This window comes from Arthrobacter zhaoguopingii, assembly GCF_009828605.1.
Classification (GTDB): Bacteria; Actinomycetota; Actinomycetes; order Actinomycetales; family Micrococcaceae; genus Arthrobacter_D; species Arthrobacter_D zhaoguopingii.
Genome location: NZ_WIAE01000003.1, coordinates 171,841 through 219,070 on the forward strand (window position 1 = coordinate 171,841; position 47,230 = coordinate 219,070).

The window sequence follows — 47,230 nt, forward strand, 5'->3', positions numbered from 1 at the left end:
AGGCCCCGGAGGGGGTTGGAGGTTCCTATGCCGGGGCGCTCGAGGCCGTCGAGGATTTCGCCCGGGCTAAGGAGAAGGAAGAGAACGGAGGGCCCGAGGCTGCGTTCGATGAAACCCGTTACGATGCCGCGGTGGAAGCAATCCGGGACTGGCTGACCGGGACGTGCTCCTGAGGTCGGCCGCCGTGACGGGCTGCGCGTCGGGCCTCCTGCTGCAGCACCCTATTGAAGGTCTGCGGTCAGACGGCACATATTGTCGAGGAACTTCTCGTGTAGGGGCCGTTGAACCCAGGTGTCGGGTTCCAGCTGGTGGCTCTCGGTGAGGTATTGGTCCGTGATGGCGTTCAGGCGTCCGGTGAACCCGCCGTCGATGACCAGGAGGTTCACCTCCTGGTTCAGGGTGAAGGATCGGATGTCCATATTGGAGGAGGCCACAACGCTCACCCGGTCATCGACGATGACGAACTTCGAGTGCAGGACAAACGGCTCGGGATAAAGGTGGATGTCCACCCCGGCCGCAAGGATCATCGCGTAGTAGGACCGCTGGGCGTGGTGGGTGAGAAAATGATCGGATGTCGCCCCTACGAGAAGCCGCACCTTCACGCCGCGCTGCGCTGCCGAGGTGACCGCCATCAACAGCGATTCGTCTGGGACGAAGTAGGGGCTGCAGATGGTGACCCGCTCACGGGCACTGTAGAGCATGTGGTTGAACAGGCGCAGGTTTGCCTCGCCCTCCAGTCCCGGTCCACTGGGCAGCATCTGGCACAGGAGCCGGCCCTTGGCGGATCCGGTGTTTCCCTGCCACTCGTTGGGGATGGTCCCCGCTTCAGATGACCAGTCCGCAAGGAACACAGCATTCAGCTGCGGCACGACCGGGCCCTCGAGGCGCACCATCAGGTCCCGCCACTGCAGGTTGCGGCGTCGATTCGATTTCTTGTTGTAACTGGCATCAATGATGTTCTGCGAACCGGTGAATCCGATGCGGTTATCCGCAATCAGGATCTTCCGGTGATTGCGGAGGTCAGGGCGTTGGTAGTGGAACCGGGGAGGAGCAACGGGGAGCATCCGCCGCCAGGCAATGCCGGCCTGCTCGAGCCGTCCGACCGCGGCTTCATAGCCGGGAAATCCCGCGCTTCCGAGCGGATCCAGAAGAACCCGCACCCGGACACCCCTGTTGTGTGCTTCCTCCAGCGCACCAAACAGGGAATCGGTGGTGTCATCGGAGGCGAGAATGTAGAACTCGCAATGGACAAACGACACCGCTTCGCGGATCACCTTGGTCATCGCGTGCAGGCTGCCGGCGTAGTCGGGGTGGAGTTCGGCACTGTTGCCGGCCGTAGGCCCAGGGGCCCCATTGTGCTCGTTCATCCGCACTGCTTGAACCACCCAGTCGGGAACCGCATCGGCATCCGGAGCGGAGATGTCCTGGTTCCGCGTCCCGGACGTATCATGGGCGATCCGGCGTTGCAGACGTTTGCGCCGCCCATCAAGCCGGGAGTTGCCAAACAACAGGTACAGGGCCAGCCCGATGAGCGGAATGAAGAAGATCACCGCCAGCCATCCCAGCGCTGCGGCCGGGCGGCGGTTGTGTGGAACGAACCCGAGGGCGGCCAGGCGGATTGCGAAGTCGACAATGGTCAGTCCTATGGTCACCGAGGCCGGCACCGAACCCCACCACTGTTGAAAATTCATGCCTGCTCAACCTCATCAAACTTCAATCTGGCCGGCGCGGCACGCCGGGGGAACCCTCAGCCACCACAGCAGGGGTGGCTTCCACCGGTCAAGGGACGATACCGCCCCGTTACTCGCGTGCGGCCCCCCGCGCCACGGAAAGTGCCACATCCTGGGAGGGGATGGAGAATGGGCAGATGCAGCCCAGCAGCCCGTCTCAGCCCCGATCGGCCCTGCCCGCACCATCGGAGGCCGGTGAGGGCCGAAAGGAGTGGCCGATGAGGCTGAGGGCTTTTCGTATCGGGCTTACGGGCGCTCTCGGAGTCGGTGTGGGACTGCTGGTCTGGAGCGCCGTTTCATCCCTGGCCGCGCTGCTCACCTACGTGGGTCTTGCGTGTTTTGCCGCGCTGGGGGTCGAGCCGGTGATCCGCAGTCTTGCCCGGTGGCTTCCCCGGCCCGCTGCGGTGGCTGTGGTATTCATCCTGTTGTTGGCAGTCCTGGCGGCCGTGCTGTCCTGGGTCATCCCGGTGCTGATCCGGGAAGCAGGCGATTTGGTGCAGGCGGTGCCCGCCTTCATTTCCTCGGTGTCGGCATCCGCATGGTTTCGGATGACCGAAGCGCAGCTGGATGACTTCGTCGACCTTGGTGCGGCAACCGAGCAGCTGTCCGCATTCCTCAGTCGTCCGCGGAATCTTGCCCTGGTGGGAGGTGGAGTCCTGTCCTTTGGCGTGGGATTGGCCGAAACGGTGACCGGCGCCGTCCTGGTCCTGATCCTTACTCTGTACTTTTCCTTCTCTTTGGGGGCGTCCAAAGCAGCGCTCTACCAGCTGGTGCCGGCCAGCAGGCGGGCCCCGTTCGCGAGTATCGCCGAGGACATTTCCGACGCCATCAGCCGGTACATCGCCGGCCAGTTCCTCCTGTCGCTGATCAACGGGATCCTGACCGGGGTGTTCCTTACAGCCATCAACGCCCCCAGCCCCCTGTTGCTGGCCCTGGTTGCCTTCCTGGGCTCGGCCATCCCCCTGGTAGGCACGATTGCCTCCTCGGTGATCATCATCGGGGTGTGCCTGCTTGCCTCCCCGGTGACAGCAGTGGTGGCCGCCGTGTATTACCTCATCTACATGCAGATTGAGGCATACCTGCTTACGCCCCGCATTATGGACAAGATGGTCAAGGTGCCCGGCCCGCTGGTGGTCATCGCCGTGGTGGCGGGCGGTACATTGGGAGGGATCATCGGAGCCCTCGTGGCCGTTCCCGTGGCCGCCGCGGCAGTTATCGTGCTGCGAAAGGTTGTGATCCCGAAACAGAATCAGCGGTAGCGCCCGTTCCCCGCCACATCGCCGGGACAAGCACCCCAGGAACGACCGGAGAGGAGAAGATGAAGCGTCTGCTGAAGTCGGCAGCTGCCGGCGTAATGGTGATCCTTGGACTGCTCATTGCGTATGGCACTTTCATCGAACCCCGGCTGATCCTCGATGAGCAGCACCACAATGTGTCCCTGCCTGGCTTGACCGCTGAGTGGGAGGGCACCGAGGTCGCCATCATCGCCGATCTGCAGGTTGGCATGTGGTTTGCGAACACCGCAATGGTGGAGCGGATCGTGGACCGGGTGGTGGAGGAGGATCCTGCTGCGCTGTTGATTGCCGGAGACTTCCTCTACAGCGAGGATCCGGAAAATCCCGAAAAGATCGAGACGGTGCTCGATCTGCTGGATCCCATCCAGGACGCCCGGATCCCGGTTTTCGCGGTGCTGGGAAACCATGACTACGCAGTCGGCGCCGCGGACCAACTCACCGACGCTTTGGAATCCCGGGGCGTGACGGTGCTGCTCAACGCTGCCGCACCCCTGGAGGGAGCCGGCAACGGCGGGACGGACCGGGCCCTGCACATTGTGGGAATCGGTCCCGCGTATCAGGGCCTTGCCGATGTCGAACGGGCCCTTGGCGCCGTCCCGGAGGCGGAGCCGCGGATCGTGATGATGCACAACCCGGCGACCTTCCCGGCGCTACCTGCGGGCAGCGCCCCTTTCGCCGTCGCCGGTCACACCCACTGCGGGCAAATTGCGGTTCCGGGAATGCCGCAATGGTCCTGGCTTGCCTGGACCACCCAGGAGACCATGGTGGCCGACGGTTTTGCTCCGGAGGAATACGGCGCAAAGGGAAATGCGTTGTTCGTCACCTGCGGGATCGGCTTCAGCAATCTGCCGATGCGGATCAGCGCACCGCCTCAGCTGGTTTTTCTCAGCCTCCAGGCTGCAGACCCGGCATAGGCCGGGTCATTTACCCCGCCCCCACCCACCCCGGTCGGCATGGAGGGTGGGCGTTTCAGCGGTGGCTCGGCCGCGCTTGACCGCCCGTCGGAGCGGGACGGCCATTCGGTTTCAGAGCGCTCTTAGCGAAAGGATTGGGCATGCTGGTTGTCGGTTTGATGGCAGATTCGGGGCTTCCCGAGCGGCTGGCCGGCCGCCTAGCCGAGCCCCTGCGGGAGGCGCTGACATCCAGGACAGGCCCGGGCACTCGGTGGAACGTGGAAGTGAGCCGGCAGGAACTGCCGCTGGACCGGAACGGTCGGGTGCCCCTGATGGAGCGCGCCGAAGCGCTCAGGGCGGCCAATGGTTGGGATCTGGTCGTCTACGTCACGGACCTGCCGAGGGTTCATGACCACCAGACGCTCCTCACCGAATCGGACGGCTCCGCCGGTGCGGCCTTGGTTTCGCTTCCCGCCCTGGGTGGGTTCCGGGCACGCAGCCGTCTGGAACAGGAGCTGGTGCGGGTCGTTTCGGATCTTGCCGCGCGGTCAGGGATCGCGCCCCGGGGTAGCGGGAGCGGACGGAGTCCAGGGGGCGTGCGGGGCCGGCGGCGGGCCGGTAATGCTGCGCATGTCCACGAAACCGTCCCGGGTCCGCTGGGCCGGACCCGGCTCCTAACTGGCATGGTCCGCAGCAATCGGCCCGGCAGGCTTGTGGGCTCATTGTCCAATGCCGCGGCAGCTGCCATGGCGACCGGCGCGTTCGGTATTTTTTATGCCTCCATTTGGAGCATGGCTGACGCATCGAGCACTCTGCGCCTTAGCCTGATCAGCGTTTTAGCGGTCACGGCGCTGACCGGATGGTTGATTGTGCATAACGGTCTATGGTCCCAAACTCGAACCGATCCCAACGGAACACCGGCCGCCATGGACAACGCCGCAACCGTGATCACTGTGTTCCTGAGTGTGGCGGCGATGTATGGAGTGCTCTATCTTGCAGTGCTGCTCGGCTCACTGGCCGTCATCTCCGGGCAGTACATGCAAACCCAGCTGGGTCACCCCGTCTCCATCGTCGAATATGCCAATCTCAGCTGGCTCGCGGCGTCTCTGGGTACCCTGGCCGGAGCGCTCGGATCAAACTTCGATGGTGATGAGGCCGTGCAAAAGGCTACTTACAGTCGCCGGGAGCATGAACGCCGCCGGCTTGGGGAAAAGAAAGCGGAGGCCGGGAGCTAAAGCCCGCGGGGCACCGGCAGTACCTGGCTATCAGCCTGTCGACACCCGGGTAACGGAAGCGGTACCGGTAGGTGTGTTCCGTGCAGGTGCCCGGCGGCGTAGCGCTGGCCCGGTCGCGGCGCCGGTGCTGAGAAAAGCCTCCACAGGCGCGTTCAGAGCACAGCCCTGCTGGAGTGCCCGGCCTGTCGTCGGGTCCGGGTGGTATGTCTGGTCAAGTGCTCCACAGCGGTGAGGTCAGTCACCCTGCGTTGATCCGGCAGGTGGGTGAAGGCCAGAGCGTTTTCGGTGATCACCGGTGACGTCGTGAAGAAATTCCAAGAGAGCATCGTTGACCCGCTCCACGTGCGTCAGATTGACCATGTGCCCGGCGCCTTCGACCAGGATGAGGCGGGCGTTTTCTCCGATCCGGCGGGCAAGCAGTTCGCTGCGCCGCGGGGGGATGGTGCGGTCTTTCGTTCCCGCCATGACCAGGACCGGTATGGCCTTGAGAGTCTTTAGTGCCTCAAAGTCGTTGTAGGCGGCCATCGCCGGGTAGAAGGCGCTGAGCCTGGACTGGGGTGTTTTCACCCACATGTCCTGCATCAGGTCCTCCGCCTCGGCGGAAGGCTCCTGCCCACCAAAGAGCAGGCGTACCAGCCAGCGTTTTCCTCTCGGCCGCCGGAACGGGGCGGTACGGTCAACAGCGGGGGCGATGAACCAGAGCATCCACGCAGCCGCGCGGGCCAGGCGGCTCGCGACGAGGACCCGGGCCACCCGTGCCGGCATTCTGGTCCGGGGGAGCCGGCCGGCGGCCGTAGACAACAGGGCCACCCCGACAATGCGTCCGCCGAAGAGTTCCGGCCGCTGCCCGGCCAGGGTGATCGCGGCCATTCCTCCCATTGAGTGCGCCACCAGAAGCACCGGTCCGGTTCCGGTCCGGTCGTCGATTATTCGACCCAGATCATGTCCCAGCTGCTCTATCGTGGCGGATCTATATCCACCCCACCCGCTGCTCCCGTGGCCGCGCTGATCGAACAGCACCACCCGGGCGTGTTCGCCCAGCACGTCCCGCTGGGCCCTGTATTCCTCGGCCCGGGAGGCGAAGCCGTGGGCGAACAGCACCGTCAGCGCTCCGTCCTTCCCCCCGGTCTCGGTGTGCAGCAGCACGCCATCATCGGCGTGCACGCCGGGCCCCGTGCCCGCGGTACGGACCGCCGTGTGGCGGCGTGCGGCGATGACAGCGGAAACCGCGGTGCCCACAATGACCAGGGCCGCCACCGCCTTATAGGTCCGTTTGACAGTGGGCCCGCGGGAGGAAGTCGTCGGATCAGGTGCCACTTGAATGCCATCCTTTGGCACCGGTGGCCGCCATCGGTCCGGTTCGTCTCTCGCCGGCTCCACCGGCCTCGTTCCGCCGCGATCCCCGATCTGGTCTGACCGCCCGCCAGCACACGCCAAGCCAGACCGTAGCGAACAGCATGCTCGCGATCGTGTCGGACGGGAAGTGCACACCCCAGTAGAGGCGCGAGTAGGCCACCCCCAGGACGATGATCGGTGCGACGACGATCCCGGTATACCGCAGCCGGCCCGGGACCCATACCCACAGAATCAGCGCAATGGCACCATACGCGGCAACGGAAGCGGCGACATGGCCGGAAGGGAAGGACGACGTCGGTGGGACTCCCTGGGACAGATGGTCCACCTCAGGCCTGGAGCGCCCCACAATAAGGGCGGCGGTGAGGTAGAGGGCCGTTCCACCGACGACGGCGGTCAAGAGGAATACTGCCGGAGCAGCCCGGCGCGTAACGGCCAGGCACAATGGAGCAGCGATAAGAAGCACAGCAACGATGCCTGGCGTCGTTCCAAAAGACCCAAAAACGGTCGCCAGCATGGTGAAGTTGTCACCACGAACGTCCACAAACCACGCCACTACCTGGGCATCGAAGCGCTCCACACCTGTAATCATCCGCGTGACAAGAAGGCCCGCTCCGGTCAGAACGGTCACTATCAGCAGCCAGGCGGCGAGGAGTTTCATCAGCCCGGGGGCACCATCGGGCATCGGGTTGTCGCCGACAGGGGCGGGGGCCAGGTTTGCCCGGTTGCGGGGGGACAGCCCCTGGTGAAGTGGCCTCCGGGCTGCTCCACTTTGCTGCAAGCTGCGGAATGCGAAGGCGGTGAGACCGACCCACCCGATCCCGAGGAGCCACGCTCCTGCGATGGCCCACCATGGCGCAGGGGTGGAGGCAACCCGGACAGCGTCGAAAGTTGCGAGGCAGGCCACCACTGAGGTGATCGCCCACATGCGACCACGGGAAGGGACAGCCTGAAGGAAAACCAGCACCAATACCGCGCAGGCGACAGTCATTTCAATGGAACCGTTGGTGAAAAGCCCGCTGTTACCGGGGCCGGGGAGATAGGGGCCGGTGAGCCGTACCAGCAGGTCGGTCAGGGGCGGACCCGCCGTCACGAGTACCGCTGAGCCAAGAGCGGTAACGACGACGAAGGCCGCGAGATCGGGCAGTCCGCGTAGCAGAAGCCATATCGCTGTGACGGGCAGGACGATCCAGCCCACCTGGGCTCCGATTTCCACAATGAAGTTCACCCCGCCCCCAAACAGCTCCACTACCGGGCCGGACGGGCCGCCGCCGGACCCGGGCGAGGGCATCAGCGATTCCAGGATCAAGCCCAGGAGAAGCAGCCCGGAAAGGCCGAGAGTGCTGTGAGCGGCGAAGCGTCTCATGGTGAATACTTCCAGTCGAATGGTGAAGGCGAGGTCGCGGTTCCGCTAGTTGTTTTCCACTGATGTATCCACGCTGGTGGCCTGGATGTACCGCAGGTCGTTCCAGTCGTCATAGAGGTCTTCGTCGAGGTCGATGCCCAGGTCTTCCTCCGATCTGGCTAGGTCGAAGGCCTCATGGACCCTGCCCGTGACTTGAACCACCTGACCCGGATCCACGTCGGGGAGCTCTTCGTCATGGACGATCAACAGCTCGTCAACGGTGGTGTCATCCGTGCCCGCGATGGTGAAGGCCATGGGTGAAACGATTTCGTTCACCTCCGCCGAGACGGTCACCTGTTCACCCACCAGCGAGTCGTAACCTCCGGAGTCATCACCCACGGGTTCCTCCGTGTCGCCCTCTGCTTTCAGAACCTCCTCGACCGTTACGCCTTTTTCCGGCCCTGCAGTGGCGCACGAAGCGAGGTTCAACGCAGCAAACGGCAGGAAAACTATCGCCGCGGCCTTTTTCAGTTCGTACTTCCTTCTACGAAAACCCATGACTCCTCCTTCTGAACATTCACCAGGCGCGGGGCAGGAATGGTGGTAGGCGCCGGACCCAACGCTAGGAACGCCTGCTATCCGGGGCAACCGGCTTAATGCACCTGTGACCCGAGGTACCCAGTGGTGGATCCTGCCACCGTAAACGCCGTTTCGGCCCGCGGCCGGGAAGTCACGGGCCCATTAAGGCGGTTGGAGACCGACCGGCTGCCGCCTAGGTTTACCGGACGGCGTGTACGCGCAACCCAACCGGCGACCGGAAGCGTCGCCGGTCCCCGGAATGAAGGAGGAACAATGAACGCGCTCGGGAAAGATGTTCGGTTCAGGAGGGTTGCAGCAGCAGCGATCCTTCCCATGGCTGTTTTGGGGGCGACCGCCTGCAGCACCGCAGGCTCCGAGGAAGGGGCAAGCGTCGAGGACATTGTCGATGAGCCGGTGGAAAAGGATGAGATCGCCGACCCTTATGCCGGCCAGTACGATGAGGGTTTCCAGCAGGAAATGAACTCTTACGTCGACGAGGAGGTGACCTTGTCTGCGACCGTGAATGAGATCATCTCGCCGGTATCGTTCACCATCGCGGGCACGGATGACACCACCGTGGACGAGCTGCTGATCGTTCATGACGAAGAGCTCCCCGACGTGGATCCGGGTCAGGTGGTTGAAGTCACGGGCACTGTTCACGAAGCGCTCGATCTGCCCACCGTCGAGGAAGAAAGGGGCATTGACCTTGAGGACGACCTCTACGAGGACTGGGACAGCGAGACCTATGTGGAAGCCGTAAGCATCGACGCTTCCGTATCCTAGGAAAGCTAGCCGTCCGGCCCAGTGATTGCCAGCAGGACCACGGCCCCTTGCTGCTCGTCAACGGAGAGGTACCGCCGCCCACGGCAAGAGAGCCAGAATGGGCGGCTCGCGGTGTCCGATGATCGCCGGGCCGGCAGCTTCCCGCCGGGTGCCTCGGCATCGACGGTTCCTCCGGTCCCTGAGAGGACCGGGGGCTGCTTGCCCGTGCGGTGGCCGCCCTTTGGAGCCTACGGACGGTCCTCCCTATCGTCGTGGGGGGCCGCTACCTAAGGGGACCGTCAACTGCGGACGCTTCGTTGCTGCTCCCAGTCGCTGCGGACCCGCAGGGAGTCCTTCCCCCCGCCTAGGACGGAGGCGGCACCCACGTGCCGGTCGAAGACACGGTGAGGCCGGGGTTGCATCAGGCAGACCCGGATCGTCGCCTAAGAGCAGGCTGAAACGGAGACCCTCCTGGTCAACGTGGGGAGAGTAGTCACCGGCGGAACCTAGCCATACACCCTTCTGGACATCGATGACCGAAGGCCCGTCCTGGTCGAAGTCATCACCAGCGGCTTCCGCTTCACCAGCACCTTCAATCGATCAATCCACGAAAGGCGGGCCGGTTGTGCCTGCTCGTACCCGTGCTGGATCGATATTCCATCCTCCTGCACCTTGCGGTCCGCCCCCGGGGCAACCGGTCACCTTATTGAGCCCGTCCCTGCCCGTCCGCGGTTGTCACAACAATGCACACAGGCCGGGTCTTGCACCGGCCCCGGGTCTCAGGGGAGCGACGTGCGAGGGGACGAGAGGCGGTTCAAGCCGACGAGCGTAAATGATGAAACAAGAGTCAGCGCCGCCACAACCGATGAGTAAACAGCAACCGCCCTGTACCCTCCCACCTGCTGGGGGTCGAGGAAGAAGTAGGGGTACCAGCCTGAGATTCTTCCCGCGGTCAGAATGTAGGACGACCAGATGAGGGGAAAGATTAGCGACATCCAGCCGGTCTTCCAGCGGAGCCGGCGTCCTCCTGGAACGAACAGGAGATCCAGGACGGCATAGACGGGAAGCACGAAGTGCATCACTTTCGATGACAGAGACACGAGGAAGACATGGCCGACGAGGTCGGCGTTCAGCAGCATTGTGCCGAAAGTGACCCCTGAGACGACAAGGTACGAGGCCGCCAGCGCTCGGGCGGCTGTCAGCCATTCGCCCTCCCTTCCCCGGTACCACAGGGACACCGCCAGGGTGAGCGTGAAGAGGATGGTGCTGTGGATGGTGAAATAGCTGAACACCTGTCCGACCCGGCAGGTATTGGTGAGAAATGCGCAGTCCGCCCGGAAGAACAGCGCCGCCAGCGCCACAATAATGACCATGGCGCGGAGGACCATGACGGGATACGGCACTGAACCTCCTTGTTTGGGGCCGCCGGATGCGTCCGGCTACGAAGGAGTGCAATTAAGGCTGCGGGCGCCCCGGTGCAGGAATGACTGTATCCGACTTGTGCTCTGTGGGGGAGGTGAGGTCCTTACCGAGGCCGATGGCGGCGACAGTGCCTGAGTGTCCGTTAGGCAGCGCTGACATCGTCTGGGAACCGCACCTCCCACCGCCTCACCGGTCCCATGAAGGCACAGCAGATTCCGACGCCCGCTGCCTGACCGCCCGATGCATCGGGGCGCGAAGCGTTGGATCGAGGCAGCGGTCAGCTCCGGGCCCTGCCATTCCCGGCCTTGGTGGACACCGCCTGCAGCCGCGCCTGAGCGGGGGCGGTCCCGGATTGGGGTTGGGCCAGTTCGACCGGTTCCCGCCCCGCCGGACCGGTCACCGACTGGGAAGCTTGGTGCTCATCCGGGTGTAGAAGCCGGCATCAACGTATCGGCAGTTCAACCTGTTTCGGTCGGGTCAGCAATGCAGCGAGGCCGGCGGCGAGGCAGGCTGCGAAGAGAATGAACTTCAGGACGGTGAACGTAGAGGCAGCGGCGACAGCGCCGGGATCCAGAACGTCCGCGGCGAACGTCGCCTCGAGGATCAGGTTTTCCGTGATGTCGATGACCACGAAGATGACGGGGATCGGAAGCAGCAGCCATCTGATTTTCCTGCCGCGGGTGATGCGGGAGATCAAGAGGATCAAGGTGGCTGCGAAAACGACCGGGAAAAGAATGTCCCACAGATAGTGGGATGCTCCGTAACGCTCGTACAACTCATCTGTCATGCGCTCTTGAACGCGAGCGATGTAGTCGGCGTCGTAACCGGTAAGCCGGGTATCGGGCATGGCCAGGCCCTCGGTGGCGCGTTCAAGGGAGGCGAGTTGGAGGCCGTTGATGGCCGCAAGAACCGTACTGAGCAAGACACCCGCGATAATCAATAAGGCGTTTCTCCCGCGTTTCTTTTTTGCGGGTTCTCCGGATCCGGCCGGTGGAGGCGGGCTGGCTCGATGCTCATGTGGGGTTGATGACATCACCCCATTATGGGCAGCGCCCCGGGAGCTTTGACCTCACAATCCGGTAACCCTCGCATTCCTGGGTCAGCTGTGTGCTGTTCTGTGCCCTGGTTTGCGGTCCAATTCTGACCGGATCCACCGGGCAGGATGGGAACAACGCGTCCATGCCTGTGGCGCACCGGGCGGTTTCTGGAGGCGAAGCCTGCCTCCCTGGAGTCGTTTACTGGAGGACCCTGGCATCACCGGCGGCTAGGAGCCCGGTTCAGCAGGTGCTGCCGATCGGCTCCTCGGAGCTGCTGTTCATTCCTCCTCGCTTCTGCAACACTTGACCGAAAGCCGCACGATACTGCCGGCTACCCGTCCAACGGCATCGAAGGGTTCGAAGAGGTCTTTACCTCCCGTCTCCGATCCGATCTGGATGTACCCCTTTCTGCGCAGCCTGTGCCGCCGGACCATCGGGAGCCCGCTGGCCGGGGTGGAAAGCACTTCCCCCGGCGGAGAGAGACTCCCTCCGGTATACGTCAAGAGTCCCGGCGGCGCATCGATCTGGCCCGGTTCGACGGCCCTGATGATTCCAATCTTGTCCCCGGACCGGTCGAAGACGTTCATTCCCACTCGTAGCTTTCCAAAAATTCCTGTCATGTCGTTTCCTGTCCGCCGGTGTTTGTGCCTCGAACGGTAGCCCGTGCTGCCGACCGCAGTCTGTGTGTAGCGCGTACGTCTCCTGCAAGAAACCTGACGAATACCTGAATACCCGTTGCGCCGACGGCTTCCCTGCGGCCGGTGAGGGTAACGGGCTGGTCTCAGCGGTTGGGGGTCCTCTGGAGCCTCCCTAAACTGGCTGGACTTCGGCCAGGCGCCGCGCCGATTCACCGGGGAAGATCCGGAAGCGGCATCCCCGGTGGGGCTTCGTCTCTCAACAGGTTCACGCGCGGCCCCGACTGCTCCGAGGCGTCAACGCCCGGTCCCGCCTGGATGGCGGCGTCATTGTCCGGAGGGCGGGGTGCCGGGTCCACCGGCCCTCAATGCAAGCCGGGACTACCAGAAACGAAATCGAGGTCGTGTCATGGAAACTTTCTTTTGGATTGGCATTGTTGTGGCGATGATCGTTGTCACGGTGGGATTGCTGCGCCGGAAATCCACCGCCGGTTCAATCGGGTACACCGCGCGCACTCCAGGCACCGACGCGGGCTTGCCGCCGGATGCTGGGGGCAGCGGCCGCATCGTCCAGTCCGGTCCGCCCCTGACCAACACCGCGGCCTCCGGGGTGGCCGGGAAGACTGCTGCCGAGCCCGGCCCTGAGGGCGTCCCCTATGCCGGGGACCCGCAGACACGGGCGGACAAGAGGCGCGATTACCGTCGCGGAATCTGAAGTCCATTCAACGCCCGGGATCGGCGGTCCGGTAAGGTCCGGCGCCGGGGGAGCATCCGCGCGGCGTTCCTCTCCGGTACCGCTCTGCCGGCAGCCTGTTCCCGGGCGTGAGTGCGGCTGCATCGCGGGCCTCACACCTCAGGCCCCGGCCACCGGTGCCGCTGCCCGACAGCATTGTCGGCCCGGGCAGGAGGGAAAATCGCCCTGTGGCTGGAGGGCAGGATCCGCCCGGAGGTCACAGACCTGTTACGGCGGTTGGGCTCTCTACAAAGCGCTGCCTACGGTGAATGGACGGCGCGGGGGAACCAACCACACGACGGACCGGATGCGCCGCCGGACCTCAACGATAAGGAGGAGTCATGGGAACTATGACTAAGAACCGATGGATGAAGCGGGCGGCTGCAATGTCGCTCCTGCCGATGACCGCCCTGGGCGTGGTGGGTTGCAGCACCTCGGGCACGGAGGAAGGCGCCGACGTGGAAGATGTTGTGGACGAGGAGGTCGATGCGGGCGATCCGGCTGCGGAGACCGGCCCCTACGACGGCGTCTACGACAGTGCGTTCTACGACGAGATGGATTCCTATGTCGGCGAGGAAGTGACCCTTTCGGCGGATGTGAACGAGGTCATGTCCCCGATGTCCTTCACCATCGCCGGCACCGACGACACCACGGTCGAAGCACTGCTCGTCGTCCACGACAAGGAAATGCCCGAGGTGAAACCGGAACTGACGGTCAGCGTCACCGGCATCGTTCACGAGGCATTCGACCTTCCCACGGTCGAAGAGGAGATGGGCATCGACCTCGATGACGAAGCCTTCGAGGACTGGGACGGCGAGCCCTATGTCGAGGCCACCAGCGTCGACACATCGGTCGTCGCCGACAGCTAACCTCCGCGTGGCGCGCGGTCCGCCCGGATTCATCGGCGGACCGCGCACGGACGGACCCGAAAGGACTCATGATGCCCAAACGCACCGCGGCCCGGGCATGGCACGACCGCACCCGCCGGACGGCCGACGCGGTCAGATTGTTCGCCGCCCTCAGCATCGGCGTGTGCGCGTTGTGGATGGGACTGCCGGAAACGATTGGTTTCACCGTCGTGTTCCTTGGTCTGCTCATTCCACGGATGGCCCGCCTGGCAGGTCCCTTCGATGCCGGTTTTTGTTTGACCATTTTCGTGGCCACCTGGAGCGGTATCGCCGGGTTGTACCGGGCGATCTCCTGGTGGGATCTGCTCATTCATTTCATTACGGCCGGTGCGTCGGCGGCGGCGCTGTTCCTCGTCCTGGCCCGGACCGGGATTATCCCGGGAAGCGCCGATACGAAGCTGCTTCCCCGACGCTCCATCGTGGCACTGACGCTTGCACTGGGACTTGCCGCCGCCGTGATGTGGGAGTTCTTTGAATGGGCGGGCAACGCCTATCTCACCAAGGCAATCCACGTCGGTTACAACGACACCGTCGCTGACCTCGCCGTCGGGGGTCTTGGCGCCCTTCTGGCGGGAATGGCCCTGGCTGGCTGGAAGACCTTCGAAAGCCGCGCAGACAGAAACGACGGAAGACAGCAGGCCCAGCACGAGGAAGACACCGACAGCATTCGAGTGAAGGAGAACCGATGATGAATCCGCTGAAATCGATCCAGCAAGGTATGGATGTTTTTGACTCCTCGGGGGAAAAAGTGGGGTCAGTCAAGAATGTGAAGATGGGCGATCCCCAGGCCGTCACCGCACAGGGCCAGGATCCTGCAAGCCCCGACGGATTGTTTTCCGCGTTGGCGAACGCGCTCGGTGGTGGTTCCGGTCTGCCCGAGGAACGCCGGGAACGGCTGCTTCGCCTGGGCTACCTCGAGATTAACGGGACTGGCCCGGGCAATCACTTTTACGAGTCTGCTGAGGCAGTGGATCGGGTTACGGACGAGGGTGTTCACCTGAACTCCTCCGCTGCGGGAACCTCCCGCGCCTGAGAGGCAGCGGCCTCGGGCGCCCGCACCATGGCGGGCGCCTCCGGGGCGGCCCTCCTGCCAGGAACCAACCGGGGTCCGCCGCGCGGAGGCAGCCACCACGACGGCCCGGCCGCAGCGGACACACACGCTATCGAGCTATGGAGTTCCCACAATGAAACGCGTATCCACCCGTCCCGCGGCCCATTTCACGGTGGCCGCATCCGCCCTTGCCCTGGCCCTGGTGGCCGGATGTTCAGCCCCCGAAGAGGACTGGTCGGCAATCGCTAATGGAAGCGACGTCCGGGTCGGACAGGTCGAGATCCACAGCCTCTCGCTCGTATCCTCGGCCGAGTCGGAGCCTGCGCGGATACTTGGCATGCTGTTCAACGAATCGGATGAAGCGGTGGAAGTGACCATCGCCGATGAGGACGATGCCGTCTCCGTGAGCGTGCCCGCGCAGGGCGAACTCGGACTGGATACCCATCCCGAAATCCTCGACACCGCCGACGGCCCGCCGGGGTCCCGGACGATGCTCACCGTCACGACCGAGGCCGGCGACCGGGCAGTTGAAGTCCCCGTGCTCGATGGCACCCTGGAGCAGTATGAGCCCTATGTCCCCACCCCGTCGGGGCACTCCTAACACTGGGATACCCCCCCCGGCCCGCCGGTTTCCCGCAGTGGAGCCTGGGACGGCAAGGCTCGGGTGCGCCCGGACGGCCAGAACCGATGTCGATCCGCGCACACAGGGGTCCCCTGCCGGCCGTCAGCGCTACGGATGGGCCACGCTTCGGTAACAGCGGGATTTCAGTGTCCGGCCCCCGGTAACGATGGGATGAACTAGGGGTGCAGCGAACATAAGCATGCTTATGGTGGTTATAGAGCGAAGCATCCACCCGCAGCAGGGCTCGGATACCCCGCCGCGTTTCGGCGGACGCTCGGTCCGCCCCGGCGCGTTGCGCGCAGTGACAGGTGGCGGCGCGCCGATAGAGCGCAGGCACTAAGGACCCCGCAGCGGGCCTCCAACAATGCACACAACGCCCACAGGCACGACCAACACACATCAGGTCCAATGAACACGCTGCACTGCAGCCGAGATGGGCAGAGGAGAAGGGACTTGAGCGATGAACGTTTTCGGCAAAATCCGTACCGGCATGCAGGTTTTCGACAGGAGTGGCGAAAAAGTGGGTGTCGTGAAGGTCGTGGAACTGGGCCGCAACAGCATGCCGGTTTCACAACTGGTGACCCATGGCGGAACGAAGGTATCGGGCCTTCGCGGCGCGGTCGCTACGCCCGTCACCGACTTGCCAATGGCGCGCCGGAACCGCCTCATCAGTGACGGTTTCATCCGCATCGACTGCGACAGGGCCAGCACGGATCTCTTTGAGCCTCTAGGCGCGGTGGACCGTGTCGCAGGTAGCATCGTGCGCCTGTCCGTGAAACACCACCAGGCCATCAACGCATAAAGTCCCATAGAACTCGGGTCTCTGGTGGCCCGTCCGTGCAGCATTTTTCCCCTCGGGCCACAGCTGCATAAGACCGACCGGCAGTGGACCTCATATATGCGCTCGGTGGCGCCCCGGTGTGACAGTGGCCCGTTCGGGACCGTGCCGGCGACGCTCCTGTATCCGCTCGCTGCGCCAGATTCCGATTCAACCGAAACTTGAGTTGCGGTTGGAGGGCAGTTCTTCCGTAAAAACATTCAACAGAATCGAGCCCGCGAGGAACGCCGTCAGGAGAGTCACGAGCAGGGTGCTGGTGGGCGCGACTAGGGCAGAGAGCGCCCATCCCGCCAGCAGGGACCCGGCCAGCAGGTGGGCCCCGAGGATCGGAATCTCCGGCTGTAGTGTTCCTCCAGACCCCGGTCCGTTAAGACGAAGTGCAGGCCGAAGAACACGGTGAAACCGGCAAGGGCGACTTCGAAAATACTCAGGTCAAGCAGCGGAGTAACCTGCTGAAGCCGCCTAGATGGACCCGCAGCAGCAGAACCTGGGCCCATGAGTCAAACCACATCCCAAACACCGCTCGTGCCGATCGTTTGAGGACCGGCGTCATCTAGCGCTTATCCCTCACCTGCTCAATTGCAGCCACCGGAATGATCTCGGGTTGATCGGCATGACCTGGTGGGCGTGCTTTAGAACGTAGGTGAACCCGCCTGGCTGTGCTCTTCAGAACAATCCATCTCCCCGCCTTCGGGTGCGGGCAAGGGAAGTTATGTACTAGCCCTCGGACTCCCGACAGTACCGTGAGCCGTTATTTTTCCCCCGCCTGCTGGCTGCGATGGTGAACGAGGAAGCAGGACATGCAGCTGAACTCGTCTACCTGCACCGGGACAACCTCGAAGAGCAGTTCATCATCGACGACTGCTCCGGGGAGGTCGAACCCTTCTGCGGTATCGCCGTCTTCAACGTCAATGAGGGCAGTCTGCGTGGTGGCACTGTGCTGGGCCTTATTACGGCCATGGTTGGGGATCCTGCCCCCACGCCCACCCCCAGCCGTGCAGCAGGTCCTTCTCCTGCGAGGTTCCCGCCGCTTCGTTGTTGGTTCCCGCTCCTCCCGAGCCTTGGTGGATACCGCCTCAGGCGGTGGAAGTAATGCTCACCGACCGGGCCGCCAGCATTCATCTCAAAGCACGACCGCGGCGGGTCCGGACTTCCGACCGGTGGAGTAACGATCGGGTTAAGCGACTCGGGCGGTCCGGGCCGGCCTGCCTACCGTGGATCCAGGGGCCAACACGACCCACTCACCAAAGACACCCGGTCACCGGGCCGATCAGAAGGAGAAAGTCATGGGTACTCGATCAAAAAGTGTCTGGACAAAAAAGACAGCAGCCATCGCGCTGCTGCCGTTCGGGGTTCTGAGCGTGGCGGCATGCTCGGATACAGCGGGAACAGAAGAAGGAACCAGCGTTGAGGACGTCGTAGAAGGCGAAACCGACCCGACGGCTGAGGGCGCATATAACGGCATCTATGACCAAAACTTCTACGACGAGGCCGACTCCTACACGGGTCAGGAAGTCACCGTCTCCGCCGAGGTGACGGAGACGCTCTCCGATGACACCTTCGTGATCGCCGGTGGCGACGACACCACCGTGGATCCATTGCTGATTGTTGAGGAGCAGGAAATCCCGCCCCTCGATGAAGGTCAGGTTGTCGAACTGACCGGCACGGTCGAGCAGGAGTTCGACGTCGCGGCCGCGGAGGACAACCTCGGTATCGATCTGGAGGATGAGCTCTACGCCGACTACCTCGGCGAGCCCTACCTCTCGGTCACAAGTGCGGAAATTCTCGAAGAGAAGTAATCCGGCACACCGGCTTCCCCATCCCGGGACGCCTTCGCAGCGGCATGGCGTGAGTGCACGATCAGGGATCGCGCCAACGCGGCGATCCATCGCGATTCCGGGCAGTACCTGTGCACCACGACTGATGAAGGAGAACACATTGATTTCCAGGAACGACATTTCGCAGATCCTCGAATTCGGCGACAAGGTCATCGACATTGACGGCGCCAAGGTTGGTTCCATCGGCCAGATCTACGTCGACGATCAAACCGGCAACCCTAGCTGGGTCACCGTCAACACCGGCCTCTTTGGCTCCAACGAATCCTTCGCGCCCCTCGAGGGCGCAGACCTTGAGGGCGACGACGTTCGCGTCCTATACTCCAAGGCCAAGATTAAGGACGCCCCTAACGTTGCACCCGACGCTCACTTGAGCAAGCAGGAAGAGGCAGGACTCTACCGCTACTACGGCCTCCCCACCGACGACTACACAACTGGTGAGTACCCCACGGGAACCTCCGGACCAACAACCGACGATTCAATGACCCGCTCCGAAGAGCAGCTCCATGTCGGCACTGAGCGCCGTGAGGCCGGTCGTGCGCGACTGCGCAAATTCGTCATTACGGAGAACGTCACCAAAACGGTCCCGGTGCACCGCGAAGAGGTCCGTGTCGAGCGCGAACCGGTCACCGACGTCAACCGGGAGGAAGCCCTCGCCGGCCCCGTCCTCAGTGAGGACGAGCACGAGGTCGTTCTTCATGAGGAGCGCCCGGTCGTGGAGAAGCAGGCTGTCCCGGTCGAGCGGGTCCGCCTCGATAAGGAGACCGTCACCGAACAACAGACCGTCAATGAGGAAGTCCGCAATGAACGAATTGAAGTGGACGACGTCGACCACGGCCGCCGCTGACAGGCGTTCGCCCACCACCCGCACCGGAGATAGACCTCAGGAGAGCTCATGAGCACCAGCGCAGGATCGGCCCACAGCGGGTCAGGCAATAACCACCGGGACCAGCGGAACCACCTGCTGGAACGGGAAAAGGAAGAATTTGGTGGCATCAAGATCGGTTCGGCCTTCTTCGGTTGGCTCACCGCCACCGGAACCGGGGTGCTGTTGACCGCCCTAGCCGCGGCGCTCGGTGCAGTGGTGGGCAACGTGACGAACACTGATGTGGCATCCCAGGCCGCGCAGAACCCGCAGGCCGCCGGCATTATCGGAGCAATCATCCTGGCGGTGATCCTTTTCATCTCCTACTTCTGCGGCGGTTACGTCGCCGGGCGAATGGCCCGGTTCGAGGGCATGAAGCAGGGCATCGCCGTGTGGGTGTGGGCAATCGCCATCGCGGTTATTGTCGGCGGCCTCGGCGCAATCGCCGGATCCCAGTTCAACATCCTTGCCCAGTTCAACATTTTTCCGCAAATCCCTAATGCGGAAAACATGACCACCGCTGGGATCATTTCGGCGATCGTTGCCGCGGTCGTAGCACTCATCGGCGCGATCTTCGGTGGCTTGGCCGGGATGCGTTTCCATCGCAAGGTCGACGATGCCAACCTGGTCAATAACAGGTAACAACCGAGCCCTTGCGCGCAACCTTCGGCCCACCTCCAACTCATGAGGGTGGGCCGATTGCGTGTGCAACTTTTGCTCCCTGGGCTTCTTTGGCCCGGGCGCGCAATTGATGCTCTCGGCGAGCCCGACGAACGCCATGAAAGTGTCACGCGCGTCGTCGTGAACCTCTGATGGGACACTGTCGAACTCATCGAGTTCATACTGTCGTCGGACTGCCGTGTGGCGGAGCCTGGGCCCTCGACCACTCACTCGTTCCACAAGACGGTGGCGGTGATCCTCGCCGAGGTCATGGGACGGAGGCTGGACGGCCTGATTTGGGTGTGAGGGTTTATGCGGGGCGGCCGACTGCTAGAAACAAAAAACCCCCGGGTTACCGGGGGTTTGGTGGCTCCGACCGGCGTCGATCCGGTGACCTTTCGATTTTCAGTCGAACGCTCTACCAACTGAGCTACAGAGCCGTGCAACCATCTTCCGATGATCACCGCATCAAACCGGCACTGCTTTCGCCTGCCGCCTGAGCGACCCTGACGGGACTTGAACCCGCGACCTCCGCCGTGACAGGGCGGCGCGCTAACCAACTGCGCTACAGGGCCTTGCTAACTTGCACTTTCATTTTTGCAAGAGTTTCATCCTACCAGCATCTCTGCCGAGAGAATGACCACCGAAACCGGCGGATCCTGCGTACCCCCAACGGGATTCGAACCCGTGCCGCCGCCGTGAAAGGGCGGTGTCCTAGGCCGCTAGACGATGGGGGCCTGACCACACTGGGCGAAAACCCCCCGCTGTGGACCTATAAAACTATAGGTCCTTACTCTGGAATTTCCAAAATGCATCGGCGCCGCGTTTCGCGCCGCCGAAACCGGCAGGCAGCGCGGATACAGTCGAAGCGTGCCTATCGACATGAGCCTTGCCGACTTCGAGGCGGCCGTGGATGACGCCATCGACTCGATCCCCGAGGACCTCGCCCGTGCCATGAACAATGTGGCGATCTTTGTCGTGGAGGAATACGAGCCGGGCCCGGGCGACGACCCGGACCCGGACCTGCTGGGCCTGTACGAGGGGGTGCCGCTGACTGAGCGGGACTCCTGGTGGGACGCAGGATCCCTGCCGGACCGCATCAGCATCTTCCGTCAGCCGCTGATGCGCATGTGCTCCACCCGGGAGGAACTCGTTGAGCAGATCCTGATCACCGTCATTCACGAGGTGGCCCACCACTTCGGCATCGACGACGACCGCCTGCACGAGCTCGGCTGGGGGTAGCCGGGCTCGACGCCGGGTTTCCGGCAGGGAGCGGCTCAGCCCACCGGCGGGATCATGGGCCCGAAGGAACTGCGGTCCAGCAGGCGCGGGTCCTCGCTGTCCGGAACCACCATCACCGGCCCCTTGGCATGGTGCAGCACGCCCTGACTGGTCGAGCCCATCAGCATCCCGGTGAATCCTCCGCGGCCGCGCGTGCCGACCACCAGCAGCTCGGCCGTGCGCGAGGCGTTGATGAGCACCTCCGCCGGCGGCCCGTCGAGCTGCTCCACGGTGATCTCCAAGCCCGGGAAGTGACTCTGCAGCCAGTTCCGGCCCGCCTCGAGCTGGACGGTGATGTCCGCGTGAAGCGCCTCCCGGTCCAGGGGCGCCGGCACCCAGGCCAGCGAGCCGTTGAACGGGGGGATGGAGCAGATGACCCGCAGGGGGATGCCACGGGAGACGGCCTCCTCGGCGGCCGCGAGCGACGCCCGCCGTGCCTGCTCGGAGCCGTCGACGCCGACGACGACGACCCCTTCGATCCCCGACGCCGGCGGGCCGGGCTCGGCCTTGGACCTGCCCGCAAGCTGCGGCTGCCCGAAGCGCGGCGCGCACGAGAGCGGGACGATCACCGTTGGACTCTTGGCGTGGGCCGGGAGGGCACTGCTGACCGACCCCAGGAGCCGCCCGACGAAGCCTCCCCTGCCACGGGAACCCACGACGACGAGGTCGGCCTCGGCCGAGAGGTCGAGGAGCACTCCGGCGGCGTCGCCGGTCTCGATCCGCGGGATGACCTCGATTCCCCTGCCGGACAGGTGGGCCACCGCCTCATCGAGGACCGCGCGGGCCCCTTCGCGGATGACCGAGTCGTCAACCGTCGCGTAGCCGGCGTCCATGCTTGAAGCGGCGAATACCGGCACGGTGTAGGCGGTCACCACGTACAGGGGTGAACGGCGCCGCTCGGCTTCCTGCGCCGCCCACAGCAGGGCGCACACGCTTTGGTCGGAGCCGTCAACCCCCACCACAATTCCGGATCGGACCGACGCTTCGGTCGGATGATCGCCCTGCGAGGTACTCATGGCACGCCCCTTTGCTCACCGCCCGACCCCGACCCGGGGCCGGTTGTCAATATTTGTAGCCTACTCCGGGGCACTGGTCTATTCATGGTGCAAAAAGTTATATAGGCTTCGTGAAATCGAGACCCGGAGGTCCGCCGTTCGGCGTGCTGCTCCGCGCTTCGGTTCCCGTCCGACCCGTTCGCGGCCGGGAATCAGTACGGCCCGGAAGAGGCGCCGGTCCGTACTGTGCTCTCCTTCGAACCGGAGGTACTTCGTCGTGGATTTGCTGCCGCCGGACCCAGCGCATGCCCTGCCGGAGGCGTCCACGGCGGCAGAACTGACCACCACCGTTGTGATCGGCTCCGGGCTGCCGGGGCTCGCCGTCGCCAGCGAACTGAGCCGCCATGGCATCGATTCGATCGTCGTCGAAGGGCTCGACTGCCTCGACTCGGGCCCGATGCGCACAGTGATGAGCGATTCCGTGTCCCTCTCGGAGAGGTCCGAACTGCTGCGCCTGCTCCGGGCCTATGCCTCAAGCCACAGCCTCGATGTCCGGAGCGCGACCCGCTGTGAGGAGCTCAGCATCATCGGGCACTCCACCGTGCTTCCGGCGCGGGTCCCGTCAAGCAAGAAGTGGGCCATCCAGACCGCCGACGGTGTGCTGCTGGCCGACCACGTCGTGCTGACCAAGTACCCCCAGAACCAGCTGCGCCGGTTCCTGCGCTCGCTTGGAATCGCCATCGGCGCCGACTTCCGCGCGGCCCTGGCCGCGATCGGCCTTCACCTCGTGGGTGTGGGCGAGGTCCTCACCCCGACCACGCGGGAGATCGTGCGTCAGGCGAAAGTCGTCAGCGACACCATCGCCGCCTCAGGCCAGGCCGGCGGGGACCACCTCGCCCGTCACGCCTAGGCGTTCCCGGACCGGGCTACCGGTTGGCGCCCAGCCGCTTCCGGGCCGTTGTGGCAAGCACCGCGGCGAGGGAGAGCAGCACGATGGCCATGACGGCGATGCTCCAGGGGAAGTCACTTGTTCCCGCAGCCTGCGGCGAATCCTCCTCCGCCTCGGCGGGCGTAATCGGCACCGCGGTGCCGGCCGAATCCGGTGCGGCCGAGGTTCCGGACTCGGCGGTGAAGGTCAGGACTCCCTCGATGGGGTGGGAGTCCGAGGACACCACCCGCCAGTTGACCGTGTACTCCCCTGCCGGGGCCCCCGGGCGCACGCTCTGCTCCGCAGTGTTGTCCGTGATCCGGACGGGTCCGTCGGACCAGGACCTGCCCTCGGCGTCGAGCACCTCAACCTGCGCGCCAAGGCCCGAGGGGACACTCGAGAAGGTGAGTTCGATGGCCCCGGGAACTGCGGCAACGGTTGCGCCGTCGGCCGGGTTGCTGCCCGACAGCTCGTCATGGGCGGCCGCCGGTCCGGCCACCAGGCCGAGGAGGACCAGCAGGATGAGCCCCGGGGCCAGGACGGCGCGGGTCAGGACGGTGCGGGCCCGGCCGCCGGAGGTCCGCCGGCGGCGCCGCGGACGGGAGGGGGTGAATGCGGAGAAAGCCATGGCTTCAGCCTACGCTCCGCGCCGGCGTAACCCGTGGGTGATTGGCCGGCGCCGGGATAGAATCTGCTCGGTTTCCCTTCCTCCTCTCCAAGGATTGATCATGCTCAAGACGGGTTCGGCGCTCGACCGCTACTTCGAGGTCACCTCCAGGGGGTCCACCTATTCGCGGGAGATCCGCGGCGGCGTGGCGACCTTCTTCGCGATGAGCTACATCGTCGTCCTGAACCCGCTGATCCTCTCTGGGGCCGACGCCTCGGGCACCGAGCTCGGCTTCGAACGGGTTGCCGCGGTGACGGCCCTGATCGCGGGCATCCTCACCATCACCATGGGCGCCTGGGCCCGGTACCCCTTCGCGCTGGCAACTGGCCTCGGGGTCAACGCCTTCGTCGCGATCACCGTCGCGACCAACCCCGGCCTGACCTGGCCCGACATCATGGGCCTGGTGCTGCTGGCCGGGCTCACGATGCTGCTGCTGGTGCTCACCGGCTTCCGCACCGCCGTGTTCAACGCGGTGCCGGAGAGCCTGAAGACGGCCATCGTCGTCGGCATCGGGCTGTTCATCGCGCTGATCGGGCTCGTCAATGCCGGCTTCGTCCGGCGCATCCCCGACGAAGCCCAGACCACCGTGCCTGTCGGCCTGGGCTTCGAGGGCGTCCTGCTCGGCTGGCCGACGCTCGTTTTCATTTTTGGCCTGGTCCTGACCATCGCCCTCGTGGTGCGGCGGGTCCGGGGCGCGATCCTCATCGGCGTCCTCGCCGCCACCGCCCTAGCCGTGATCATTGAAGCCGTCGCCGATGTCGGCCCGAGCTTCATCCCGGGCCAGGACCCGAACCCGCAGGGGTGGTCGCTTGTGGTTCCCGAACTGCCCACGGGCGCCTGGGTCGGCGCGCCCGACCTCGGGCTGCTTGGCAACGTCAGCCCGTTCGGCGCGTTCGGCCACCTGGGAGCCACGGCCGCGCTGCTGCTGACCTTCACGATCCTGTTGAGCATCTTCTTCGACGCCATGGGCACCATGGTCGGGCTGGCCAACGAGGCGAAGCTCGTCGACGCCCGCGGCAATATCCCCGGCGTCAACCGGGTCCTGATCGTCGATGCCCTCGGCGCCGTCGCCGGCGGCGCCGGCTCGGTGTCCTCCAACCAGATCTACGTCGAGTCCGGGGCGGGCATCGGCGAAGGCGCCCGCACCGGCATCGCGAACATCGTCACCGGCGTCCTGTTCCTGCTGGCGATGTTCGTCACCCCGTTGATCAGCCTCGTGCCCTTCGAGGCCGTGGCGCCCGCCCTGGTGGTCGTAGGCTTCATGATGGTCTCCCAGGTGGGCCGGATCGACTGGCAGGACTGGGGGATCGCCATCCCCGCGTTCCTGACCTTCACCCTTATGCCGTTCACCTACTCGATCGCCAACGGCCTGGGCGCCGGCTTCATCGCCTTCGTCCTGGTCCGCACCATCCAGGGCCGGGCGCGTGAGATCCATCCGCTGATGTGGGCTGTGGCCGGGGCGTTCGTGATCTTCTTCGGCATCGGCCCCATCGAGCAGATCCTGCTCTAGCGGAGCGCCCTGCGCTGGGTGAACCGGGCCGGGCAAGGCCCTGGCAGGGCATCGACCCGGCCGGGCAGGGGGTCAGTCGGTGAGCGGCTGCGCCCCGGCGGCGAAGCGGCGCACCTGGTCGTCGTGCCACAGGTGGGCGGGCACACCGCCGCCGAGCAGCCCGCGGGCCAGCCCGGGGCCCTCACCGAGCGGGCCGTCGCTTCCGGCGATGATCACGTTGCCGTAGCGGCGCCCCTTGAGCATCGCCGGATCGGCGACGATCGCCGTCCTCGCGAAGGCCGAGGCGATGGTGGCTGCCTCCCGGCGCGCCATCTTCAGGTCCGGACCGTCGCCGCAGTTGACCAGGTAGATCCCGTCGGCGGCGAGCACCTTCTTCGCCTCCTGCGTGAACCCAACGGTTGTCAGCGGGTGCGGGGTGCGGCTGCCCGCGAATACGTCGCGGATGATGAGGTCCCGGCTGGCCTCCGACAGGGACCGGGTCACCTCCCGTGCCTCCCCCACCCGAATGCGCACCAGCGGGGCCCTCGGCAGGTCGAACCACTGTCGCACCAGCTCGGCCAGCTTTCCGTCGAGTTCGACGACGACCTGCCGGGCGGCCGGATGCGCCGCGGCGATGTACCGGGGCAGGGAGCACGCGCCGCCGCCCAGGTGCAGCACCCGGAGCCGGTCGGAGGTGCCCCAGCGGGCATCGACAAGCGCCGCGATCCAGCGCATGTACTCGAAGTCAAGACGCAGCGGGTCGTCGAGGTCGATGTGTGAGCTTGGGACTCCGTTGACGCGCAGCACCCAGCCGTTGGTGCTGTAGGGATCGGGCTCGAGTTCGCAGGTGCCGGTGTCGATCGGAAACTCGCCCGCGACCGGCGCCGGCGCCGCCTGACGTGCCATCAGGAGTGGCCCTCGAACTCCTGCATCTCCCCCAGGGCCTTCTCAAGCCGTTCGACCTTGCCGGTGATCTCGCCGGTGTGCCCGGGGCGGATGTCGGCCTTCAGCACCAGCGATACCCTGCTGCCGTACCGGCCGGCGGCCTCGGTGGCGTGCTTGATGACGGTCATCACCTCGTCCCACTCGCCCTCGATCGTCGTGAACATCGAGTCGGTTGAGTTGGGCAGGCCGGACTCGCGCACGACGGCGACGGCGGCGGCAACCGCTTCATGGACGGAGTCGCCTCCGCCCCTTGAGTGCTCGGAGGATCCGGACGGTGCGACTGAGAAGGCGACAAGCATGGTCCAAGTCTCCCAGAAAGCGCCGCCCGCGTCCCGGCCGGACGTGTGGCCTGCGTTATGGCACCCCGGGCGGGTCCCTGACAGGATGGTGAAATGACCCGCGGAATATACGTCAGTGCCATGAACCCAGGCTCCGGGAAGTCCCTCATCTCCCTTGGCCTCGCCGATATGCTCCACCGGCACGCCGACCGGGTCGGTTTCTTCCGGCCGATCGTCGAGGGCGACGACCCCGCCGCGGACCCGATGGTCCAACTGATGCAGCGCAGCTTCAACCTCCCGCCCGAGCGCTCCCGCGGCGGGCTTACCCGCGCCCAGGCCCGCGCGCTGCTGGTGGCCGGCAACCGCGAGGAGATTGACACCGCGTGCGTGGCGATCTACAGCGAGATCGCCAGCCGGTGCGACGTCGTCATCGTCGAGGGCACCGACCTCGGCGGCCATGACGCCGCGGTGGAGTTCGACCTGAACGCCCGCCTCGCCAACAACCTCGGGGCGATGGTGCTGGCCGTGGTCAGCGCCAAGGAGATGTCCGTTGCCGAGGCGGCCGACGCCGTCGACGTCGCCAGGCAGGAACTCGACGAGGCCAAGGTTTCGCTGCTGGCCATGATGGTGAACCGCGCCCCCGACGAGGCGGTTGAGGGCATCCGCGCCGAGGTCCGGCCGGGCCGCTCCGGACGGCCCGTCTATGTCATTCCCGAACTGCCCGAAATCGCCCGGCCGACCATCTCGGAGGTGGCCGCGGAGCTGGGGGCGAAGCAGATCGCCGGAAGCACGAACCTGGAGCGGGACGTGCTCTCCGTCCGGGTCGCCGCGATGAACGTGGGCAACTTCCTGCACCTGCTCACCGATGGCGCCCTCGTCATCGTTCCCGGCGACCGGGCCGACGTGCTGGCCGCGACGCTCGCCTCCTCCTTCTCGCCCGAGTTCCCCGTGCCCTCCGGGCTCGTCCTCACGGGCGGCCTGGAGCCGGACCCCCACCTGCTGCCCCTCCTGGCCCAGGCACCCTTCCCCGTGTTTGCCCTCGATGACGACACTTACACCGCCGCCCAGCGGGTCGGCGGGGTGCGCGGGGAAATCGCCACGGGGCTCCGCCGGAAGTCGGCCGCCGCGCTTGGCGCGTGGTCGCGGCAGGTTGACGAGCAGGAACTGCTCGAACGCCTCGCGCTTCCGCGCGCCATCTCCATGACCCCGCTGCGGTTCCTTCACGAGCTCATCCAGCGGGCGCGCTCCCAGCGCCGCTCCATCGTGCTGCCCGAAGGAACCGATATCCGGATCCTTCGCGCTGCGGAAATCCTGCACCGCCGGGACGTGTGCGACCTGACCATCCTCGGCCCCGAATCGCAGGTTCGGGAACTCGCTGCGGGACAGGGCGTCGACCTCACGGGCATCACCCTGATCGATCCCGAGACCTCGGAGCTGCGCGAGGAGTTCGCCGCCGAGTACGCCCGCCTCCGCGCGCACAAGAACGTCACCATCGAGACCGCGCGGGAACGCATGCTCGACGGAGCATATTTCGGAACGATGATGGTCCAGCTCGGCAATGTCGACGGCATGGTCTCCGGCGCTGCACACACCACGGCCAACACCATCCGGCCGGCGCTCGAGTTCGTCAAGACGCGCGAGGGCGCGCGGATCGTCTCCTCTGTCTTCCTCATGCTGCTCTCCGACCGCGTGCTCGTCTACGGCGACTGCGCGGTGAACCCTGAACCGAACGAGGAGCAGCTCGCGGATATCGCCTCCGCTTCGGCCGACACCGCCGCGCAGTTCGGCGTCGAGCCGCGCGTGGCGATGCTCTCCTATTCGACCGGGGAGTCGGGCTACGGCGGGGCCGTCGACGAGGTCCGCCGCGCCACCGAAATCGTGAGGGCGCTCCGGCCCGAGCTGCCGGTCGAGGGCCCGATCCAGTACGACGCCGCCGTGGATGCCTCGGTCGCGGCGTCGAAGCTCCCGGGCTCATCGGTGGCGGGCCAGGCGACGGTCTTCATCTTTCCGGACCTCAACACCGGCAACAACACCTATAAGGCCGTCCAGCAGTCGGCCGGCGCGGTCGCCGTCGGGCCGGTGCTCCAGGGCCTCCGCAAGCCCGTCAACGACCTCTCCCGCGGGTGCACCGTTGAGGACATCGTCAACACGGTCGCCATCACCGCGGTGCAGGCGCAGCAGGCACCTCCCGCCTCGGCCTCCCTGGCAACCGCATCAACCCCAGGAAAGCAGCAGGCATGATCATCCTCGTCATCAACTCCGGCTCGTCGTCCCTCAAATACCAGGTGCGCGAGGGCGACGACGTCCTGGCGCAGGGGCTGATCGAAAGCATCGGCGAGGAATGGGTTCCCGACCACGCCGCAGCGATCGAACACTTCGACACCGAACTCGCGGTCATCCTGCAGGGGAAGACCATCGACGCCGTGGGGCACCGCGTGGTCCACGGCGGCGAGCGCTTCGGGGAACCGGTGCTCATCACCCCGGAGATCATCCGCGCCATCGAGCGCCTCAACCCGCTGGCGCCGCTCCACAACCCGGCCAATGTGCTGGGGATCCGGGCAGTCGCCGAAAAGTGGCCCGGCATCCCGCAGGTGGCCGTGTTCGACACCGCGTTCCACCGGACCCTGCCGGAGCGGGCCTGGCGCTACGCGGTGCCCGACGAGCTCTACACGAAACACGGGATCCGGCGCTACGGCTTCCACGGGACCTCCCATGACTACGTCACCGGGAAGGCCGCCGAATTCCTTGGCACTCCGCGCGAAAACTTTGATGCCGTGATCGCGCATCTGGGCAACGGCGCATCGGTGACGGCCGTACGCGGAGGCCGGAGCATTGACACTTCGATGGGCTTCACCCCGCTCGAGGGACTGGTGATGGGCACCCGTTCGGGTGACATCGACCCGTCGATCCTGCTGTTCCTCGCCCGCGAGGGCTACTCCCCCGAAGACCTCGATACCCTGCTGAACCGCGAATCGGGGCTGCGCGGGCTGGCGGGCACCAATGACATGCGTTCGGTGGAGAAGGCCGCCGACGGCGGGGACAGGGCGGCGCAGCTCGCCCTTGAGATCGCCGCCTACCGCCTCGCGAAATACATCGGCGGCTACCACGTGGCGGTCGGCGGAGCGCATGCCCTGGTGTTCACCGCGGGGATCGGCGAAAATTCCTCGTCCTTCCGTTCGCTGGTGGCGGGCCAGCTCACCGCGCTCGGCATCGAACTCGACCCTGAACTCAACGAGCCGCGCGGGTCGTCGGCGCGCGTCGTCAGCACCGCGGGATCGGCGATGCCCGTGCTGGTGGTCCCCACCGACGAGGAGGCTGCAATCGCCGAGGCAACAGCCGCCACCGTCGGTGCCGCCACCGCTGCGGGCAGCTAAGCGCGCTGCCCTGCGGCGCCACCCGCCGGACACCGGACAGCGCCAAACAGGCGCACAGGCCAGCGGGCCTCAAGGCGGGCGCGTCAGGGCAGGCCGGCCATCCGCGCCGCTGCCGCGGCGAGCGCCCCGGCAGCCACCACGACGAGGAACGGAGCCTGGAGCCAGAGGGCGACGGCGGCCGCCGCGGCCGCGGCGAGCCGCGCATCAGGCACGAGGGCACTGCCCGAGGACACCGTGGTGACGACAGTCAACGAGGTCAGCAGCCCCACGGTGAGCGCCCCCGCGGCGCGCAGCATGCGTGGGTTGCCGAGGACCCGGGCGGGCACGAGGTAACCGGCAAGCTTGGTCGCGAAGGATATGCAGCCGGCGGCCAGAATCCAGAACCACAGGACCATCAGGCACCCCCGTCCCGGCCGGGCTGAGGTCCCGGCCGCCGGTCCGCCGCGGCTTCCGGGGAGCGCGGAGGCGTCCGGCGCAGGCCGAGGACAGCGGCCACCACGGCTGCGCACAGGATGGGAACCCCCGGCGGGGCCAGGGGCACGGCAACGACCGTCACCACGGCGCAGGCCACCGCGATGGCCCCGGCCTCCCGGGACCGCAGCCGCGGCCACAACAGCCCGAGGAAGGCGGCCACCGCGGCGCCGTCGAGCCCCCACTGCCGCGGATCGCCCACCGCACCACCAAGCAGGGCCCCCACGAGGGTGAAGACGTTCCAGAGCACGAATACGCCGATGCCGGCGGTCCAGAAACCGCGCTTCGCCTCCTGGAGTTCGCTCTGGGCGGTGGCCGTGGCGACCGATTCGTCGATGGTGAGCTGCGCGGCCGCGGCCTTCCGCCAGCCCCGCGGCCGCAGCAGGAAATTGAGCTGCATCCCATACACGCCGTTGCGCAGTCCGAGCAGCGCAGCGGCCGACAATGCCGACAGTCCGCTGCCCCCGCCGGCCACGACGCCGATGAAGGCGAACTGCGAGCCCCCGCTGAACATCAGCAGGCTCAGGGCCGCCGTCTGGGCGAGGCTGAGGCCGGAGGCGGCGGACAGCGCCCCGAAGGAGATGCCGTAGAGGCCGGTGGCGACGGCGACCGAGAGGCCCACGCGGACGGCGGGTGAGGCGAGGAGTTCCACCGAATCAGGGTAGTAGGTGCGGCCCGCCTTCTCCCACCCGGGCTTTGCTTTCTGGCCGGTCCGGTGAATAGTAGGAAAAGACAGCACCCTTACTACCTTTGGAGGCAGCCGTGAAAGCAGTGACCTGGCAGGGCCGGCGGAAGATCAGCGTTGAGGAAGTCCCGGACCCGATCCTTCAGGAGCCGACGGATGCGATCGTGAGGATCACCTCCACCGCCATCTGCGGCTCCGACCTCCACCTCTATGAGGTCCTCGGCCCGTACATGTCCCGGGGGGACATCCTGGGCCACGAGCCGATGGGCATCGTCGAGGAGGTCGGCAGCGAGGTCACGAACCTGGCGCCCGGGGACCGCGTCGTCATTCCCTTCAACATCTCCTGCGGCCACTGCACGATGTGCCGCAGCGGGCTGCAGTCCCAGTGCGAGACCACCCAGGTCCGCGAGAAGGGCACCGGGGCGAGCCTCTTCGGCTTTTCCTCCCTGTACGGCTCGGTGCCGGGCGGCCAGGCCCAGTTCCTGAGGGTTCCGCACGCCAACTACGGACCCATTAAGGTGGGATCCGAGCTTCCCGACGAGCGCTACCTCTACCTCTCCGACATCCTCCCCACGGCGTGGCAGGGGGTGAAGTACGCCGATGTTCCCGAGGGCGGAACCCTCGCTGTGTACGGGCTCGGCCCGGTGGGCCAGTTCGCCGCGCGCATCGGCAGGCACCTCGGGTACCGCGTGATCGGGATCGAACCGGTCGCCGAACGCCGGGCGATGGCCCAGCGCCACGGCATCGAGACCCTCGACTTCTCAAAGAACCTGGGCGAGGAACTGCGCAGCATGACCGGAGGGCGCGGGCCCGACTCGGTGGTCGACGCCGTCGGGATGGAGGCTCACGGCTCCCCCGCCGGTGCGTTCGCCCAAAACGCCGTCGGCCTGCTGCCGGACGCCCTGGCCCGCAAGGCCGTCGAAACGGCGGGGGTGGACCGCCTGAGCGTCCTGCACTCGGCCATCGATTCGGTGCGCCGGGGCGGAACCGTCTCCCTCAGCGGAGTGTACGGCGGCAACGCGAACCCGATGCCGCTGTTCACCATGTTCGACAAGCAGCTCCAGCTCCGGATGGGCCAGTGCAATGTCCGCCGCTGGACCGAGGACCTGCTCCCCCTCGTCGAGGACCCCGCCGACCCCCTTGGTGTCACCGACCTGATGACCCACGAGGTGTCGATCGACGAGGCCCCGGAGGCCTACCTCAACTTCCAAAAAAAGCAGGACGGGTGCATCAAGGTTGTTCTAAAGCCGTAACCCCGAGGGCGCCGGCCAGGGAGGACGGCTGCAGGGCGGCGGCGTAGTGGATCGCGTCGGCGGCCCGCACCAGTGTCAGATGGGAGAACGCCTGCGGGTAGTTTCCGACCATGGTGCGGGCCTCGGCGTCGTACTCCTCCGAGAGCAGCCCCAGTTCGTTGGCGAAACCGATCAGCCGGTCCATAAGGGCCCGCGCCTCCTCCTCGCGCCCGCTGCGGGCGTACTGCTCAACCAGCCAGAAGGAGCAGGCAAGGAAGGGGTGCTCGCCGGGCTCAAGCCCGTCGTCGGACTCGTCGGTGCGGTAGCGCAGCAGCAGCCCCTCATCGGTGAGAAGGTTCTTCTCAAGCGCCGCCACCGTCCCGAGCATCTTCGGGTCGTCATAGGCGAGGAAGCCCACCTGCGGCAGCTGGAGCAGCGACGCGTCGAGCTGCTCCTCGCCGTAGGCCTGCGTGAACGAGTTGAGTTCCTCGTTGAAGCCGCGCTCCATCACCTCGGCGTGCAGCTCGTCGCGCAGGGCAACCCACTGCTCAAGCGGGCCGTCGAGCCCGTGGTCCTCAACGGCACGCACGGCGCAGTCGAACGCCGCCCACATCATCACCCGGGAGTGGGTGAAGTGCTTGAGGTCCCCGCGCATCTCCCAGATGCCGTGGTCCTTGTCGTGGAGGTGGTTCTCGGCGAAACCGAGAAGTGCGCGCTGCAGCGGCCAGGAAAAGTGGTCCTCGGTCACGCCGTAGCAGCGGAGCTTCTCGAGGGCCACGATCACCTCGCCGACGACGTCGGCCTGGTACTGGTTGACCGCGCCGTTGCCGATGCGCACCGGCAGGGAGTCCCGGTACCCGGGCAGGTGGGAAAGGATGGTCTCGGGAAGCCTCCGCTCCCCGGCCAGACCGTACATGATCTGGAGGTCCTCGGGATCCCCGGCCACAGCGCGGAGGAGCCAGTTCCGCCACTCGAGCGCTTCCTCCTGATAGCCGTGGGTCATCATCGCCTCAAGGGTCAGGGCCGCATCCCGGAGCCAGCAGAAGCGGTAGTCCCAGTTGCGTGCGCCGCCGAAGTGCTCGGGCAGCGAGGTGGTCGGCGCCGCGACGATCCCGCCGGTGTCCTCATGGGTCAGGGCCCGGAGCACCAGCAGCGACCGCTTGACCGTGTCGTCGTACTCGCCCTGCGGCTCGTAGTTCGACGCCCAGGCCTGCCAGTAGGCGATGGTGCTCTCAAGGCAGGGCGCGGCCTCCTGGCTGCGGGGTGCGGTGCGGTGCGAAGGGAACCACGCCAGCTCGATGTCCAGGCGCTGGCCCGCCGTGACCGTCAGCGTCCCCTCGTGGCGGTGACCCTTGGGCCTGAGGGGGTTCCCCCGGTGCATCAGGGCGTTGGGGCCGGCGATCGCCAGCAGCATGGGGCCGTCGTCGTCGTGGGCCTTGCGCACCCACGGCACCACGTCGCCGTACTCGAAACGCAGCTGAAGCTCCTCGCGCATCGTGACGCTCCCGCTGATTCCCTCGACCCGCCGCACCAGGGACGCGCGGCGGTCCTCCACCGGCATGAAGTCAGTGACCAGGACCTCCCCGGTGCTGGTCCGCCAACGCGTCTGCAGCACGAAGGTGGAATCGATGTACGCACGCCCGATCACCTCCGCCTCCTCCTCGACGGGGGCCAGCAGCCAGCGGCCGTGGTCTTCGGTGCCCAGCAGCTTGGTGAAGACGGACGGGGAATCGAAGCGGGGAAAGCAAAGCCAGTCGACGCTGCCCCGGCGCGATATCAACGCGCCGGTGTGAAGGTCCGATACCAGTGCGTAGTCCTCAATAGGCGAGTGCATGCATTAACTCAACCACAAAGCGGAGGGGTGGGAGTCCTATCCACCGGAGGAAATTGCAAAGAACGAGCGCATTTCCGCTGGATAGTCGGTGGTGACTTCCTGAACCCCCAGCCCCGCCACCAGCTCGGCGTCCTCCTGCGTATTGACCGTCCACACCCGCACCCGGACGCCCTCCGACACCCACCGGCGCACGATGTCCTGGTGCGCCCTCACATAGGCCACGCCCGGCCCTGCTATCCCGACGGTGTGGGCGTCGATCAGCGCCTCGCCCTCGTCGATGGCACGCCGCATCAGGTTGATCACGGCGCCTGAGGTGATCGAGCCGAAACTCAGCGCCTCCCGCACCTCCTCGGGCTCCACATCGGCCACCAGCTGGCACAGGGCGTGCGCCGGGGCGATCTCTCCGAGCTGGTGCATCGAGTCGGGGTTGAAGCTCATAAAGCTGATGGTGAGGTTGCCGAGGGTTGAACTCTCCGGATCCCATCCCTCGTCGAGGAGGAACGCGACAAGCTCGGCTTCGAGGTGCAGGCCGAAGGGGCTCGGGTGCTTGAGCTCGATGGCCAGGGCGATGCTCCGCCCGGCGGACCGCAGCAGCCGCAGGAGGTCGGCCAGGGTCAGCAGCTGGTTCCGGGGCCCCCCCAACTCGGCCGGAACCCGAGCCCCCTTCCACGAGGAGAAGTCGAGCTCCCGAAGCTGGGCCAGGGTGTAGTCGGCGACGTTGCCCGAGCCGTTCGAGGTCCGCTCGAGTGTCGGATCGTGGATGCAGACGAGCTGCTCGTCGCGGGTCAGATGCACGTCGCACTCGACGCCGTCGGCGCCGTCGGCGAGGGCCTGGAGGTAGGCGGCACGGGTGTGCTCGGCGTAGATGCCGCTCGCACCCCGGTGGGCGAAGATCTGTGGACTCATGCTGGACCCTACTCTCGGTTATTTCCCGGAAGCCGAACCTTCCCCCGATTACGGTACGCGATGGACACGCCGGCAGGGACACCGGGCGGCCGCGCTCGATAGACTGGGCTGGTGAATGTAACGCCGGGCACCGATGAGGAACGAGCCGCAGCGCTGCGCCGAATGAAGGTCCTGGCCACCGCCCTGCTCGGGGTGCTCGCCGTGATCTTCGTTGTCGCGTTTGCGCTCCAGGATCGCTATCCGTGGCTTCAATATGTGCGCGCGGCTGCCGAAGGCGGCATGGTCGGCGCCCTTGCGGACTGGTTCGCAGTCACGGCGCTCTTCAAGCACCCGATGGGGCTGAAGATTCCCCATACGGCGATCATTCCGCGGAAAAAGGACCAGATCGGCGAATCCCTCGGGCAGTTCGTCGAGGAAAATTTTCTTTCCGAGGCCGTGGTGCGGGCGAAACTCGACTCTGCCCGGATTGCGGAGAAGGCCGGCAACTGGCTTGCCCGCCCCGAGAGCGCCGACCGCGTCGCCGTCGAAGGTGCGGCACTGATCCGCGGCGCGTTCACCGTCCTCAACGACGAAGCGGTCCAGGGCGTCATCGAGTCAATGGTGCGCAAGCACGTGCTGGCTCCGCCGTGGGGCCCTCCGGTTGGAAGAATCGCAGAGCGGCTGTTCCGGGAGGGGCACCACCACCGCCTCGTTGACCTGCTGGTGGACCGGGCTGCCGACTGGGTGGATGCCAACTACGCCGTCGTGACCCGGGTCGTGGCCCAGCGCTCGCCCACCTGGGTGCCGCGCCTCGTCGACGGCGTGGTGGGAGACCGCGTCTATGCCGAGCTGTCGAAGTTCATCCGCGCGGTCCAGGACGACCAGCACCACGATGTCCGCATCGCCCTCGACAAATACCTCAAAGACCTCGCCCAGGACCTGCAGTACAGCCCCGAGACAATCGCCAAGGCCGAGGAGATCAAGGGCCAGCTCCTTGACGACCCCCGCGTGCGCGACCTGACCGCCCGCACCTGGGCCACCATCAAGAGTGCCCTGCTGGAGGCGGTCAGCGATCCGCAGAGCGAACTGACGCAGAACTTCAAGGCCGCGGTGCGGGACTTCGGCGGCCGGCTCGCCAGCGACCCGGAACTGGCGGCGAAGGTGAACCGGTGGATCTCCGACGGTGCAGCCTACGCAGTGCGCACCTACCGCAGCGAAATTGCAGGCGTGATCTCCGAGACGGTGGGGCGCTGGGATGCCGAGGAAACCTCACGGAAAATTGAGCTTCAGGTCGGCAAGGATCTCCAGTTCATCCGCATCAACGGCACCGTTGTTGGCTCCCTGGCGGGACTCGCCATCTTCTCGGTCGCCCACGCGGTCTTCGGCTGACAATCCCGGCCACTGACGATGTCGGCGGCCGACGGTCCGGGCGGGCGGTTCCCGGCGGCACGCGGCCGGCCCGCTCACGACCCGGATCCGCCCCTGTCGGACCCCCCACTGCCGGACCCCCCACTGCCGGACCCGCCCCTGCCGGCCAGCGCCCGCTCCTCTATCCCTGGAGCAGGCGACGGCCGGCGAGCGTCCTTAGGACCCGGACCCGGTCGAGGGTTTCTCCGGCGCGGCATCCAGGGTGTTCGCAAGGTCGCCCGGAACCACCAGCGGCGGCGGCCCGAACGCGGTCCGGGTGGCGTTGATGACTGCCTTGCCCATCGCATGGTTCCCCGCCCCACCGATCGCGGCGCCAACACCGAAGGGGAGCGCGCGGCCGAGGAGGGCGCCACCCTGCCGGGCGAGCATCCGGCGGATAAACCGGCGTCGGATGCTCGCGCTCAGGGCGCGGACGAGGGAGGCCGGCGCGGCGCTGCCCACGGCGTTCCCCCAGGGCTGCTGCCCGGAGGACACCGATGAACCGCCCAGCCCTGATTGGATAAGTGCCATCCCCTCCTCACCCATCAGGATGGCCATCACCATGGTGCGCGACCGCTCCGGATCGTCGGTGTGGATGCCGTGCAGTTCCGCGATCGACTGGGCGTAGAGCGCGGTTGCCTCAAGGAACCCCACTGTGGCGGCGGCCGACAGGCCCAGGGAGGCGATGGTGCCGACGGCCGGCACCGCCGCCGTCGCGCCCACCGCGGCACCGGCGACCGTGATGGCCCGCAGATAGTCGCGTTCGAGGAGTTCGGCGAGTTCGGCGGGTGGAGCCGCCGGGTAGCGGCGGCGCACGCGCCGCAGGTTGGCCAGGACCAACGGGCGCTGGACGTCGATCGCCCGTTCGATGCCGCGGTAGATCCCGGGCTTGGGGTTACCGTCCTTATCGAAGAGGGCGCTGCTTGCGGCTTTCACGGCCGGATTCGACCGGCCGATGTTCGGTGGATTCACTCGCTGGAGTTCCTTTCACAACCGGCCATCCGGTGGGGATGGCGTGCATTCAGTCTAGGACCGGACCGTTGACGGCGGTGCGGGAAAATCATGGCCCGGCCTGGAGCCGCACCGGAGGAAAGACGCCCGACGAAAACGGCCTCACGCCCCCTGCCCGACGGCGGCCGGACACGGAAAAGGCGCCGCCGGGTAACCGGCGGCGCCTCCACTTCAGCTGTTCCCCCAGGTTCAGCCGGCACCCAGTGGGTGCATCCGGGTTATGCGCGTGAGCGGTTCTTCGTCACGGCACCGTAGATGAGCAGCACGATGAGCGCGCCGCCGATGGCGAGCAGCCAGCTGGAGAGGTCGAAGAAGCCGTCAATGCCCGTTCCGAAGAGCGCGCTGCCGATCAGGCCGCCAAGGATCGCACCGACAACTCCGAGGACGAGGGTGATGACCCAGCCGCCGCCCTGACGCCCCGGCAGGATCAGCTTGGCGATTGCGCCGGCGATCAGGCCGAGAAGAAGAAAACCTAGAATACCCATGAGATGCTCCTTTGAGTGATGGCCATCCGCCGAAGCGAATAACTCAACTGATAAATCCGATGCACCGGAGTGCAACTTTTAAACACTCTACTTCATCAGCATGCTTACCGTTCAATCCTACCATCAGCAAAGTCAGACTATTCTCTCCCGCCGCGCTCCCGCAACGGATTCACCGGCGCAGGGCGTGACGGGGCGCCCCGGCCCAAATGCCGCGGGAAATGCCCGGATGCGAAGTATGCTGAGCACCACCTCGTCGTCAAGCGGCGATTTGGCATCCTTCGGAGCCGCCCCGGGAAATCGGGGCAGTTCATCGCGCAATTCCAATCAAGGAGTAATGGCCATGAGAATCGGATCCTCAATAGCTTTGATCGCGATCGGGGCAATTCTTGCTTTTGCCGTCGCCGACATCGTGAGCTTCATCGACCTCCGGCTCGTCGGGTACATCCTCATGGGCGTCGGACTCCTCGGCCTGATCATCTCGCTCTTCCTCAACGCGCCGCGCAGCCAGCGGCGGGTCTCGGAGTCCCGCTCGCTGCATGACCCGGGCACGGGCGAGACCGTCACCCGCAACGAGACCCGGGACGGCCTGTAGCACCCAGGGATCGAACTGCTTCTGAACCTCCACAGGACAATTCTCGATAGAACGACGGGCCGGGGCGCATACGCCCCGGCCCGTCGCATGTCCTCCACCTGTGAATTTGTGGGGGTTCCGGAAAAACCCTTGCTCTTCGGGCAAGGGTGCAGATAAACTCACATAAACACAGACCGGCGGTGGGGACCCACGGTTGCTCCCCCCGATCGGCTGGACAACGGAGTCGCCATGTTCGCTGAAGAACGCCACCGCCAGATCAGCACCCTCGTACGCACCGAAGGCCGCGTGAGTGTCACCGACCTCTCCGAGCGGTTCAGCATCACCGCCGAAACCGTGAGGCGCGACCTGGCCCTGCTGGAGAAGGACGGGGTCCTGCGCCGGGTGCACGGCGGCGCCGTCGCTCGGGACTCCGCAAGCACCCGGGAATCAAGTATTGAGAGCCGTCAGTCCCAGTACCGCGCAGAGAAGCAGCGGATCGCCAAGGCCGCCTTGGATATGGTTCCCTCGACCGGATCGGTGATCCTTGACGCCGGCACCACGACCGGGGCACTGGCCGCCCTGCTCGCCACCGAGTCGCGTACCGACCTCACCGTCATCACCCACTCGGTTCCGATCGCCCACCTCATCAGCGGCTCCTCCGTCCACCTCGAACTGATCGGCGGCCGGGTCCGGGCGCTCACCAGCGCCGGGGTGGGCAGCAGCGCCGTCGCCGCATTCTCCCGGCTGCGTGCCGACGTTGCCTTCATCGGAGCCAACGGCGTGGCGGAGCACTTCGGCCTCAGCACCCCTGACACCGACGAGGCCGCCGTCAAAACCGCCATCGTCCGCTCGGCCCGCAGGGTGGTCCTGCTCGCCGATTCGTCAAAGTTCGGCGAGGAATCCCTCGTCAGCTTCGCTGCCCTGGAGGAGATCGATGCTGTCATCACTGACTCAACACCCGGGGGCGCCCTGGCCGCCGCCCTCGCACGCGCGCAGGTCGAGGTGGTAAGCGCATGATCATCACCCTGACCGCCAATCCCAGCATCGACCGCACCGTCGAGCTTCCGCTTGCCCTGACCCGCGGCGAGGTCCACCGCGCAGTCAGCGCCCACCAGGAAGCAGGAGGCAAGGGCGTCAACGTGAGCCGCGCGCTCACGAAATCGGGGGTTCCCTCCCTGGCGCTGCTCCCCGGCGACGAGGGCGATCCCGTGCTCGCCGGGCTGGCCGCGGCGGCCGTCCCCTACCGGAACCTGCCCATCGGTGCGGCACTGCGGACCAACACCGCCCTGACCGAGCCGGACGGCACCACCACCAAGGTCAACGAGCCGGGACCGACACTGAGCCCGGAGCACACTGCGGCCCTGCTCGACCTTGTGGTGACGGCCAGCGCCGGCGCCTCCTGGCTCGTGCTGGCCGGGTCACTGCCGCCGGGCGTGCCTGCCGATTTCTATGCCTCCGCCACCGCTGCGGTGCGGAGCCGGTACGGCGCGGACGCTCCCCGGATCGCCGTCGATTCATCGGGCAGCGCCCTCGCCTCCGCCGCGGCTGGAGCTCCGGACCTGCTCAAACCAAACGCCGAGGAGCTCTCGGAGCTGACCGGCATCGGGGAGGGCACTGACCTTGAAACGGATCTCGAGCTCGCCCTGCAGGCCTGCACCGCCCTGGTCGGCGGTGGGGTGGGTGCGGTGCTCGCAACGCTGGGCTCCCGCGGTGCACTGCTCGTCACGGCCTCGGGCGCCTGGCACGCCCGCCACAGCCCCGTCTCGGCGCGCTCAACCGTCGGTGCCGGAGATTCGGCACTGGCCGGCTACCTGCTCGCCGCCGCCGCCGGAGAAAGCCCCGAAGGCTGCCTCCGCCAAGCCGTTGCCCACGGGTCCGCCGCCGCATCACTGCCGGGCTCCGAAGTTCCGGCCCTCAACCAGACCACCCCGGAGGCCGTCACCCTGACCGCCTTCGCCCCAGCTCTCAACTCCGGCGCACCCGCGCACCAGGCAGCATCGTCTCCAAAGGAGGAAAACTGAATGTCCGATCTCATCACGCCGAGCCTCGTCACTCTCGATTCAAACCTCGGGGCTGACCGCTCGGCGGTCATCCGGTACCTGGCAGAACAGGTCACCGCACAGGGCCGGGCCTCCGGCGCTGACGGCCTCTACGCCGACGCCCTAGCCCGTGAGGAAAAGACCGCGACCGGGATTCCCGGCGGCATTGCGATCCCCCACTGCCGCTCCGGATCGGTCCTCGAGCCCACGCTCGCCATGGCCCGCCTGGCTCCGCCCGTCGATTTCGGCGCGAAGGACGGACCGGCGGACCTCGTGTTCTTCATCGCCGCCCCCGACGGCGCCGATCAGGAGCACCTGAAGCTGCTGTCGAAGCTCGCGCGGTCCCTCATCAAGAAGGACTTCACCGCAGCCCTGAGGAACGCCGGCTCCGAACAGGATGTGGTCGACCTCGTGGAGGGCGCACTGGGCACGGGGAAGGCTCCGGCTGCAGCACCCGTGAGTGCCGCAGCCGGCGCGGCCGCGGGTACCGGAACAGGGTCCGGCGCCCACGCCGCCGGCTTCGCTGCTCCTGGCGGCGCCGAACAGTCGCCTGCCGGTGAACCCCCAGCAGCCGCCAAGGAGGATGGCGAGGTGCGCCGCCTGGTCGCAGTCACCGCCTGCCCAACGGGCATCGCCCACACCTACATGGCGGCCGACTCCCTCGCCGCCGCCGCCAAGGAACGCGGGATCGACCTGCAGGTTGAAACCCAGGGCTCCTCCGGGGCGACGCCGCTTGACCCGGCGGTGATCGCGGCGGCGGACGCCGTCATCTTCGCCGTCGACGTCGACGTCCGGGACAAGCATCGCTTCGCCGGCCTTCCGGTCATCAGCGCCCCGGTCAAGCGTGGCATCGACGAGCCCGGCGAGATGGTCGAGGAGGCCGTCGCAGCGGCCCGGAACCCTTCGGCCCGCCGGGTCGCCGGCGACGCCGGAGGAAACGACGCCGACGCGGACACCAGCAGGGAAGGCATTGGCGGAACGCTGAAGCGGGCGCTGCTCACCGGCGTCAGCTACATGATCCCCTTCGTCGCCGGCGGTGGTCTGCTGATCGCCCTCGGCTTCCTGATCGGCGGCTACGACATCACCGACGTCGCGGACACGGTCGTGCTCGAGAACAGCTTCGGCAACCTACCCGAGGGTGGCCTTGCCACCTACCTCGGGGCCGTGGCGTTCAAGATCGGCCAGCTGTCGCTGGGCTTCCTGATTCCGGCGCTGGCCGGCTACATCGCCTACGCCCTCGCGGACCGCCCCGGCATCGCCCCGGGCTTCGTCGCCGGTGCGGTCGCGGGATTCATGGGCGCCGGCTTCCTCGGCGGCATCGTCGGCGGCCTGCTCGCCGGCTATGTCGCAATGATGATCGGCCGGCTGAGCGTCCCCCGGTGGCTGCGCAGCCTCATGCCGGTGGTCATCATTCCGCTGGTCGCGTCCCTGATCGCCTCGGGTGCCATGTTCCTCATCCTCGGCGGACCGATCGCCGGACTGACCACCGCGTTGAACGACTGGCTGTCCGGGCTGACCGGATCGGCGGCCGTGGTACTCGGAATCATCCTCGGCCTCATGATGGCCATCGACCTCGGCGGGCCCGTCAACAAGGTTGCCTACTCCTTCGCCGTCGCCGGCCTGGGTGCCGCCACCACCGCGAACCAGGCTCCGCTGCAGATCATGGCAGCCGTCATGGCAGCGGGCATGGTGCCGCCGCTGGCTATGGCGCTCGCAACCGTGATCGACCGCCGCAGGTTCTCCCTGGCGGAGCGGGAGAACGGCAAGGCCGCCTGGCTGCTCGGGGCGTCCTTCATCTCCGAAGGTGCCATCCCGTTCGCCGCGGCCGACCCGCTGCGTGTGATCCCCGCCTCCATGGTCGGCGCCGCGGTGACCGGCGCCATGGTAATGGGCCTCGGGGTCACGTCCCAGGCGCCGCACGGCGGATTCTTCGTCTTCTTCGCCATCGGCGGGCTGCAATGGTTCATCCTGTCGATTCTCGTCGGGATGGTCGTCTCGGCCGTCATCGTGGTCGCCCTCAAGCGGCTCCGTGACCGCAAGCTGGACCGCAGCGGCGCCGTCGCCGAACCGGTCGCCGCCTGATCCGCCCGGGCCGCTCCCGGCCGCAGCACGGGAACAAGTTATTCTCCCTGGAGCCGGTTTCGCCGGTTCCGGGGTGGATACCTGCCCCCGAACAGCAGATGATGAAAGACCAGCAGAATCGACGAACAGACCTACCCGCCGAACCGAAGGAAAGACAATGCCAGAACGCAAAGCCACTGTAGCCAGCCGCGTAGGGCTCCACGCCCGCCCCGCGTCCATCTTCGCCGAGGCCGCGGGTGAGGTTCCCGTTGAGGTGACAATTGCGATGGACGGTGATCCCGTCGATGAGGCGATGGACGCCTCGAGCATCCTGTCACTGATGAGCCTTGGGGCTACCCACGGTGACGTTGTCGTCCTGCGCGCCGAAGGTGAAGGGGCGGAGGAGGCCCTTGAATCCCTGGCCAAGATCATCGAGACCGACCACGACGCCGAATAGCTGACGGCTCCGCCCGCGCCGGCGGGCCGGCTGCACACCTGGGTGCGTCCACCCGTTCTGATGGACGCACCCAGGTGTTCTCATAACGATCCGCTGACCCCCCACTGTCAGCGGCAGTTACATATTCATTATTATTTCCTATGAACATGAAACTGTGAACACTCTTCGGCAACGATTGTGCTTCAATCCCCTCCGGGAACTGCGCTAGGCAAGCGGATTGCGCTGTCGAGGCCTGCCGCGGCTCCGGCTGAACCAGATCAGGGTCAGCCCGGACACGACGAGCAGGATCGCCCCGAAGGGCAGGACCACCTCGAAGACCCCGAGGTCGAGGCCCTGGAAAAGCTCGAGGACAGCAAAACCTGCCACCAGGAAGAACCCGGCCGCGAGTAGTGAGCAGGCGAGGCGGTGGGCCGGCCGGGAGCCGCGGCGCAGTGCCCCGGCGGCCGCCGGTACCACCAGGCAGGCGGAAACATACCCCGGGTAGAGCCTGCCAATGTCGGCATACCGCTCGACGGTTTGCTGGCCGTGGTATCGGGCGAGGCCGGTTGAGGACTCGGAAAGGTCGCTCAGGGCGAACAGGACGAGGGTGGCGGCCACAGTGAACAACAGCACCGAAATCCCTACCGGCCCAACAATCAGGGACCGGACCCGCTCCGCGTCGAAAGCGGCGGCCATCCGCAGTCCCAGCAGGACGACGACGGCGTAGAGCGAGAGGCGGATGACCAGGTTCGCCGCATTCCAACCTCCCAGGGCCCCGTCCACCGGCAGGTAGATGGGCGGAAGGGACAGCGCCACGGCGATGGCCATCAGGACGAGGGCGGCGAAGATCATCCGGCCCCTGCCCCGACGCACGCCGGGCAGACGCAGCAGCGCGCCCAGGACGCAAAGCAGCAGGGTCGCCCACTGGATCAGGTGGCCGCTCATCCCAGGTTTTCCCAGATCGCACGATCACGGTTCTCATCAGCGTCCGCTTTCCGAAGCTGCTTGCCGAGGGCATCCAGGCGGTCCCGCGCCAGGAGGACCAGATCGGTGTCCGACAGGGCGTTGAGCGCATCGGCCCGCCCGGTGACGGGCCAGCCGCCCTCGGCGCAGGTGAGCAGGCCCGTCACTACGAGGCCACTGGTGAGGGAGACGCCGGCGATCCGGGACGCCTCGACGGCAAGCCCCGGGCTGAGGCGCCCCGCACTGAGCTGCGCGGAGAGGTTCTGGCGGGCGATGCCCGAACGCTCCGACAGCTGCTGCCTAAGATCACCGGGGTCGATCGCCTCGATCCAGGCGCGCACCGAGTTGCGGTGCGGGAAGGGAACAAGGTCCGACAATCCGTTCCCTGTCCCCTCGCCGCGGGCCACAAGGAGCTTGAGGATGTCCCGGTGGGAGACTTGGCTGAGGAGTTCGGCACTGGTCGGCGCCCGCATCCCCCTGAGGAGGTCGGTGTATCCCTCGAACTGCGCGAGGGCACAGACCGGATCGAGCCCGTAGCCCCGCGCGACCGCGAGCAGGGTGCTGACCGACACTTTTCCACGCACGAGCTGCTGGGCAAGCGTCGAGCGCTTGATGCCTGCCGAGCGGCAGAGGTCGGAGACCGAATCCGTGGGTGCTATCTCCTGGCGCCACAGCTGAAACGCTTTTGCCGTGACTGCCATCCCACCTCCCCCTTGGACATTCGACGATCAGTTCGCAGTATACTTAAACCGCTGGCTCCCCTTTCTGCGATTCCCCCATACGCAGAACGTGGAGCCAGCTTGTCGTTAAACCGGGCCGGTCTGCCCCTAATCCACCCCATGCCCCGCACAGGTCGGATCGGCTTGGTGGGACTTGTGCCAGGACTTGCCGAACGACGCCAGGGCCAGCGGCCAGCGGAGTCGGTTTTGGAGGGCCGGAATCCCGGCTTCGTCCGCTGCTGGGGGTCGTTCGATGTCATGGTGGACCTGGCTCCTCCGGGAAGCGCCGCACAACCTACGGCAGCGTAACTTACGCAAGCGTAGGTTAGCCCGGCCGGCCCAGCAAGACCCTGCGGATTCCTAGCTGCCCCGAACCCTTACGTCGGCGTAGACAAGGCGGTGGTCGCTTGAGGGAAACGGGAAGATTCCGGTCAGGTCGGAGCCGGGGGTTCCCACCCGCGGCCAGAAGACTCCGCTTCGAAGCACCGGCAGGTTCTTCGAGGGCAGCACGTAGTCGACGCGGAGGTTCCCTGCGGACTGGTCCTCGAAGTCGGCGGTGTCGTGCGCCGCGAGACCGCGGTGGCGCGCGTTGGCGCCTCCCTGCAGGGCCGATGCCTCCGCCGCCCCCTCGGAGGAAGGCAGCGGGTCATGCACCAGGCGGTGGATCAGGAGCTGGTCGATCGAGCCCGCGATCGAGTCGCCGTCCAGGGGATCGCTGTTCTGGTCCCCCAGGATGACGAACCGCTCGCCCCCGCTGAGCCCGCCCCACCGGCCCTGGTCGTCGTAGAGGTAGGCTGCCGCCTTCCCGCCTTCGATGTAGTCGGCCCACAACCGGATCTCATCGTTGTTGCGCCTGCCGTTGCGGTCCTCGCGTCCGTCGAAGACCGGAGGCGTGGGGTGACTGGCCAGGATGTGGACCGACTTCCTGCCGATGATCACCGGAACATCCCAGTGCGACTTGCTGGAGAGCCGCACCTGGGCCAGTTCGTCGGCGGAGTACCAGTCCGCTCCACCCGACACCGGGTCCGTGGGAAGCAGGGCGCCGGGCATGTCGCTCCACTTGAAATTTTGAAAGGTGCGGACGTTGGCCCTGTCGATCGGATACTTCGAGTAGAGAACCATGCCGTACTGGCCCTCGAAGGCCCCGTAGCCGAACGCGTCGTCCGGCCCGCCGATGACGCCGTCATTGTTGAGGTCCATACCGCTGGGAACCCCGGTGTTGGACGGTGCTGTGTAGACGTAGGGGTAGGTGATGCCCCGCGCGCCGCCCGTGCCGACCGCGAGGTAGTTGGTGCGGAACAGCTCGGCTGCGCGGTGATCGGGGTCGTAATCGAATTCGTTGAGGAGCACCACGTCGGGTGCGGTGGCCTGAATGATTCCCGCGACCGCCCGCGCCTGGGTGCTCGTGGTGCCGGACAGCTCGCGGACCAGGTCCCCGGGGTTCTGCCGGTTCAGGCTGGCGTTGTACGTTGCGACCCGGACCGGGGAAGTCTCGGTGGCCTTCTCTGCCACCGCTACGTGCGCGGCGGGCTCTGCCGAGACGGGAACCGCGGAGGCTGGAACCGCTGCGGACCCGGTGGCGAAGATTCCACCGGCCGCGACCACTGCGGCAGCCGTCAGCGCTGGAAAGCACCGTCCCAAAAAGCGCATAAGTCCCTTCCGTATCATCCCTGTCCGGTATCAAACCCTACCGGGCAGCGGCCCGGGTGACACCGCCAGGACGATAACGATTTCGAACGGCAGCTTCCGGAAACGGGACCCGGAGCTCCGGGCGAGGGACGGCGCCGGAAGAATCTCCCGGGGGACGGCCCCGCCGGGAATCCGCCCGGCGGTGTCGGGCTCCGCGCCCGGGTGCCGGGCCGTTACGCCTCAGGTGACGGCGCCCCCGGAGGGCCTACGCGTCGCCGCGGGGGCTCCTCCTGCAGCCGCGCGGGCCGCCGCGACGGTTCGACGCCGGCCGCCGCCTCCGCCGCACCCAGGGCCCGCTCCAGTGCCAGGACCGACGCCGCGTAGTCGGCCATCAGGGAACCGGTTCCGGCCACCTGCTCCGGTGCCGGCTCCGGCCCGAGCGCCCGGCGCCGGAGCAGGGCTTCGCGCATGGCGCCAAGCACCCGGCGCGACTCGGGCCCGCGGGTGTCGTTCATTGCCGGGTAGTCAAGGGCCAGTGCCGGGTCGAGCTCGTAGGCCGCCCAGCGGCGCAACACGGCGTCGTGCCGGGCCTCAAGGGAGCGCAGCCGGCCGGAGGCGGCCGCCGTCCTCCGGGTCCCGGCCCGCCGCTGCTCCCTCAGCCCGAGCCAGGCGGACCCCGCGGTGGTCGAGAGAACCGCAGCCGCGGCGGCGGCGCCGCCGGCACCGGCCGGGACCGCCGCGAGGCATCCAGCAACCAGGGCCAGAAGCCACGTAAAGGCCAGCCAGAAGAGCGTATCGGCGTCCGCACGCCGCTTGAGGGCGGCGTCGATGCGCCAGGCGGCACAGCCGGCCAGCGCCGCGATGGCAGCGGCTGCAACGATCAGTGCGGTGGCGTCGGGCATCGGACTACTTTCGCAGGTGCCGTGCGGACCCTCGGCCCGGTGGGCGGTTACCCCTCAATTGCAGACGCACCACGCGCCGGAGTCGGGGGGGGGGGGGGGGGGGGGGGGGGGGGGGGGGGGGGGGGGGGGGGGGGGGGGGGGGGGG

48 protein-coding genes and 3 tRNA genes (1 of these 51 cut by a window edge) are annotated in these 47,230 nt (G+C 66.6%); 26 read left to right on the forward strand and 25 right to left on the reverse strand.

Features of this window, described 5'->3' with window-relative positions; genetic code table 11:
* Positions 1-173, forward strand: partial view of a hypothetical protein gene (locus GVV77_RS05935; RefSeq protein ID WP_159617235.1) — the 3' portion only. It extends 109 nt beyond the left edge of the window; 173 of the gene's 282 nt are visible here — the last part of the coding sequence; the start codon falls outside the window, past its left edge; its stop codon occupies positions 171-173.
* A gap of 48 nt (positions 174-221) precedes the next feature.
* On the opposite strand, the gene cls is transcribed toward GVV77_RS05935, so the two are convergent.
* On the reverse strand, positions 222-1,691 hold the full coding sequence (gene cls / locus GVV77_RS05940) for a cardiolipin synthase (protein WP_159617236.1): 1,470 nt from the start codon (positions 1,689-1,691) through the stop codon (positions 222-224).
* 257 nt (positions 1,692-1,948) lie between these two features.
* Here cls and GVV77_RS05945 point away from each other — a divergent pair, with 257 nt between their 5' ends.
* The 3 genes from GVV77_RS05945 to GVV77_RS05955 all read left to right on the forward strand — a co-directional run bounded on the left by GVV77_RS05945 (position 1,949) and on the right by GVV77_RS05955 (position 5,153).
* Positions 1,949-2,989: an AI-2E family transporter gene (locus GVV77_RS05945; RefSeq protein WP_246199666.1), complete on the forward strand. Its 1,041-nt coding sequence runs from the start codon at positions 1,949-1,951 to the stop codon at positions 2,987-2,989.
* A gap of 59 nt (positions 2,990-3,048) precedes the next feature.
* Positions 3,049-3,939 (forward strand): metallophosphoesterase, encoded by an 891-nt coding sequence (locus GVV77_RS05950; protein WP_159617238.1) that lies wholly within the window; start codon positions 3,049-3,051, stop codon positions 3,937-3,939.
* A 140-nt stretch (positions 3,940-4,079) separates the two neighbouring features.
* A complete protein-coding gene (locus tag GVV77_RS05955; protein ID WP_159617239.1) occupies positions 4,080-5,153 on the forward strand; it encodes a hypothetical protein in 1,074 nt (357 codons plus the stop codon).
* A gap of 234 nt (positions 5,154-5,387) precedes the next feature.
* On the opposite strand, the gene GVV77_RS05960 is transcribed toward GVV77_RS05955, so the two are convergent.
* The 3 genes from GVV77_RS05960 to GVV77_RS05970 are packed head-to-tail and all read right to left on the reverse strand — an operon-like array spanning position 5,388 to position 8,409.
* Positions 5,388-6,470 (reverse strand): alpha/beta fold hydrolase, encoded by a 1,083-nt coding sequence (locus tag GVV77_RS05960; RefSeq protein WP_159617240.1) that lies wholly within the window; start codon positions 6,468-6,470, stop codon positions 5,388-5,390.
* Positions 6,460-7,872: a phosphatase PAP2 family protein gene (locus GVV77_RS05965; RefSeq protein ID WP_159617241.1), complete on the reverse strand. Its 1,413-nt coding sequence runs from the start codon at positions 7,870-7,872 to the stop codon at positions 6,460-6,462. Before GVV77_RS05965 ends, GVV77_RS05960 begins: the two co-directional genes overlap by 11 nt.
* A 45-nt stretch (positions 7,873-7,917) precedes the next feature.
* Entirely contained in the window at positions 7,918-8,409 is a 492-nt protein-coding gene (locus GVV77_RS05970; protein ID WP_159617242.1) for a hypothetical protein, read from the reverse strand.
* Between the two features lie 294 nt (positions 8,410-8,703).
* Between GVV77_RS05970 and GVV77_RS05975 the strand changes: the two genes are divergently transcribed.
* A complete protein-coding gene (locus GVV77_RS05975; RefSeq protein WP_159617243.1) occupies positions 8,704-9,213 on the forward strand; it encodes a hypothetical protein in 510 nt (169 codons plus the stop codon).
* A gap of 758 nt (positions 9,214-9,971) precedes the next feature.
* Here GVV77_RS05975 and GVV77_RS05980 read toward each other — a convergent pair.
* From GVV77_RS05980 to GVV77_RS05990, 3 genes are all read right to left on the reverse strand, one after another.
* Positions 9,972-10,595: a Pr6Pr family membrane protein gene (locus tag GVV77_RS05980; protein ID WP_159617244.1), complete on the reverse strand. Its 624-nt coding sequence runs from the start codon at positions 10,593-10,595 to the stop codon at positions 9,972-9,974.
* A 461-nt stretch (positions 10,596-11,056) separates the two neighbouring features.
* The gene (locus tag GVV77_RS05985) at positions 11,057-11,647 is read right to left on the reverse strand and encodes a hypothetical protein (RefSeq protein ID WP_159617245.1); all 591 of its coding nucleotides are present in this window, start codon (positions 11,645-11,647) and stop codon (positions 11,057-11,059) included.
* A 282-nt stretch (positions 11,648-11,929) separates the two neighbouring features.
* The gene (locus tag GVV77_RS05990; protein ID WP_159617246.1) at positions 11,930-12,271 is read right to left on the reverse strand and encodes a hypothetical protein; all 342 of its coding nucleotides are present in this window, start codon (positions 12,269-12,271) and stop codon (positions 11,930-11,932) included.
* 424 nt (positions 12,272-12,695) lie between these two features.
* Here GVV77_RS05990 and GVV77_RS05995 point away from each other — a divergent pair, with 424 nt between their 5' ends.
* The 6 genes from GVV77_RS05995 (at position 12,696) to GVV77_RS06020 (ending at position 16,402) form a co-directional block, all read left to right on the forward strand.
* Complete coding sequence (locus GVV77_RS05995; protein WP_159617247.1) at positions 12,696-13,001, forward strand: hypothetical protein; 306 nt, start codon at positions 12,696-12,698, stop codon at positions 12,999-13,001.
* A gap of 359 nt (positions 13,002-13,360) precedes the next feature.
* A complete protein-coding gene (locus GVV77_RS06000; protein WP_159617248.1) occupies positions 13,361-13,888 on the forward strand; it encodes a hypothetical protein in 528 nt (175 codons plus the stop codon).
* 68 nt (positions 13,889-13,956) lie between these two features.
* Complete coding sequence (locus GVV77_RS06005) at positions 13,957-14,616, forward strand: DUF2238 domain-containing protein (protein WP_159617249.1); 660 nt, start codon at positions 13,957-13,959, stop codon at positions 14,614-14,616.
* On the forward strand, positions 14,613-14,960 hold the full coding sequence (locus tag GVV77_RS06010; RefSeq protein WP_159617250.1) for a PRC-barrel domain-containing protein: 348 nt from the start codon (positions 14,613-14,615) through the stop codon (positions 14,958-14,960). The genes GVV77_RS06005 and GVV77_RS06010 overlap by 4 nt, the downstream gene beginning before the upstream one ends.
* A gap of 151 nt (positions 14,961-15,111) precedes the next feature.
* A complete protein-coding gene (locus GVV77_RS06015) occupies positions 15,112-15,579 on the forward strand; it encodes a hypothetical protein (RefSeq protein ID WP_159617251.1) in 468 nt (155 codons plus the stop codon).
* 481 nt (positions 15,580-16,060) lie between these two features.
* Entirely contained in the window at positions 16,061-16,402 is a 342-nt protein-coding gene (locus GVV77_RS06020; RefSeq protein ID WP_159617252.1) for a hypothetical protein, read from the forward strand.
* 787 nt (positions 16,403-17,189) lie between these two features.
* Here GVV77_RS06020 and GVV77_RS06025 read toward each other — a convergent pair.
* Positions 17,190-17,408, reverse strand: coding sequence for a DUF4193 family protein (locus GVV77_RS06025; RefSeq protein WP_425483344.1), 219 nt, complete (start codon positions 17,406-17,408; stop codon positions 17,190-17,192).
* A gap of 316 nt (positions 17,409-17,724) precedes the next feature.
* Between GVV77_RS06025 and GVV77_RS06030 the strand changes: the two genes are divergently transcribed.
* From GVV77_RS06030 to GVV77_RS06040, 3 genes are all read left to right on the forward strand, one after another.
* The gene (locus tag GVV77_RS06030) at positions 17,725-18,237 is read left to right on the forward strand and encodes a hypothetical protein (protein ID WP_159617253.1); all 513 of its coding nucleotides are present in this window, start codon (positions 17,725-17,727) and stop codon (positions 18,235-18,237) included.
* 139 nt (positions 18,238-18,376) lie between these two features.
* The gene (locus tag GVV77_RS06035; RefSeq protein WP_201293179.1) at positions 18,377-19,120 is read left to right on the forward strand and encodes a DUF2382 domain-containing protein; all 744 of its coding nucleotides are present in this window, start codon (positions 18,377-18,379) and stop codon (positions 19,118-19,120) included.
* A gap of 48 nt (positions 19,121-19,168) precedes the next feature.
* A complete protein-coding gene (locus GVV77_RS06040) occupies positions 19,169-19,780 on the forward strand; it encodes a hypothetical protein (RefSeq protein WP_159617255.1) in 612 nt (203 codons plus the stop codon).
* Positions 19,781-20,162: 382 nt separating this feature from the next.
* Here the strand turns inward: GVV77_RS06040 and GVV77_RS06045 are convergent.
* The 3 genes from GVV77_RS06045 to GVV77_RS06055 form a co-directional block, all read right to left on the reverse strand.
* A tRNA-Phe gene (locus GVV77_RS06045) sits at positions 20,163-20,238 on the reverse strand.
* A gap of 61 nt (positions 20,239-20,299) precedes the next feature.
* A tRNA-Asp gene (locus tag GVV77_RS06050) sits at positions 20,300-20,373 on the reverse strand.
* An 89-nt stretch (positions 20,374-20,462) separates the two neighbouring features.
* Positions 20,463-20,535: transfer RNA gene (locus GVV77_RS06055), tRNA-Glu, on the reverse strand.
* A gap of 145 nt (positions 20,536-20,680) precedes the next feature.
* Between GVV77_RS06055 and GVV77_RS06060 the strand changes: the two genes are divergently transcribed.
* Entirely contained in the window at positions 20,681-21,040 is a 360-nt protein-coding gene (locus tag GVV77_RS06060; protein ID WP_159617288.1) for a metallopeptidase family protein, read from the forward strand.
* A gap of 35 nt (positions 21,041-21,075) precedes the next feature.
* Here the strand turns inward: GVV77_RS06060 and GVV77_RS06065 are convergent, their stop codons facing one another.
* A complete protein-coding gene (locus tag GVV77_RS06065) occupies positions 21,076-22,095 on the reverse strand; it encodes a universal stress protein (RefSeq protein WP_159617256.1) in 1,020 nt (339 codons plus the stop codon).
* 256 nt (positions 22,096-22,351) lie between these two features.
* Here GVV77_RS06065 and GVV77_RS06070 point away from each other — a divergent pair, with 256 nt between their 5' ends.
* Positions 22,352-22,984 (forward strand): FAD-dependent monooxygenase, encoded by a 633-nt coding sequence (locus tag GVV77_RS06070; RefSeq protein WP_246199667.1) that lies wholly within the window; start codon positions 22,352-22,354, stop codon positions 22,982-22,984.
* A gap of 16 nt (positions 22,985-23,000) precedes the next feature.
* Here the strand turns inward: GVV77_RS06070 and GVV77_RS06075 are convergent, their stop codons facing one another.
* Positions 23,001-23,630 carry a copper resistance CopC family protein gene (locus GVV77_RS06075; RefSeq protein WP_159617258.1) on the reverse strand — a complete coding sequence of 210 codons (630 nt, stop codon included), beginning with the start codon at positions 23,628-23,630 and terminating at the stop codon, positions 23,001-23,003.
* A 100-nt stretch (positions 23,631-23,730) separates the two neighbouring features.
* Between GVV77_RS06075 and GVV77_RS06080 the strand changes: the two genes are divergently transcribed.
* The gene (locus GVV77_RS06080; RefSeq protein WP_159617259.1) at positions 23,731-25,179 is read left to right on the forward strand and encodes an NCS2 family permease; all 1,449 of its coding nucleotides are present in this window, start codon (positions 23,731-23,733) and stop codon (positions 25,177-25,179) included.
* Between the two features lie 72 nt (positions 25,180-25,251).
* Here GVV77_RS06080 and GVV77_RS06085 read toward each other — a convergent pair whose 3' ends face one another.
* Positions 25,252-26,064, reverse strand: coding sequence for a spermidine synthase (locus GVV77_RS06085; protein ID WP_159617260.1), 813 nt, complete (start codon positions 26,062-26,064; stop codon positions 25,252-25,254).
* Positions 26,064-26,402 carry a thiamine-binding protein gene (locus GVV77_RS06090; RefSeq protein WP_159617261.1) on the reverse strand — a complete coding sequence of 113 codons (339 nt, stop codon included), beginning with the start codon at positions 26,400-26,402 and terminating at the stop codon, positions 26,064-26,066. Before GVV77_RS06090 ends, GVV77_RS06085 begins: the two co-directional genes overlap by 1 nt.
* Before the next feature lie 93 nt (positions 26,403-26,495).
* Here GVV77_RS06090 and pta point away from each other — a divergent pair, with 93 nt between their 5' ends.
* Together pta and GVV77_RS06100 are read left to right on the forward strand one after the other, a co-directional pair.
* On the forward strand, positions 26,496-28,622 hold the full coding sequence (gene pta, locus GVV77_RS06095; RefSeq protein ID WP_159617262.1) for a phosphate acetyltransferase: 2,127 nt from the start codon (positions 26,496-26,498) through the stop codon (positions 28,620-28,622).
* Positions 28,619-29,755, forward strand: coding sequence for an acetate/propionate family kinase (locus GVV77_RS06100; RefSeq protein WP_159617263.1), 1,137 nt, complete (start codon positions 28,619-28,621; stop codon positions 29,753-29,755). Before pta ends, GVV77_RS06100 begins: the two co-directional genes overlap by 4 nt.
* An 83-nt stretch (positions 29,756-29,838) precedes the next feature.
* Here GVV77_RS06100 and GVV77_RS06105 read toward each other — a convergent pair whose 3' ends face one another.
* Together GVV77_RS06105 and GVV77_RS06110 are read right to left on the reverse strand one after the other, a co-directional pair.
* Entirely contained in the window at positions 29,839-30,150 is a 312-nt protein-coding gene (locus tag GVV77_RS06105) for an AzlD domain-containing protein (RefSeq protein ID WP_159617264.1), read from the reverse strand.
* Positions 30,150-30,878 carry an AzlC family ABC transporter permease gene (locus GVV77_RS06110; RefSeq protein ID WP_159617289.1) on the reverse strand — a complete coding sequence of 243 codons (729 nt, stop codon included), beginning with the start codon at positions 30,876-30,878 and terminating at the stop codon, positions 30,150-30,152. Before GVV77_RS06110 ends, GVV77_RS06105 begins: the two co-directional genes overlap by 1 nt.
* A gap of 110 nt (positions 30,879-30,988) precedes the next feature.
* On the opposite strand from GVV77_RS06110, the gene GVV77_RS06115 reads away from it, so the two are divergent.
* Positions 30,989-32,164 (forward strand): zinc-dependent alcohol dehydrogenase, encoded by a 1,176-nt coding sequence (locus GVV77_RS06115; RefSeq protein ID WP_159617265.1) that lies wholly within the window; start codon positions 30,989-30,991, stop codon positions 32,162-32,164.
* On the opposite strand, the gene GVV77_RS06120 is transcribed toward GVV77_RS06115, so the two are convergent.
* On the reverse strand, positions 32,142-33,977 hold the full coding sequence (locus tag GVV77_RS06120; RefSeq protein WP_159617266.1) for a glycoside hydrolase family 15 protein: 1,836 nt from the start codon (positions 33,975-33,977) through the stop codon (positions 32,142-32,144). The genes GVV77_RS06115 and GVV77_RS06120 overlap by 23 nt on opposite strands.
* Positions 33,978-34,013: 36 nt before the next feature.
* On the reverse strand, positions 34,014-34,883 hold the full coding sequence (locus GVV77_RS06125; protein WP_159617267.1) for a glycerophosphodiester phosphodiesterase: 870 nt from the start codon (positions 34,881-34,883) through the stop codon (positions 34,014-34,016).
* A gap of 162 nt (positions 34,884-35,045) precedes the next feature.
* On the opposite strand from GVV77_RS06125, the gene GVV77_RS06130 reads away from it, so the two are divergent.
* Positions 35,046-36,251 (forward strand): DUF445 domain-containing protein, encoded by a 1,206-nt coding sequence (locus GVV77_RS06130; protein ID WP_159617290.1) that lies wholly within the window; start codon positions 35,046-35,048, stop codon positions 36,249-36,251.
* Between the two features lie 195 nt (positions 36,252-36,446).
* On the opposite strand, the gene GVV77_RS06135 is transcribed toward GVV77_RS06130, so the two are convergent.
* Positions 36,447-37,205 carry a hypothetical protein gene (locus GVV77_RS06135; protein ID WP_246199668.1) on the reverse strand — a complete coding sequence of 253 codons (759 nt, stop codon included), beginning with the start codon at positions 37,203-37,205 and terminating at the stop codon, positions 36,447-36,449.
* A 293-nt stretch (positions 37,206-37,498) separates the two neighbouring features.
* Positions 37,499-37,765, reverse strand: a complete 267-nt coding sequence (locus tag GVV77_RS06140) for a GlsB/YeaQ/YmgE family stress response membrane protein (protein WP_159617269.1) — start codon at positions 37,763-37,765, stop codon at positions 37,499-37,501.
* Positions 37,766-38,105: 340 nt separating this feature from the next.
* On the opposite strand from GVV77_RS06140, the gene GVV77_RS06145 reads away from it, so the two are divergent.
* The 5 genes from GVV77_RS06145 to GVV77_RS06165 all read left to right on the forward strand — a co-directional run bounded on the left by GVV77_RS06145 (position 38,106) and on the right by GVV77_RS06165 (position 42,893).
* The gene (locus GVV77_RS06145) at positions 38,106-38,357 is read left to right on the forward strand and encodes a DUF6458 family protein (protein WP_159617270.1); all 252 of its coding nucleotides are present in this window, start codon (positions 38,106-38,108) and stop codon (positions 38,355-38,357) included.
* Positions 38,358-38,585: 228 nt separating this feature from the next.
* A complete protein-coding gene (locus tag GVV77_RS06150) occupies positions 38,586-39,353 on the forward strand; it encodes a DeoR/GlpR family DNA-binding transcription regulator (protein ID WP_159617271.1) in 768 nt (255 codons plus the stop codon).
* A complete protein-coding gene (locus GVV77_RS06155; RefSeq protein WP_159617272.1) occupies positions 39,350-40,357 on the forward strand; it encodes a 1-phosphofructokinase family hexose kinase in 1,008 nt (335 codons plus the stop codon). Before GVV77_RS06150 ends, GVV77_RS06155 begins: the two co-directional genes overlap by 4 nt.
* Entirely contained in the window at positions 40,358-42,457 is a 2,100-nt protein-coding gene (locus GVV77_RS06160) for a PTS fructose transporter subunit IIABC (protein ID WP_159617273.1), read from the forward strand.
* 157 nt (positions 42,458-42,614) lie between these two features.
* A complete protein-coding gene (locus GVV77_RS06165; protein WP_120165812.1) occupies positions 42,615-42,893 on the forward strand; it encodes an HPr family phosphocarrier protein in 279 nt (92 codons plus the stop codon).
* 204 nt (positions 42,894-43,097) lie between these two features.
* On the opposite strand, the gene GVV77_RS06170 is transcribed toward GVV77_RS06165, so the two are convergent.
* The 4 genes from GVV77_RS06170 to GVV77_RS06185 all read right to left on the reverse strand — a co-directional run bounded on the left by GVV77_RS06170 (position 43,098) and on the right by GVV77_RS06185 (position 47,085).
* Complete coding sequence (locus tag GVV77_RS06170; RefSeq protein ID WP_159617274.1) at positions 43,098-43,817, reverse strand: hypothetical protein; 720 nt, start codon at positions 43,815-43,817, stop codon at positions 43,098-43,100.
* Positions 43,814-44,536, reverse strand: a complete 723-nt coding sequence (locus GVV77_RS06175; RefSeq protein WP_159617275.1) for a hypothetical protein — start codon at positions 44,534-44,536, stop codon at positions 43,814-43,816. The genes GVV77_RS06170 and GVV77_RS06175 overlap by 4 nt, the downstream gene beginning before the upstream one ends.
* Before the next feature lie 378 nt (positions 44,537-44,914).
* Positions 44,915-46,204 carry an endonuclease/exonuclease/phosphatase family protein gene (locus GVV77_RS06180; RefSeq protein WP_159617276.1) on the reverse strand — a complete coding sequence of 430 codons (1,290 nt, stop codon included), beginning with the start codon at positions 46,202-46,204 and terminating at the stop codon, positions 44,915-44,917.
* Between the two features lie 212 nt (positions 46,205-46,416).
* Positions 46,417-47,085 carry a hypothetical protein gene (locus GVV77_RS06185; protein WP_159617277.1) on the reverse strand — a complete coding sequence of 223 codons (669 nt, stop codon included), beginning with the start codon at positions 47,083-47,085 and terminating at the stop codon, positions 46,417-46,419.
* Positions 47,086-47,230 lie beyond the last annotated feature (145 nt).

Bases quoted from the DNA above. Each gene is read 5' to 3' on its own strand.
- cls (WP_159617236.1), bottom strand. From the start codon at position 1,691: ATGAATTTTCAACAGTGGTGGGGTTCGGTGCCGGCCTCGGTGACCATA.
- GVV77_RS05945 (WP_246199666.1), top strand. From the start codon at position 1,949: ATGAGGCTGAGGGCTTTTCGTATCGGGCTTACGGGCGCTCTCGGAGTC.
- GVV77_RS05950 (WP_159617238.1), top strand. From the start codon at position 3,049: ATGAAGCGTCTGCTGAAGTCGGCAGCTGCCGGCGTAATGGTGATCCTT.
- GVV77_RS05955 (WP_159617239.1), top strand. From the start codon at position 4,080: ATGCTGGTTGTCGGTTTGATGGCAGATTCGGGGCTTCCCGAGCGGCTG.
- GVV77_RS05965 (WP_159617241.1), bottom strand. From the start codon at position 7,872: ATGAGACGCTTCGCCGCTCACAGCACTCTCGGCCTTTCCGGGCTGCTT.
- GVV77_RS05970 (WP_159617242.1), bottom strand. From the start codon at position 8,409: ATGGGTTTTCGTAGAAGGAAGTACGAACTGAAAAAGGCCGCGGCGATA.
- GVV77_RS05975 (WP_159617243.1), top strand. From the start codon at position 8,704: ATGAACGCGCTCGGGAAAGATGTTCGGTTCAGGAGGGTTGCAGCAGCA.
- GVV77_RS05985 (WP_159617245.1), bottom strand. From the start codon at position 11,647: ATGTCATCAACCCCACATGAGCATCGAGCCAGCCCGCCTCCACCGGCC.
- GVV77_RS05990 (WP_159617246.1), bottom strand. From the start codon at position 12,271: ATGACAGGAATTTTTGGAAAGCTACGAGTGGGAATGAACGTCTTCGAC.
- GVV77_RS05995 (WP_159617247.1), top strand. From the start codon at position 12,696: ATGGAAACTTTCTTTTGGATTGGCATTGTTGTGGCGATGATCGTTGTC.
- GVV77_RS06000 (WP_159617248.1), top strand. From the start codon at position 13,361: ATGGGAACTATGACTAAGAACCGATGGATGAAGCGGGCGGCTGCAATG.
- GVV77_RS06005 (WP_159617249.1), top strand. From the start codon at position 13,957: ATGATGCCCAAACGCACCGCGGCCCGGGCATGGCACGACCGCACCCGC.
- GVV77_RS06010 (WP_159617250.1), top strand. From the start codon at position 14,613: ATGATGAATCCGCTGAAATCGATCCAGCAAGGTATGGATGTTTTTGAC.
- GVV77_RS06015 (WP_159617251.1), top strand. From the start codon at position 15,112: ATGAAACGCGTATCCACCCGTCCCGCGGCCCATTTCACGGTGGCCGCA.
- GVV77_RS06020 (WP_159617252.1), top strand. From the start codon at position 16,061: ATGAACGTTTTCGGCAAAATCCGTACCGGCATGCAGGTTTTCGACAGG.
- GVV77_RS06030 (WP_159617253.1), top strand. From the start codon at position 17,725: ATGGGTACTCGATCAAAAAGTGTCTGGACAAAAAAGACAGCAGCCATC.
- GVV77_RS06040 (WP_159617255.1), top strand. From the start codon at position 19,169: ATGAGCACCAGCGCAGGATCGGCCCACAGCGGGTCAGGCAATAACCAC.
- GVV77_RS06060 (WP_159617288.1), top strand. From the start codon at position 20,681: ATGAGCCTTGCCGACTTCGAGGCGGCCGTGGATGACGCCATCGACTCG.
- GVV77_RS06065 (WP_159617256.1), bottom strand. From the start codon at position 22,095: ATGAGTACCTCGCAGGGCGATCATCCGACCGAAGCGTCGGTCCGATCC.
- GVV77_RS06075 (WP_159617258.1), bottom strand. From the start codon at position 23,630: ATGGCTTTCTCCGCATTCACCCCCTCCCGTCCGCGGCGCCGCCGGCGG.
- GVV77_RS06080 (WP_159617259.1), top strand. From the start codon at position 23,731: ATGCTCAAGACGGGTTCGGCGCTCGACCGCTACTTCGAGGTCACCTCC.
- GVV77_RS06085 (WP_159617260.1), bottom strand. From the start codon at position 26,064: ATGGCACGTCAGGCGGCGCCGGCGCCGGTCGCGGGCGAGTTTCCGATC.
- GVV77_RS06090 (WP_159617261.1), bottom strand. From the start codon at position 26,402: ATGCTTGTCGCCTTCTCAGTCGCACCGTCCGGATCCTCCGAGCACTCA.
- pta (WP_159617262.1), top strand. From the start codon at position 26,496: ATGACCCGCGGAATATACGTCAGTGCCATGAACCCAGGCTCCGGGAAG.
- GVV77_RS06100 (WP_159617263.1), top strand. From the start codon at position 28,619: ATGATCATCCTCGTCATCAACTCCGGCTCGTCGTCCCTCAAATACCAG.
- GVV77_RS06105 (WP_159617264.1), bottom strand. From the start codon at position 30,150: ATGGTCCTGTGGTTCTGGATTCTGGCCGCCGGCTGCATATCCTTCGCG.
- GVV77_RS06120 (WP_159617266.1), bottom strand. From the start codon at position 33,977: ATGCACTCGCCTATTGAGGACTACGCACTGGTATCGGACCTTCACACC.
- GVV77_RS06125 (WP_159617267.1), bottom strand. From the start codon at position 34,883: ATGAGTCCACAGATCTTCGCCCACCGGGGTGCGAGCGGCATCTACGCC.
- GVV77_RS06130 (WP_159617290.1), top strand. From the start codon at position 35,046: ATGAAGGTCCTGGCCACCGCCCTGCTCGGGGTGCTCGCCGTGATCTTC.
- GVV77_RS06140 (WP_159617269.1), bottom strand. From the start codon at position 37,765: ATGGGTATTCTAGGTTTTCTTCTTCTCGGCCTGATCGCCGGCGCAATC.
- GVV77_RS06145 (WP_159617270.1), top strand. From the start codon at position 38,106: ATGAGAATCGGATCCTCAATAGCTTTGATCGCGATCGGGGCAATTCTT.
- GVV77_RS06150 (WP_159617271.1), top strand. From the start codon at position 38,586: ATGTTCGCTGAAGAACGCCACCGCCAGATCAGCACCCTCGTACGCACC.
- GVV77_RS06155 (WP_159617272.1), top strand. From the start codon at position 39,350: ATGATCATCACCCTGACCGCCAATCCCAGCATCGACCGCACCGTCGAG.
- GVV77_RS06160 (WP_159617273.1), top strand. From the start codon at position 40,358: ATGTCCGATCTCATCACGCCGAGCCTCGTCACTCTCGATTCAAACCTC.
- GVV77_RS06165 (WP_120165812.1), top strand. From the start codon at position 42,615: ATGCCAGAACGCAAAGCCACTGTAGCCAGCCGCGTAGGGCTCCACGCC.
- GVV77_RS06170 (WP_159617274.1), bottom strand. From the start codon at position 43,817: ATGAGCGGCCACCTGATCCAGTGGGCGACCCTGCTGCTTTGCGTCCTG.
- GVV77_RS06175 (WP_159617275.1), bottom strand. From the start codon at position 44,536: ATGGCAGTCACGGCAAAAGCGTTTCAGCTGTGGCGCCAGGAGATAGCA.
- GVV77_RS06180 (WP_159617276.1), bottom strand. From the start codon at position 46,204: ATGCGCTTTTTGGGACGGTGCTTTCCAGCGCTGACGGCTGCCGCAGTG.
- GVV77_RS06185 (WP_159617277.1), bottom strand. From the start codon at position 47,085: ATGCCCGACGCCACCGCACTGATCGTTGCAGCCGCTGCCATCGCGGCG.